Annotated in this window: 35 protein-coding genes and 1 tRNA gene (2 of these 36 cut by a window edge); 18 read left to right on the forward strand and 18 right to left on the reverse strand. The window is 40.4% G+C overall.

Translation table 11 applies throughout. The features are described 5' to 3' along the window. Nucleotides 1-1,044, reverse strand: partial view of a DNA polymerase III subunit alpha gene (dnaE, locus tag J4N25_RS25620; RefSeq protein WP_207424748.1) — the beginning only. Its footprint begins 2,532 nt before the window's first position; 1,044 of the gene's 3,576 nt are visible here — the first part of the coding sequence; it begins with the start codon at nt 1,042-1,044; its stop codon lies beyond the left edge, outside the window. A gap of 72 nt (nt 1,045-1,116) precedes the next feature. Continuing rightward, entirely contained in the window at nt 1,117-1,317 is a 201-nt protein-coding gene (locus J4N25_RS25625) for a hypothetical protein (RefSeq protein ID WP_207424749.1), read from the reverse strand. A gap of 156 nt (nt 1,318-1,473) precedes the next feature. Between J4N25_RS25625 and J4N25_RS25630 the strand changes: the two genes are divergently transcribed. After that, nucleotides 1,474-2,109 (forward strand): DUF2652 domain-containing protein, encoded by a 636-nt coding sequence (locus tag J4N25_RS25630; protein WP_207424750.1) that lies wholly within the window; start codon nt 1,474-1,476, stop codon nt 2,107-2,109. 9 nt (nt 2,110-2,118) lie between these two features. Here J4N25_RS25630 and J4N25_RS25635 read toward each other — a convergent pair whose 3' ends face one another. Then, the gene (locus J4N25_RS25635) at nt 2,119-3,324 is read right to left on the reverse strand and encodes a Pycsar system effector family protein (protein WP_207424751.1); all 1,206 of its coding nucleotides are present in this window, start codon (nt 3,322-3,324) and stop codon (nt 2,119-2,121) included. A 147-nt stretch (nt 3,325-3,471) separates the two neighbouring features. On the opposite strand from J4N25_RS25635, the gene J4N25_RS25640 reads away from it, so the two are divergent. Together J4N25_RS25640 and J4N25_RS25645 are read left to right on the forward strand one after the other, a co-directional pair. Beyond that, complete coding sequence (locus J4N25_RS25640) at nt 3,472-4,428, forward strand: SdiA-regulated domain-containing protein (protein ID WP_207424752.1); 957 nt, start codon at nt 3,472-3,474, stop codon at nt 4,426-4,428. Beyond that, a complete protein-coding gene (locus tag J4N25_RS25645) occupies nt 4,418-8,173 on the forward strand; it encodes a BamA/TamA family outer membrane protein (protein ID WP_207424753.1) in 3,756 nt (1,251 codons plus the stop codon). Before J4N25_RS25640 ends, J4N25_RS25645 begins: the two co-directional genes overlap by 11 nt. A 72-nt stretch (nt 8,174-8,245) precedes the next feature. Here the strand turns inward: J4N25_RS25645 and J4N25_RS25650 are convergent, their stop codons facing one another. Then, the gene (locus tag J4N25_RS25650; RefSeq protein WP_207424754.1) at nt 8,246-9,988 is read right to left on the reverse strand and encodes a S8 family peptidase; all 1,743 of its coding nucleotides are present in this window, start codon (nt 9,986-9,988) and stop codon (nt 8,246-8,248) included. A gap of 435 nt (nt 9,989-10,423) precedes the next feature. On the opposite strand from J4N25_RS25650, the gene J4N25_RS25655 reads away from it, so the two are divergent. The 6 genes from J4N25_RS25655 (at nt 10,424) to J4N25_RS25680 (ending at nt 16,948) form a co-directional block, all read left to right on the forward strand. Further along, nucleotides 10,424-11,779, forward strand: a complete 1,356-nt coding sequence (locus J4N25_RS25655) for a GH1 family beta-glucosidase (RefSeq protein ID WP_207424755.1) — start codon at nt 10,424-10,426, stop codon at nt 11,777-11,779. 43 nt (nt 11,780-11,822) lie between these two features. Then, nucleotides 11,823-12,935, forward strand: a complete 1,113-nt coding sequence (locus J4N25_RS25660; RefSeq protein WP_207424756.1) for an alpha/beta hydrolase — start codon at nt 11,823-11,825, stop codon at nt 12,933-12,935. Between the two features lie 270 nt (nt 12,936-13,205). Continuing rightward, on the forward strand, nt 13,206-14,315 hold the full coding sequence (locus J4N25_RS25665) for a Gfo/Idh/MocA family protein (protein WP_207424757.1): 1,110 nt from the start codon (nt 13,206-13,208) through the stop codon (nt 14,313-14,315). 6 nt (nt 14,316-14,321) lie between these two features. After that, a complete protein-coding gene (locus tag J4N25_RS25670) occupies nt 14,322-15,239 on the forward strand; it encodes a sugar phosphate isomerase/epimerase family protein (protein ID WP_207424758.1) in 918 nt (305 codons plus the stop codon). Between the two features lie 29 nt (nt 15,240-15,268). Then, on the forward strand, nt 15,269-16,099 hold the full coding sequence (locus J4N25_RS25675) for a phytanoyl-CoA dioxygenase family protein (protein WP_207424759.1): 831 nt from the start codon (nt 15,269-15,271) through the stop codon (nt 16,097-16,099). Nucleotides 16,100-16,123: 24 nt separating this feature from the next. Then, on the forward strand, nt 16,124-16,948 hold the full coding sequence (locus J4N25_RS25680; RefSeq protein WP_207424760.1) for a sugar phosphate isomerase/epimerase: 825 nt from the start codon (nt 16,124-16,126) through the stop codon (nt 16,946-16,948). 91 nt (nt 16,949-17,039) lie between these two features. Here J4N25_RS25680 and J4N25_RS25685 read toward each other — a convergent pair whose 3' ends face one another. The 12 genes from J4N25_RS25685 to J4N25_RS25740 form a co-directional block, all read right to left on the reverse strand. Further along, nucleotides 17,040-17,792, reverse strand: a complete 753-nt coding sequence (locus J4N25_RS25685) for a mannonate dehydratase (protein ID WP_207424761.1) — start codon at nt 17,790-17,792, stop codon at nt 17,040-17,042. 12 nt (nt 17,793-17,804) lie between these two features. Next, on the reverse strand, nt 17,805-19,070 hold the full coding sequence (locus tag J4N25_RS25690) for an AGE family epimerase/isomerase (RefSeq protein ID WP_207424762.1): 1,266 nt from the start codon (nt 19,068-19,070) through the stop codon (nt 17,805-17,807). Nucleotides 19,071-19,111: 41 nt separating this feature from the next. Continuing rightward, nucleotides 19,112-19,603, reverse strand: coding sequence for a peroxiredoxin family protein (locus J4N25_RS25695; protein WP_207424763.1), 492 nt, complete (start codon nt 19,601-19,603; stop codon nt 19,112-19,114). A 100-nt stretch (nt 19,604-19,703) separates the two neighbouring features. After that, on the reverse strand, nt 19,704-21,227 hold the full coding sequence (locus J4N25_RS25700) for a glycoside hydrolase family 32 protein (RefSeq protein WP_207424764.1): 1,524 nt from the start codon (nt 21,225-21,227) through the stop codon (nt 19,704-19,706). A 293-nt stretch (nt 21,228-21,520) separates the two neighbouring features. After that, nucleotides 21,521-22,783: a serine hydrolase domain-containing protein gene (locus J4N25_RS25705; RefSeq protein ID WP_207424765.1), complete on the reverse strand. Its 1,263-nt coding sequence runs from the start codon at nt 22,781-22,783 to the stop codon at nt 21,521-21,523. A gap of 149 nt (nt 22,784-22,932) precedes the next feature. Continuing rightward, nucleotides 22,933-24,501, reverse strand: coding sequence for a glycoside hydrolase family 32 protein (locus J4N25_RS25710; protein ID WP_207424766.1), 1,569 nt, complete (start codon nt 24,499-24,501; stop codon nt 22,933-22,935). A 40-nt stretch (nt 24,502-24,541) separates the two neighbouring features. Continuing rightward, nucleotides 24,542-25,927 carry a DUF4960 domain-containing protein gene (locus J4N25_RS25715; RefSeq protein WP_207424767.1) on the reverse strand — a complete coding sequence of 462 codons (1,386 nt, stop codon included), beginning with the start codon at nt 25,925-25,927 and terminating at the stop codon, nt 24,542-24,544. A 31-nt stretch (nt 25,928-25,958) separates the two neighbouring features. After that, on the reverse strand, nt 25,959-27,908 hold the full coding sequence (locus J4N25_RS25720) for a glycoside hydrolase family 32 protein (RefSeq protein WP_207424768.1): 1,950 nt from the start codon (nt 27,906-27,908) through the stop codon (nt 25,959-25,961). 39 nt (nt 27,909-27,947) lie between these two features. Beyond that, entirely contained in the window at nt 27,948-29,639 is a 1,692-nt protein-coding gene (locus J4N25_RS25725; protein WP_207424769.1) for a RagB/SusD family nutrient uptake outer membrane protein, read from the reverse strand. 20 nt (nt 29,640-29,659) lie between these two features. Continuing rightward, nucleotides 29,660-32,734: a SusC/RagA family TonB-linked outer membrane protein gene (locus tag J4N25_RS25730; RefSeq protein WP_207424770.1), complete on the reverse strand. Its 3,075-nt coding sequence runs from the start codon at nt 32,732-32,734 to the stop codon at nt 29,660-29,662. A 22-nt stretch (nt 32,735-32,756) separates the two neighbouring features. Continuing rightward, a complete protein-coding gene (locus J4N25_RS25735; RefSeq protein ID WP_207424771.1) occupies nt 32,757-33,677 on the reverse strand; it encodes a carbohydrate kinase family protein in 921 nt (306 codons plus the stop codon). A 29-nt stretch (nt 33,678-33,706) separates the two neighbouring features. Then, complete coding sequence (locus J4N25_RS25740; protein WP_207424772.1) at nt 33,707-35,029, reverse strand: sugar porter family MFS transporter; 1,323 nt, start codon at nt 35,027-35,029, stop codon at nt 33,707-33,709. A 779-nt stretch (nt 35,030-35,808) separates the two neighbouring features. Between J4N25_RS25740 and J4N25_RS25745 the strand changes: the two genes are divergently transcribed. From J4N25_RS25745 to J4N25_RS25755, 3 genes are all read left to right on the forward strand, one after another. After that, nucleotides 35,809-38,616 (forward strand): substrate-binding domain-containing protein, encoded by a 2,808-nt coding sequence (locus J4N25_RS25745; protein WP_207424773.1) that lies wholly within the window; start codon nt 35,809-35,811, stop codon nt 38,614-38,616. Nucleotides 38,617-39,020: 404 nt separating this feature from the next. Beyond that, entirely contained in the window at nt 39,021-40,646 is a 1,626-nt protein-coding gene (locus J4N25_RS25750) for a glycoside hydrolase family 32 protein (protein ID WP_207424774.1), read from the forward strand. A 460-nt stretch (nt 40,647-41,106) separates the two neighbouring features. Then, nucleotides 41,107-46,851: a carboxypeptidase-like regulatory domain-containing protein gene (locus J4N25_RS25755; RefSeq protein WP_207424775.1), complete on the forward strand. Its 5,745-nt coding sequence runs from the start codon at nt 41,107-41,109 to the stop codon at nt 46,849-46,851. Nucleotides 46,852-47,222: 371 nt separating this feature from the next. Here the strand turns inward: J4N25_RS25755 and J4N25_RS25760 are convergent. After that, nucleotides 47,223-47,296, reverse strand: a tRNA-Met gene (locus J4N25_RS25760). A gap of 150 nt (nt 47,297-47,446) precedes the next feature. Here J4N25_RS25760 and J4N25_RS25765 point away from each other — a divergent pair. From J4N25_RS25765 to J4N25_RS25775, 3 genes are all read left to right on the forward strand, one after another. Next, nucleotides 47,447-47,827, forward strand: a complete 381-nt coding sequence (locus tag J4N25_RS25765; RefSeq protein WP_207424776.1) for an START-like domain-containing protein — start codon at nt 47,447-47,449, stop codon at nt 47,825-47,827. 96 nt (nt 47,828-47,923) lie between these two features. Further along, nucleotides 47,924-49,351 carry an LptF/LptG family permease gene (locus J4N25_RS25770; protein WP_207424777.1) on the forward strand — a complete coding sequence of 476 codons (1,428 nt, stop codon included), beginning with the start codon at nt 47,924-47,926 and terminating at the stop codon, nt 49,349-49,351. 63 nt (nt 49,352-49,414) lie between these two features. Beyond that, nucleotides 49,415-50,635: a bifunctional 3,4-dihydroxy-2-butanone-4-phosphate synthase/GTP cyclohydrolase II gene (locus tag J4N25_RS25775; RefSeq protein ID WP_207424778.1), complete on the forward strand. Its 1,221-nt coding sequence runs from the start codon at nt 49,415-49,417 to the stop codon at nt 50,633-50,635. Here the strand turns inward: J4N25_RS25775 and J4N25_RS25780 are convergent. Then, the gene (locus tag J4N25_RS25780) at nt 50,632-55,110 is read right to left on the reverse strand and encodes a translocation/assembly module TamB domain-containing protein (RefSeq protein WP_439648781.1); all 4,479 of its coding nucleotides are present in this window, start codon (nt 55,108-55,110) and stop codon (nt 50,632-50,634) included. The two genes, J4N25_RS25775 and J4N25_RS25780, sit on opposite strands and share 4 nt — an antisense overlap. Before the next feature lie 45 nt (nt 55,111-55,155). Between J4N25_RS25780 and tsaD the strand changes: the two genes are divergently transcribed. The 3 genes in view from tsaD to crtD are tightly spaced (at most 30 nt apart) and all read left to right on the forward strand, a layout consistent with a single transcriptional unit that may run on beyond the window. After that, nucleotides 55,156-56,175: a tRNA (adenosine(37)-N6)-threonylcarbamoyltransferase complex transferase subunit TsaD gene (gene tsaD, locus J4N25_RS25785; protein WP_207424780.1), complete on the forward strand. Its 1,020-nt coding sequence runs from the start codon at nt 55,156-55,158 to the stop codon at nt 56,173-56,175. A gap of 30 nt (nt 56,176-56,205) precedes the next feature. Beyond that, nucleotides 56,206-56,379, forward strand: coding sequence for a hypothetical protein (locus J4N25_RS25790; protein ID WP_207424781.1), 174 nt, complete (start codon nt 56,206-56,208; stop codon nt 56,377-56,379). Between the two features lie 6 nt (nt 56,380-56,385). After that, a protein-coding gene (gene crtD / locus J4N25_RS25795; RefSeq protein WP_207424782.1) for a 1-hydroxycarotenoid 3,4-desaturase CrtD crosses the window boundary here: on the forward strand, nt 56,386-57,671 show its 5' portion. 172 nt of this gene lie beyond the right edge of the window; only the first 1,286 of its 1,458 coding nucleotides appear in the window; it begins with the start codon at nt 56,386-56,388; the stop codon falls past the right edge of the window.

The raw sequence follows: 57,671 nt of genomic DNA on the forward strand, positions 1-57,671 counted from the left end.
CTTAATTGTATTCAGCTCGAAATCAAGTCGCTCCTGTATCTCAGGAGTAATTACTTCATACCGCTTCCGCGCCCCTGTCATAGTCAGGTGGCGAAGGAATTCCCATTGGTTTAGAACATCATCTGCGTGAATCTTGAACTCCTGTGGAATAGGGAAGTTAGGAAGCATGATATCCCGCTTCAGCTTGAGATGTTCTACCTTATCAACAATTTCGTTGGTATTATCCAACGATTCTGGCAGATCATGAAACAGCTGGGCCATTTCCGCCTGAGTTTTAAAATAGAATTGATCATTAGGGAAACCAAAGCGGTAGCCTTTACCACCTTCTTCATCGGTGGCAATTGGCGTACTCTGTAAATCCCCTGTATTCACGCATAGCAAAATATCGTGGGCGTTCGAGTCTTCCTGATCCACGTAATGCGAATCGTTGGAGCAGATGATCTTTACGTTGTACTTCTTTGCGAACTTCAAAAGTACCTGATTAACGATCTCCTGCTCAGGGATACGGTGGCGCTGCAGTTCTATATAATAGTCTTCACCGAATATATCCAGCCACCATTTAAACTCTTTCTCAGCTTCCTCCTCGCCCTTTTTCAGGATAGCCTGAGGCACAGAAGCTCCAATACAACAAGTGGTGGCAATAAGACCTTCATGGTGCTTTAGGATGAGCTCTTTATCAATCCTGGGCCATTTACTATACAAACCCTCGATAAAGCCGTAAGAACATAACTTCACGAGATTTTTGTACCCGGTAGGATTCTTAGCAAGAAAAAGCTGATGGCAGCGTATGTCTTTATTCTCTTTGGTAAATTGCTTTTTATGCCGGTCCTCTACAACATAGAACTCGCAGCCCACAATTGGCTTAACGTTATGCTTTGCAGCCTCGGCCACAAATTTGAAAACACCAAACATATTACCATGATCAGTAATAGCAAGGGCTTTCATTCCATCGGCCGCAGCTTTTTTATAAAGCCTTGAAATATCCGCGGCACCATCGAGCAGTGAAAATTGTGTATGTACGTGTAAATGAGAAAATTCCGGCATCAGCTAATCATTCAAAAGACAATCCCGAAGTTAAGGATTTTATTGTTTTTGAAAGCAGTCTTCTACCCCCAACTAGCTATTTTCTTCGCTAAGCTCTACATCTTCCGTCCTTACCATTAGTTTTTTGCCCTGATAATCAACCCATAGATCAGTCCACCCGCCACTGTCGTAACCGAGGAAAACCAGGTAAGGATCACTAGAATCAAATCCTTCAAAACCTTTACCTTTAAATACTAACTTCTGTCCTTCAGAAAGTTGAACATGTTTTTTCATATGTTTACTATTTTTCTTTTAGTGGATGATTTAGGAAGACAAAACTAAAATTAGGAATTGATTTTTAACAAACAATAAATTCTACATTATATTTTCAAAGCGGCTTATGCTAACAAACAAAACCGGCTCTTAAACGCTTATCGTATATCCTTATATATGGAAAAAAACGACGACATTTTACCCGCTTTCTTTTGCGTACCAGATATTACAGGTTTCACCAGATTCATTGCATCGGCGGACATTACGTTTAGTAAGGATTTCATAGCCGGTTTGCTGAGACGCCTGATCAATGCAAACATATTGCAAATGAACGTGGGTGAGATAGAAGGGGACGCCATATTTTTTTACAAAACAGGTCGACTGCCTGCGATAAAACAGGTTGCAAAACAATGCAAAACCCTTTTTGAGACGTTTTATAACTATATTGATATGGTGCAGAAAGAAGACCCGGAGAATTACGAAAAACACCTGGCAAACGGAGAACTGGGATTAAAGATCATCATCCATTTCGGTCATATTAGCTCTGCAAATATTAAAGGCAGGACCAAGCTTATAGGCGAAGATGTAATAATCACGCACAAACTATTAAAGAATGGTATTGAAGAATATGAATATATCCTCCTGACAGAGAGTTACCTGAATAAGATAAAAAAGAAAGACGTAAGTTTTTGGTTCCACTGGGATGAACTGAAACAAGGGACAGAAGAATATGACCATTTGGGCCCGGTACATTATTATTATATCCCTTACAGACGCCAGGCAGCTGATGCTGCCCAGCCTGCAAAGCCTTAATCTTAAGCCCTAACCATAAGAGAACATCATAATTATAACGAAGCCCAGCGCACATAGGATCAATCCGCCCATAAAGATATTATACGACCAGCTTAGCAGCTTGTATTTCTTAACCAATACAGCACCCAAGTAATAAATATCTACCGTCATACTGTCATATAACTCATCATTACGATCTTTCAATTCCTTCATTCTTCCAAGAAATTCGTTCAATTGTAATTGAGCAAAGTTTCCAAAGAACAAAATACTGCTGTCTTTTTTAGAAAGTTCATAACGCTCTTTCGTGGTTACATTAGGGCGTGACGACAAAATAGCGAAGACTACTGCAAGCAAGCTTGTCACCAACAGTAGTGCAATAGGTATAACAAAGCGAAGGCTGCCAAATTCATCCTGGCCTGAAAAGGTGTAACCAGAACCAAACAATGTTATTACCAATGAAATAATGATCGTATTAATACTGATCATTATATTGGCTTTATTATCCGCGATCGAACTTAAATTTATATGATAAGAATAGACGGCACGATATAAAGTTTCTATTCCACGACCTTCTTTCTTCGGTTTATTTTCAGATGAATTCTTTTCCAGCTTAACCTTTAATTTTTCATCCTCGATCCTCAAGGCTTCTATCTTTTCACGTTGCTTTCTAATATTCTCCTCTCTTATGTCCCCGTATTGCAAAGTCGCTTCTTCAGTTACAAATGATTTCGAAATCAAAAAGCCTAGCTGTTCTTCCGCCCATTCTAGATCTGTATACTTTTTATTTAGCACTCTCTCCCATTCTATACGCAGCAATTCAGCACGTTCAGCAAACCGCTTCTTGCCCATGTTCACGTAGTCAGCATCATGAAGGATCTCTTGCAGGGTTCCGCTAGGCTTAGACGAAGCTCTGGTGGATAAAATCAGGTCCTCAATTTTATTAATATCTTCCTGAGGATAATCATTTTTTAAAAAGTCCTTTAATATCCTAACGCTTACCTCTTCGTGCCCCTGGCAAGTCTCTGTGTACCCCGTATCGTGAAAAATTGCTGCTAGCATCAGGATTTCAAAATCACGACTTGTAAGATTATATGCTTCTGCCAGCTCGCGACAAGCTTTAGCTGTTTGTAAAGTATGCTTGTAGTTATGATAAACAAAGTCGGGCTTTAAATTTTCTCTAAGTAAATTGAAAACAAACTCCTGAGCGCTTTTAACAATAGGGTTATTATTCTTCATGTAAAAAAACAGTTTTTAGTAAAGATGACATCACTGCATTGGGAACTTATTACCACTTGCCATTAGAAAAACTCAATAATTCCGGCAATCCGTTCTTCCCAAAGCTTAAAACTAATATTTATAATGCGGGTTATTATAAAACTTTTAATGTTACAGCACAAATCATCAGAACATCCAATGAACAGAATACTTGCTTTTTTGTTAGTAGCTTTTTTAACTTCTTGTCAAAACTCCGACAGTAAAAACCGGTCAGACACCGGCAAGGACGCTAAGACAGAGCATTCGAAGGAGGATAAAGAAGTACTCGAACCAAATAATATAAACATTTACGCTTTACCTGGTGAGCTCAAAGAGATCTCTGGAATAACCTTTCTTGACGATCATACTGTTATGGCCATTCAGGATGAGGAAGGAATACTTTACTATTACGATCTGAATAAAAAAGAAATAGTAAAGAAACAGGAATTCTGGAAAGGTAAAGATTATGAAGATCTCGTTATTGCCGGTAATGACCTATACGTATTACAAAGCAATGGCACCCTTTATGAATTGAAAAATTTCAGGGCAGGAATAACAAAGCCTGCAATCTACAAAACGCAACTTAGTTCTGATAATAATATGGAAGGGCTCGCTTATGATCAAAAGAATAACCGGCTTCTTCTTTCTGTTAAAGATCTAAGCCTCGACGGAGACAAGTCGCACAAAGACATCTATGCTTTCGACCTTAAAACAAAAACCCTTGATACGAAAGCGGTTTACTCAATAAGTTTAGCAGAAGTAGAAAGCTATTTTTCTGGCGATAAACTGGAAGAGTTTTCGAAAAAACTCCTTAAAAGAGTGGGTAACAAAAATCTCAACGAGGTTTTTAGAACTTCTGCTATCACCTTTAATCCAAAAACAGGAGAGCTCTACGCTCTCTCATCCCTAAATAATATAATAGCTATATTGGATAAGAACAGTAAAATAACCCGAATCCTGGAGTTCGACGGAAAAGAGTTTAGTCAGCCCGAAGGCCTAGCTTTCGCCCCGAATGGTAAATTGTATATTTCAAATGAAGGAAAAAAATTCCCGGCTAATATAATAGAGGTAAATTATGCAGAGTAAACTAGTAAGGCACTTCTTTTATGTTTTGTTAAGTTTTCTTCCTTTAAGCGGCTGTATCAGCTTAAAGCCCTATTATGCAAAAAATCAGTCGAAATGGGAAGAGGTATCACCTCCGGATTCTCTAAAATTAAAATATTCAGTCTTTCTGATTGGCGACGCCGGAAAACCGAACGAAAACCGACAGGAGCCTGTATTGAAGCTGTTGCAGAAACAGCTTTACGACAGTACAAGAACTAAGCTTTCAGCTGTCGACACCAATTATTCGCGTCCTGAAGATATTATTATATTCCTTGGTGATAATATCTACGAAACAGGATTACCCGAACCTGATGCTTCCGATAGAAAGGAGAAAGAGCGCAGGATTATCGAGCAGATGAAAGTGGTAAAAAATTTCAGAGGCAAAAAGATCTTCATCCCCGGTAACCACGACTGGAACGAGATGCGCCCCGGAGGACTTGCGGCTGTTAATCGCGAAGAAGCATTTGTGGAAGCCTACTTAAATGACGGAGACACTTTCATACCAACAAATGGTTGTCCAGGCCCGGTCGAGCTTCAGGTAAATAAAGATCTGGTAATGATCCTTATAGACAGTGAATGGTGGTTACACAAGTACGAAAAGCCTATTGCTCCAGACAACGGATGTACTGCTGGAAGCAGGTTGGAAGTTATCGAGCAGATAAAAGACATCATTGTTCGTAATAAAGGAAAGAATATTTTACTCGCTCAGCATCATCCACTGTTTACCAATGGTACTCATGGAGGATTTTTTACACTCAAAGACTATATCTTTCCACTTACCTTAATACGTGACAGGGCCTATATTCCACTTCCAATCATCGGATCTATCTATCCCTTGATGCGAAAATACGGAGTATCTCCGCAGGATCTTTCCAACAAAGAGTATCAGCAGTTGAAAAGGGGACTATTGGCTATACTTGCTGACGAGCCGAATGTAGTTATGGCTACCGGACACGAACACGCCCTGCAATTGAACAAGTATGAAAACTTGAATCATATTGTAAGTGGAGCAGGTTCAAAATCAAGTGCGCTGGTAAAAGGAAATGGTGCCAGTTTCGCCCATGGACACAAAGGTTTCGCGCGGCTAAACTACTACGATAATGGCCAATGCTGGGTAGAATTCTGGGAACCCGAAGGCGACGGTTCTACTGGTAAACTTATCTTCAGAACACCTTTATATGCAATTCCGCCAAAAAACAGGGCAGAAATTGCCGAAGAAAAACAAATAAATTATAAAGATAGCGTAAAAGTTATCTCTGCAGGAAAAGAATACCGTGCTAGCAAATATATGCGGCGAGTATACGGCGAACACTACCGTGATACCTGGGCAGTGCCGGTTTCTGCACCCTATTTAGATCTTTCAACGTACGGAGGTGGATTAACCCCAATAAAAATGGGTGGAGGAAAGCAAACTACATCTCTACAACTTCAGGGTAAGGATGGAAAACTTTACCAGTTCCGCTCTATTAGCAAAGATCCCAGTAGCTTGTTACCTGAGGGACTAGTTAAAACCTTCGCCGAAGACTTCCTTCAGGATCAAATTTCTTCGGCCAATCCTTATGGTGGCCTGGTTATACCACCTATGGCTAAAAAGATCGGCATTTATTACGTTAATCCTCAATTGGTGTACATGCCTGCAAGTCGTCTATTAGGTCCCTATATCCAGCAGGTGGGCGGGAAATTAGGAACTATTGAAATACGTCCTGACGAAGATGTATCGGGAGAAAAAGCTTTTGGCAATGCAGACAAGGCGGTAAGTACCCGGAAAATGTACGAGGAGATCCGCGAAGACAATGACAATGAAGTGGATCAGAAAATGTTCCTGCGTGCCAGGCTTTTTGATATGCTGATCAATGACTGGGACCGGCACGAAGACCAATGGCGCTGGGCAGAATTTAAAAAAGATAAAGGTTCCCTATTCAGACCGATTCCACGAGATCACGATCAGGCATTTTCGAAATATGATGGATTTATTCCATCGCTTGTAAGCAGTGTAGCTCCTGGATTAGAAAATTTTACAGATAGAATAAAAAACGTAAAGAAAATAAACACCGCAGCCCGGAATCTTGACAGGAACTTTTTAAACGAACTAACACTACAGCAGTGGCTTGAAATTGCCAATGATATCAAAATTAAGCTTACCGATGCAACCATCGATTCGGCCGTTAGAAGTATGCCTCCAGAAGCCTTCAAGATCTCAGGTGCAGAAATAAGCGCTAAGCTTAAATCAAGGCGCAGCCAACTGGTACAAGTGGCAGAAGACTATTATAAGGAGCTTGCCAAAGAAGTAAGGGTTGCGGGTTCAGACAAGAAGGAGTTTATTGAAATTATTGGTAGAGGAGATAGCACAAGAATCAGGATCAGCAAAATCAATAGTGCCGAAAAGATCGAGCGGACTATTTTTGATCGCTCATTTAGCAGATCAGAAACAGATGAGATTCAAATCTTCGCTTTGAATGGCCGAGACAGTATTATAGCAAGCGGAGACAAATCGAAAATAAAAGTAAGAGTGGTAGGGGGAGAAGGGAAGGACTACATTTCAGATAAATCCGAAGCCGCCCTTGGTAATGCCATTGTGTACTACGATAGTGATGAAGGAAACAAAATAGAGAAAGGAGACAATCTTCGCACTCAGCTTTCTGCAAATCCTTACGTCCACTATTATGATCCGAACTGGTTCAACTATGATATAGCCACACCACTTCCTTCGCTTGATTTCAATGCAGACGACGCTTTCTTTGTTGGAGCAGGTTTCTCCCGTATTCATTATGGCTTCAGAAAGCAGCCCTATAGCTACAAGCAATCCGTCAAAGCAAACTATGCTCCAAAAACAGGTGCGTATACAATAGGCTATCGGGGAGATTTCTACTCGCTTTTCAAACGTAATAATGACTTGCTCCTGCGCACCTCCTATAATGGGCCTAAATACACATTCAATTACTACGGAGAGGGAAACTCTACACCAAACATTGGTGATGATATAGACTTTTTCAGGGTTAGGACAAAGAATTTAAGTTTAGCAGCCTATTACCAAAAGCGCTTTACTGAAGCATTCCGGGTAGGCATCGGGCCAGGTTACGAGCATTACTGGCTGGAAAAACAGGATAATAAATTCCTCACCAGTGCCGACTTTCCTGATAAAGAAGACACCGATAATCCTTCACGCTTTGCTACCATCAATACCTTCGCAAACCTTAATTATGTAGACAAGGAGATATTCCCAACCCGGGGAATACGTTGGTTAAACAGCGCCAGATATTTCTCTGAAGTCAGAGGCACAGGCCACAACTTCCTTCAATTGAAAAGTAATTTGGCCTTCTACGGCACACCGAATTTTAGTTTCCCAATGACACTGGCAGTTCAATTTGGGGCAGCTACTAATATTGGCGACTATAAATTTTTCCAGGCAAACTCTCTTGGTAGCAATACCTATCTGAGAGGTTATAGAAATAACCGATTTGCAGGTAGAAGCTATTTGTTTAACAATACCGAACTTCGCTTAACAGTTTCCAATGTAAGGAACTATTTCCTTACAGGAACCTATGGGCTGTTTGGATTTTTTGATTCAGGTAGAGTGTTTTCAGATAATCCGGAAAGAAATACCTGGCACACTGGTTACGGACCAGGAGTATGGGCCAACTTCTACAATAAGTTCCTCGTATCTGTTGGATATGGAATGTCTAAAGAAGGAGGCTACTTCTCCATCAACGGAGGTTTTGCTTTTTAAGCAGAGCCCCGGTAATAATAAAAAAAGCGGTTTAGGGATCCTAAACCGCTTTCTTTATTATTTATTTCTATCTTATTTACTTACCTCAGCTGCAAGCTTCAATGCATTATAGGCATTAACAACACCTCCTGTAACGCTGATATCGGATAGCTTTACCTTTTTATTTTCGCCGTCTTCTTTGATCTTTACTTTCTGATCAACCTTAACAACCGACCTCATAATAATATCTTTTACCTGGGGAGCTGTTAATGAAGGATAGTAAGAACGTATTAAAGCAGCTAAACCTGCTACCACCGGAGAAGCCATACTAGTTCCGTCTTCCTCTTTATATTTAGAACCAGGAGCTGTAGAGTTGATCTTAACACCAGGTGCAAATACATCTACCGAGTATTTTCCGTAATTTGAGAAGGTAGCAACAAGCGTTTCATCGTTCTTCCATTTAGATGCTCCTACTTCAATCCAATTTTTTGCCTGCGGACCGCTAAACCTCACAGAGTCAGGTTTAGGCTTAGGAAGCTCCATCGGACGCATCATACCTCCCATGCCCATCGTTTGCGGACCTCTTCCCTGTGGTCCTCTGGCCAGAAAATCAGGCCTGCTCCCTGGCAGATTAGCAAAGTTCACATTGGTGGTATCTGTATGGTAATACCTATTTGGAAAATTGTTACTAAAATCATTGTTCTTTCCATCATTACCAGCGGCATGAACAAGAAGAACATCCTTTCTCTCGGCGTATTTCACAGCACTGTCCACTGCAGCTTTGTCCCATGAAAAGCTCTTCCCAAAACTCATGTTAATAACCTTCGCGCCATTATCAACCGCATATCTGATAGCGTTAGCAACATCTTTATCTCTTTCATCACCATCAGGCACCGTCCTCACACCCATAATCTTAACATTATCAGCCACGCCTTTTATTCCTATTTTGTTCGTACGGTCAGCAGCGATGATACCAGCTACGTGAGTTCCGTGAAGGGCATCTGGACCAGTTATATCAGAATTTCCATAGATCCTCTCATAGCTATCCCTGTAATTATCACCAATGGAATCTCTTGGATCGAAAGACACATTAAGATGATAATTTAGCTGATTATGAAAGTATTTAACAGCATCTGTCAACTCCTCCTTAACGGCAGGGTAATCAGGGTTGTCCTTCAATTCCGACTTGATGATCTTCAATACTCTGGATTCTACGTCGTTCTTGGCATTATAATCTTCTATATCCTTTTTAGTAACCGGCCTTTTTCCAATCCTTGCTTCGATTGAATCAAGCGTTTTAGCTACTACTGAGTAATTCTCATAACCTACCCGCGCTCTCTGCAACTTATCCATTTGCTCGGTCACCAGTTTCTTGTACAAAGAAAACTCCTTTCGTTCCTGCGGAGTAAGCGGAGTTGAATTAAGTACAGAGGCATATTTATCCTGATATATTCGCACCAGGCGAACTGCCTCCAGGTTATCAAAACGAACGTTACCTTTTGCTGAACCTAGAAAATTCCATCCATATACATCATCTACATAACCATTATTATCATCGTCTTTGTTGTTTCCGGCAATCTCTTTAGGATTCTTCCACATTACATTCTTCAAATCCTCATGCTCCTCGTCTACGCCACCGTCAATAACAGCCACTACCACCGGAACGCTCTTTTTACCTTTTACAAGATCGTAAGCTTTCTCGGTGCTAATTCCAAAAACTCCATCTTTCTGAAGATCAAGGTTCTGCCAATTAGGCTTCACCTCCTCTTTCTTCTGTGCATATACGCTAAGGGGCAAGAGAAGCCCTAACATTACTATCCTATTTATAAAATTCATACCTTATTTTATCTAAGTGTTACACTAAACGTAGCATCACGCTAGTAAATTATTAACTAATTCCATAACTACAAAAATCCGACAAATGTGAATTTTTCTTTTAACAATAATTAACGCTTTACAAGTTTGTTTTAATTTGACAAGTATTAAGAACCCTTCCCCTTTTCATAGGCATTGATTATCAGACAATAAGTCTTGAGAAAGGTTTAACTTTAAATCTAGCTTCATTAATGATTTCATAACATCAAGTACACCTTTAGGAAAACCTGGCCATGTATATTTGATAATAGTTAAACATACTACTATGAAATACTCAGTTTTTCAGATGTTGGTTTCATTCAAAGAATGGCTTTTTTTAAAGGCTATGCAATCTTCCTTCCGCCATTAATTTAATTTCCAGATATTGGGGCGAGGAAAGAATGGCTTTGTGCCGTAATGAAAGAGGATAATTTGCAGAATTTAGAAAGAGAACAATTCGGAGACAATTTTCGCTGGGGTGTTTCGACCGCAGCCTATCAAATAGAAGGAGCTTTTGATGCGGATGGCAAAGGGCTGTCCATATGGGATGTTTTTACCAATAAACGAGGAAAGGTAAAAGACCGGCATCATGGGCAAATTGCCTGCGACTTCTACAATTGCTTCCAGGGTGACATCAATTTAATCAAACAGCTTAATATCCCTGATTTTCGCTTTTCTGTTAGCTGGTCAAGGATCCTACCTGAGGGAACCGGCAAAATAAATCAATCGGGAATTGATTTTTATAAACGCGTCATTGACTTCTGCCTTGAAAGCGGTATCACTCCCTGGCTAACTGTTTATCATTGGGACTTACCCCATGTGCTGGAGCAAAAAGGTGGATGGACGAACCGTGATGTAGTGAACTGGTTTTCAGATTTCACTTCTATTTGTGCCCAAAACTTTGGTGATACGGTAAAACATTGGATGGTAATGAACGAGCCCTCTGTATTTACCGGAGCCGGCTACTTTATGGGAATCCATGCCCCTGGTCGCCGGGGAATGGGTAATTTCGCTCCTGCCATACATCATACCGCGCTTTCTATTGCAGAAGGAGGACGCATCCTCCGTAGTAATCTTCCCGATGCGGAAATAGGTACTACTTTTTCCTGTACTCATATAGAACCATATTCTCACAGCAGCAGAGATCATGCGGCAGCAACAAGAGCCGACGCTTTATTAAACCGCTTGTTTATCGAACCTGTCCTTGGACTTGGCTATCCTGTAAATGATCTTCCTGTTTTAAGAAAGCTCGAGAAGCATATAAAACCAGGGGACGAAGCAAAACTTGCATTCGACTTTGATTTTATAGGTTTACAGAATTACACAAGAGAGATCGTTAAATCGTCTTTTTTTACACCCTACATAGGCGCAAGATTGGTAAAAGCAGAGAAAAGAAAAGTGCCTATAACAACTATGGGCTGGGAAGTTTACCCTTCAGCAATTTATCATATCCTGAAAAAGTTCGACGCCTACCCGCAGATCAGAAAGATCATTATAACCGAGAATGGTGCAGCTTTTCCTGATACCGTGGAAGAAGGGTCTGTAAGAGATGAAAAAAGGGTTAAATACCTTCAGGATCACATTGCCCAGGTATTAAAAGCAAAACAGGAAGGATGTAAGGTAGCAGGGTATTTCGTTTGGACGCTTACTGATAATTTCGAATGGGCAGAAGGCTATCATCCTCGTTTCGGATTAATTTATGTTAACTTCGAAACTCAGGAAAGAATAGTTAAGGATTCTGGAAAATGGTTCAGAAACTTTTTAAAGTCTTAGACTGCGAAATCATCTTAATCCTTTTCCTCCTTTAATATCGCCTATGGTCCGGCTACTACTTCTTGTAATACTATTTCTACTATCTCTTTTAAGCATTTTCCCGGCTCCTACTTACCATCTCTGGCTTACAGCAATCTTGGTTACCGAGTATCCCTTACTTTTTATATTTCCTTGCCTTGTATTGCTATTAAGCGGAAGATGGTCGGCCAAATATCAAATTTCAGGAACTATAGTGGGCGTTTTAGCTTTACTATTATTAGCATCTCCCCTTTTAAAAGCTTACATCACAGCAAAAACTCTGGTCTCCGAGCTGCATAACAACCAACCACCGGAGATCTCTCCCTTCAATCTGTCCACTTTAATAAGAAGAAGTAATACCAAAGAAGTATCGTACAAGGAGTTCACTTACAGTAAGACCGATGATAAAACGCTAAGCTTGAAGTTCTTCTCTTCTTTGGAAAAAGGAATAAGACCTTGCGTAGTGGTGATCCATGGAGGCTCATGGAAAAGTGGCGATAACAATCAGCTACCTGAACTGAACTCTTATCTGGCTTCTGAAGGGTATCATGTGGCCGCCATTAATTACCATCTTGCTCCAAAGTACAAAAGTCCTATTCCAGTGAACGATGTAAAGGAGGCCTTAAAATTCTTGAAAGAACATTCAACTGGCCTGGCGATAGACACTAGCCGGTTCGTACTACTAGGTCGTTCGGCTGGTGCTCAGATTGCCCTTCTAGCTGCTTACACCATTAAGGATCCAGGGATAAAAGCAGTAGTAGACTTCTATGGGCCGGCAGATATGGTTTGGGGGTATTCGCTTCCCGCAAATCCCCTGGTTTTGAATTCACGTAAGGTAATGGAAGATTATCTCGGGGGAACCTTTCAGCAGGTTCCTGCCCTGTACCAAAAAAGCTCCCCCATCTTATTTGTGAACGAACGATCAGTCCCAACCTTAATTATTCACGGAAAAAATGATGTATTGGTTGCCTACGAACACAGCCAGCGACTATACAAGAAACTCCAGGAGAATAACATACAGACCTATTTCCTAAGCCTCCCCTGGGCAACGCACGGGTTTGACTTTAATATAAACGGTCCCGGTGGGCAATTATCCACTTATGCAGTCACCTCCTTCCTAGAGAAGGTATGCAGGTAAAACTACCAGGGCAAAAGCATGGTAGTATTTCACATCAATATGTAAATATCCTATAAAATCCTGTTCCCGCGCATAATTAGCTTTGGTAAGCAAACTAATTTGAATCAAGTACCAGTCCTTCCTTACCTATGAAACTCAAGGAGGATATTTTATAAATACGAGCTTAAGACCAGAGCGCGGGGATAGCATAACGTGAGGTAAGACATTTCTTGTTTTAAGCCTTTAGCTAGGAACATTTTATAACCATCAAAACCATTTCCTAAATAAACAATGAATGAATTTACATTAGATCTGAATTTAACAGCCCGCATGCCTTCCCGCAAGGATTGGCGCATTGGCACTATAGGTTCAGGTGCAATCGTCCGGGGCTGTCATCAGGTAGCCTACCGTAATGCCGGCTTCAATTCTTATGCTATTGCTTCCAGAGACCGCTCAAAGGCAGAAGAGGTAGCTGCAGAATTTAATATTCCAACGGTTCATAATTCCTGGCAGGAGCTGATAAAGGATAAGGACATTGAGATCCTTGACATTGCTGTCCCTCCGAACAGGCAACTTGAAATAGTACGGGAAGCGGTTAAAGAAAACGATCACATCAGGGGAATACTCTGCCAGAAACCTTTGGCGATGAACCTTGAAGAAGCCAACGAAATAGTGTTGCTGTGCGAGCAGGCAGGGGTCAAGCTTGCAGTAAACAGCAACATGCGCTATGATCAATCCATCCGTGCCTTAAAAACTCTCCTGGAGAATAATTATTTCGGTGAGATCGTGCTGGCAACAATCGACATGCGTGCCATTCCACACTGGCAGGATTTCTTAAAGGAATATGATCGCTTGGAGATGCTGAATATGGGGATACACCACATAGATACCTTCCGTTATCTTTTTGGCGACCCTGAAAAAGTAACGGCTATCACCCGGAGCGATCCAAGGACTAACTTCCCCCACATAGATGGCATCACACAGTATACTTTCCAATATGCTGACGGACTTATGGCAACAAGCCTCGACGATGTATGGGCATGGCAGGGCGAAGGAACTCAAAAGGATATGTATATAAAATGGCGGGTAGAAGGTACAGAAGGAATGGCCCTTGGAGAAATCGGTTGGCCTAAATTCCCTGAAAAAGGTCTAAGTACCTTAAAGTTCACTACACGTAAATTCCCTGATCAGTGGATTGAGCCTAGCTGGGATACCGTTTGGTTCCCCGATGCTTTTGAAGGGACCATGGCTTCATTGCTTTGTGCAGTAGAGGAAGACCGCTTGCCAGAAATAAACGGTCGTGATAATTTGCGCACCATGGCCACTATCGACGCTCTTTATCTCTCTATCAAGGAAGAAAGAACAGTAAAACTAACCGAAACATTACAAACCCTTAAATAAACAGAAATGATATCAGTTGGTATTTTTAACGGATACTACCCTTACACATTAGAAGAGACCATCTCTAAAGTGAAAAAAGATGGATTTAACTGTATTCAGTTAGACCTAAGTTTTAAAGACTTTGACCTGAACGACCCTCACACTTTACCGCAAACCCTTTCTGTGGAAAAAGCCCGTACTATTCGTAATGCTTTCCGCGATGCCAATATCGAGATCGTAGCCATTTCGGGATATACAAATTTGATCTCTCCCGATCCTGAAAAAAAGCGTAAGAACATAGAGTACGTAAAGACTTTACTGAAGTTTGCGCGTGAATTTGGGACGCCATATGTTATCAGTGAAACCGGCACTTACGAACCTAGTAGCGACTGGGTATTCCATGAAAAAAATGCAACAGAAGAGGCCTTCCAGGAGATTAAAGCAGTTATTGAAGAACTAGCAGAATTCGCTTACAAGCACGACGCGGTGTTCCTCGTGGAAAACTATGTAAATAACGTTATCGGCAGTGTTGATCAGCTTTTAAGATTATTCAGAGAAGTAAATCACCCGGGCTTGGGACTGTTAATGGATCCAACCAACTATTTCAACGGTGCAAACATAAAGAATGTTGATGCAGAGCTCTACCGTATCTTCAATGCTCTGGAAGACCGTATTAAGATTGCACACGCCAAAGACATTAAGCAAGCAGAAAATAATGAAGAAAAACACGCTGCCATTGATGCTGTAGAGTCTCATACCTTCCGCGGAGCCGGCGATGTTGAACTTCCAGCTGCAGGTCTCGGTATATTAAATTACGAGCTTTACCTGAAATTGCTTTCGAAAAAACATCCTAACATTCCGTTGATCATAGAGCACCTTGATGAAGAAGATATTCCTCGTGCAAAACGCTTTGTTGATGATACATTAAAGGCAATTGGAGCCTAAACAGAATATTTACCTAAAAAACTAATACGATGAACGAGTTAAGATTAACTGCCGAACAGAAAGAAGCATACGACAGAGACGGATACCTTATTGTAAAAGACTTCCTGTCAAAAGAAGAAGTGAGCCTGTTATATGGAATTGCTACAGAAGATGATGTTTTAAAAAATAAAGCATTCGACTTCAACGATCAATCGGGCAAAAGAACAAAGCTAACCCTTTGGTTTACTCCGGGAGACGATGCATATGGCTTACTTACCAGAAGCGAAGCCTTGGTTAATGCTGTGCAAGACCTGCTAGGTGAAGGAGAAGTTTGTCACTTCCATTCCAAGCTTATGCAGAAGGAGCCACAGGTGGGCGGAGCCTGGGAATGGCATCAGGACTATGGTTACTGGTACAAGAACGGCTTCCTGTTTCCGGATGCGATGATCAGCGTGATGCTTGCCCTTACCGAAGCTAACGTGCAAAACGGCTGCTTACAAGTATTGAAAGGCTCTCATAAGATCGGACGGGTAGAACATAGTTTCGCTGGAGAGCAGCAGGGAGCGGATATGGATTTCGTAAATGAATCACTTACACGTTTTGAGAGGGTATACGTTGAACTAGAACCAGGAGACCTTTTGTTCTTCCATAGCAATACGCTCCATATGTCTGAAGCTAACACTTCCGATAAGCCTCGCTGGTCTATGATCTCCGCCTATAATTTGAGTTATAATAAACCTTTCCGTGAGAAGAACCTATCCTGCATTACACCAGTGCAAACAGTGCCCAATAACGCAGTGATTTCTTCAGAGGCGAAAGGCTTATCTGCTGACCGTGATTTCCTTCAAAAAGAAGATGAAATAACGCTTAAGGTGAAATAAAACATTAATTTTTAGACTACTACTTTGAAATTTAAATTCTTTTGCCCCAGATGGGGTAATGAACATGTAAGTTGGGATTTGTTCTGTCAGAGAGTGAAGGACGAAGGATACGACGGTGTTGAATATGGCATTCCGAACGAGGTCGAAGTAAAGGAACTGGACGAAGCCTGGACTAATTTTGATAAGTTCGGATTAGATGCTATCCCCCAGCATTATGGAACCTACGACTCCGACTTCTCGAAGCACTACCAAAACTATGGTGGGTGGTTAGATATGGTAAAGCCTTACAAGGCCTTGAAGATAGATTCTCAGACCGGAAAAGATTACTTCAGCTTTGAGCAGAATAAAAAGTTGGTAGAACGGGCGGCAGAACATACAAGCGCTACAGGGGTAGAAGTATATCATGAAACCCATCGTAATAAGTTCACTTTCGCTGCTCACATCACCTTCGATTATCTACAAAGAATTCCTGAGTTGCGTATCACCCTCGATGCCTCGCACTGGGTAAACGTAGCAGAATCTTTTTTGGAAGATCAGCAGGCAGCTTTGGAACTCGCCATCGCAAGAACAGAGCATATTCATGCCCGGGTTGGATATCCAGAAGGACCACAAGTTCCGGATCCCGCCGCACCTGAATGGAATGAAGCCTTGCAGCATCACCTGAAGTGGTGGGATAAGATCGTGGAGCGTAAACAATCCGAAAACGCTGATTTGATAACCATAACCCCAGAATTCGGACCGTACCCCTATATGGTACACTTACCCTATTCTCAAAAACCAATTTCTGATCAGTGGGCAAATAATGTCTACATGATGAAGCTGTTGAAAGAGCGGTATAGTAAGTTATAATTGCCAGCAAATTAAATAAGAATCTCCAGTCGGGGAGACTGGAGAATTCTTTGTAACCAATAAAAATATATAAACCAATTTAAGAAGGGACTTAGGAAAGACAATATTGCTGCAGACTAGGAAGCCCCAGTAGATTTTGGCAAGGATTGTCAGAATTAAAATGTAGTTGAATATCTAAGGATTGTGCTAACGGCTCTATTTCTTCCCTGAACGACAGGTAATTACACAAAAACTCGTCAGCTGAAATAGATTTATACTGTTCCAAAAGGCTTATCAACTCGTCTATTGAAGAGGCACGGCCTGATTGAACACAACTAAGAATATTTTGAGTAAGAACATCCTTTTCTTCGCTAGAAAGCGACCGGTAAAAAGAGCGAGCCATATGCCGCTGGTAGTATGAATAACACTGCTCTGCTTCTGGCCGTTCTAGTATAAATAAATCGAACGCGGAAAAGGCGACTTTGTCAAATAGAGAGAACACATATTTATCTGGATAAGACGAATTGAAATGAGTTCTTATCTTGTAAAAGACAGGCATGAAATTATAGCAAACCACCCTTACCCCGCACCTGGAAAGGTTCTTCAAGGTTTGCTGATAATTTCGAACGTAGGTTGTAGCTCCAGATGTTCCAAGCTTTATTTCTTCATGGACCACCAAATTGTCTACCACCAACCATTCCCTGCCTTTATTGATCATTTGTTTTTTTCTTAAGAGGATTTCGTTCTCAAGCCAGACCTGTCCAGGGAGGACCTGTTTTAAAGTACTAACACAACCTCCTGTATCCTCATAAACCAGATCCTCCGTGTTGCACATAGTAGTATTTCCTGTGACGGCAAATCGCATCTTGGGTAGTTTTTATAAAGGTTTCAAGACTTCAAAAGTGTTCTTGCTTTCAGTTAAACCAGCGGCCATACTACCGCCTATCGGGAGATTCGGAATCAGGAGCGACTGAAAAATATGGTAAATGTCTGGTTTACCACTCCAAATTCTGTTGGTTGGTCTATTAAGTTCGTCCAAATTATGATGCCAGCTCCCCTTTTCAGCATCCACCATGTAGCTTGAAATATAATCCCATAAGAGCTTATACTGATCCTCATACACCTGATCTCCGGTACGTTTGTATAGTACTGCAGCGGCAGCAACAGCCTCTGCTGCAACCCAGTGCATCCGATCTGGTATTACCGGGCTACCATCAAAATCTACTGTATATACTATTCCAGGCATTCCATCTGCTGCCCAGCCGCTGGCGAATGCCGAATCAAATAGCCTCGTTGCATCAGAGAGTAGCCAGTCCGGGGCTACTAGTCCCGCCTTTTCAAGGTCCGCTTCAAGACTTAATAGTAATCGGCTCCATTCAAAACCGTGGCCCGGAGTAATACCATAAGGTCTGAATTGGTCCCCCTTATTGTCAATATTATATTGCTTCAGAGGGTTCCAATTTTTATCAAAATGCTCAACTACTCCGTAATTATTACTTGCCGCCTGAGTATGTATTAATCTTTCAACGATCCGAAGAGCTCTCTTTAACCACTTTGTATCTTCAGTAGCAGCGGCAAGAGCAAGGAATGCCTCAACGGAATGCATATTGCTGTTAGCACCCCTGTACTCCTCCAAATCTGTCCAATCCAGATCGTAGCTCTCCAGCATCACCCCTTCCTCTTCGCTCCAAAATCGCGTCTCAATCACATCGACCACTGCTTCTAATAAGACTGAAGCATTTTTACGTTTCGCTATACTGGCAGTAGCTGCAGCTAATGCAACAAAAGCATGAATGTAAGCCTGCTTTCTGCATCCTGAAGCAGTGCCACCAACGGTATAATACCAACCTTCGTTGTCATGATCCTGAATTGTACTTATCAGTGCTTTTACTCCATGGTCAGCAAAAGCTGCATATTGAGGATCATTCAGAGAAGCCAGGCTAAAACAATAAGTCATTCTGGTGTTCTGCAAAGTGTCTAAAGCAGCGGCACTTACTTCTCCATTTTCGTCAAGTATGCCAAAACCTCCTTGCTTCAAAAGTGAACCTGATCCAAACTTTAGTATTCCACTCGCTTGCTCTTCTAAAAATTGCAGATGTTCTTCACTTTGCATCCAACTGCCTCTGCTTCCTTGATTTTCCATAATACCTATTTCGTTTCCTGAGATACTCAGTTTATCGGCTGCTACTGCAGCGTCTTTAACTTTTTTAATACGCTCAACATTTTCTTATCGTCCTTTTCGTATATCACCAGCTTCCGGTTCTTATCATATAGGAAGACCGATGGGTATTTAACAGGTTGAAACTTGGGAATAAATTCATATTGTACATCCTGAAGAATGGTAACGTTGTCCTTATTTAAAAAGGCCGGCCCATAATTATTTAAAAACTTCAACACCGCGTCCTTTCTGTCCAAAGTAACCAGATATACAGCAGCGTTCCTTAAATCTAAATAGTGGGAGGATAAGAGCTTCATTGTTGTCTGACAATGAGTGCAAGTCACATCAAAAAAGCTAAACACCAAAGGTTTGTTCGCAACCATTTGCTTAGATGAAAAGGGTGTGCCGTCTAACCTGAATAAGGTAAAATCCGGCACAACCGGGGCTGGGGTCTGCGCAATTACAGGCTTCGAAACATTTAGTAAACATAGCAGCCACATTAACCAGAACCTTTTCATAACATTTTCATTGTTTATTCTAATCCACAATTCGTTTACACTGCCTCACCAGCTCCCGGCTTGTACAAGCACAAGCCGGAAAAGCAGGCTCGCATCCTCTTTACTTCCAAATTCCTTTAATTCTTGTCAAGCTCATATTTTTGACCTGCAATCCCTCTGTTGATCGTATACTTAGTCTGTTGAAGGGTTTATTTGGGAAGAAAATTTCTGTCATTACATTTAACCCACTATCAGCAAATAATTCAGCCGAAGCTACATCTACGATGAGTGTAAGGTCTGTACCTGCAGTTTTCAATATACGGGGAGCACTGTGCTTCACTCCAAAGCCTTTTTCAAAATCTACTTTTCCTGATTTACTTCTATCTACAAAGTATTGATTGGATTGCTTCTCGTAGCCAAGTACAAGTTCTTCACCAAGATCATTTGACAGGACAATGGAAAAGTCTTTCAATTGGTCACTCTCAAACTTCAACATGTACTGACTACCATACCCCTTAATTTTGTCTGAAAGGTCTAAACTGCTACTTACCGTTAAGTCTTTTAAAGAATTTACCTCAGTTAAAATGCTTTTCAATTCAGGAACAGGTTGGGAAGCAAGATGAATAGAACTGTTTACCTCTTTAAGACTCAAATCCCGTGGTAAGGTCATAGCACTTCTCCAACTCACCGTCGGAACACTCTCGGCGTACTGCCAATTACTCATCCAACCTTGGAAAATGCGTCGCTCTCCTATATTTGAGTAAGTAACACCAGCATAGTTATCCGTTCCCCAATCAACCCATTTTGTTTCTGTAATTAATGGCTTAAATGTTTTTCCATCAAAGTCACCTATAAAGTACTGTGTTGCCGAGCCTTTATTTGGCCCTCCTGGATTTATGCTAACTAGTAGTACCCACATTTTCTTCCCATTCAGAATCAATGGAAATAGGTCAGGGCATTCCCATACTCCACCATGTGCTCCTTCATTCTGGCCAAACTCACTTTCCTTTGTCCATTCTTTTAAGTTCGGCGAGGAGAAAAAGGTTATCCTATCCTTTGTGGCTAGAGTCATGATCCATTTTCTCACATCCCCATTCCAGCTTACCTTTGGATCACGAAAATCCGTAATCCCCGGATTCTTCAGTACAGGATTTCCAGCGTACTTCTTCCAGGTTTTACCTTCATCCAAACTGAATGCAATACTCTGGTTCTGAAAATCCTTGCGCCCGGCTTTTTCCCCTTTGGGATCGTGATGTGTAAAGATTGCGATTAGGGGCGCTTTCCCTCCCTGTCCTAAGCCCGATGTATTATCTTTATCATAAACAGCACTACCAGAAAAAATATACCCCAAACTATCAGGATATAAAGCGATTGGCTGGTGCTCCCAATTGATCATATCTTTACTTACGGCATGTCCCCAGTGCATAGGTCCCCATTTGGTTCCTTCCGGATAGTGCTGATAAAACAAATGATACTTTCCATTCAGGTATACCATACCATTGGGGTCATTCATCCATTTTGCAGGTGGAGAAAAATGGAATTGAGGCCGGTGCTCTTCTTTAATAACCGGATTGAAAAATGACTTAGTCTTACAGCAAACTGTTGCAAGTATTAAGCACAGCAAATACGAGTGCGGTTTTCTCATATATTTTAAATTCTGATTAGTTTTTTTTTCAAAAATGTGAAATTGGTATATTCGGATTCACAATGCCAAGTTAGATTCTACATCTCAGTTGGTCTTCTAGTTCTGTTTCAATTTCATTAGTTTCAAAAAACAACAGAAGAATTAAAAACATCACTGACTAACAGGCACTTATAATAAGTTTATTCTTAGACTAGCTCACCCGACCTTTGTTTCTGTATCAAATAATTATAAAATCGTATCAAATTATTAGTCGCCATTTTCTAGTTAAAAGCTAGTACATCTTGTTTATCCGGCTATTTAAGTGACTGATAAACGAGTACCTTAAATTTATCGAAGATTTCCTGGTGGGATAAGGGCCACTGCTGCATAAACAAAATTCCTACAAGACTTTCTTTTGGATCTGCCCAGGAATTTGTACCAAAAAATCCTCCCCAAGTGAACGATCCCTCTGATAGACCAAGTCGTCGTTGGGCGCCAGAGGAAGTAGTTAGCATAAAGCCTAATCCAAACTTATCTCCATTAATTTCTAAATTGCCGATCTGGTTACTCATCATAAGTTGAATAGTGCTCTTGCTCAAAATTCTCTTTCCATTATATACCCCTCCGTCTAAAAGCATTTGTAGAAATTTCGCATAATCTTTGGTCGTTGTACTAATACCTTCACCTCCCGCGAAAAACAATCCTTTCTTCAGTGGGTAATCAACACGTACCTTTGCACTATAGTCCCATAATGCAGTCTTTTTATTATGCTCAGTAAAGACAGTTGCTAAGCGATCAACTTTTTCCTTAGGAAGGCTAAAAAACGTATCATTCATTTCAAAAGGGCTAAAAATGTTATTTCGGAAATAATCCTGAAGACTTTCTCCTGAAATTTCCTCAACCAGATAGCCTAAGATGTCCGTACTGTAGCCATATGTAAACTTTGCTCCGGGTTGATGCGCCAGAGGCAAATTCAGAAGCCTACCCAAAACCTCCTTCTCAAAAAACTCACGCGTTTCTACGATTTCTGAGGGAAGACTAGTCTTCTCATAGAGAGCACTTAGTTGTGAAGAACCCGGGCCTCCATACTCTATTCCGGCAGTATGAGTCATTAAATCAAGAATTGTCACTTCACGTATAGGGTTTATCGAGGTATAAGTCGAATCTTTTGCATTGAACCCGTCTAATACGCGTAGAGATTTAAAAGCGGGTATATATTTTGAAACCGGATCATTTAAAAGTAATTGGCCTCTTTCATAAAGCAGCATTGCAGCAACACTAGTTATGGGTTTTGTTTGAGAAGCGATGCGAAAAATAGCGTTATCAGTTGTAGGAGAAGGAGTCAAACCCTTTCCGAATTTTTTCTCATAAACTATCCTTCCATTTTTTAATATTAGTGCCTCCCCCCCTTTCACCCAGCCACTATCTACCACAGAGTGAAGTAAACTGTCAATCAACTTCAGCTTATTAGAAGATACTTTAAGTGATTCCGGCCTGGAAAATTTCAGTTCCTGAGCGACAGAAATAAACGTCGTAGAAAAAATTAGCGTCAGATTTAAAAGAACTCGAAATAACATGTGTCGAACTTTTGTTTTACAGCTTCTCTGCTGGAAGCTGTATTATTTAAGGCTTATTATCCAAGCCCTGAGCATAACCTCCGAGAGCCTGATTCCTGATTTGAGGGCGCAACAACCGATATACTAGCGGTACCGCACCCTATCACAGACTAGATCGGCCTCCAGATACTCATGTTAAAGAATACGCCTTTATTTCCCTCGGCTATTATTCCCCAAGGGTTATCACTTATCGAATAGATACGATTTGTTAAGGCAACTTTTCCATCCACATACAAAACACAAGTTGAGCCATCAATAAGGATATCTACTGAATACGAGGATCCTGCTTGTACTGAGAAGGGAACTCTTGATACTTCATTTGAAATACCACCTATAATATTATAAGCGGCTATCCTGGATCTAGCAGGCTCGAAGAGGATTTTATAGGTAGGATTTCCGATTTGGGCAGCATTGAAAACAAATCCTACTACTCCTGTACTTTTTTCAACGCTAATAGTGGTCCTTATTTTCAAGGATAGTCCAACTTTTTCAAAACTTCTTATAGATGCAGAAGAACCACCGTCAACTGTAATAGCATTACTTGAACTGGAAACCGTCCCCATCGAAGCCAATCCTTTTAATTCCACTTGTTTTGAAAAAGTCGCACCTACAGATGTCGGTGACTTTACTCCCAGACTACCATTTGCATTCTGCGTTAACTGATGAACAACGAGGTTGCCGCCCCAGGTTCTATTTCCGGCATCTGTTTCGGGATTACGACGATGGTTCCAGGCGAATAAATACCTGTTTGTCCCATCTGATGCTGTTTTACCAGCATAGAAACTATGTCCATCCAGCATATCCGACCCAATTTCAGGCTTTCTCCATGGTCCTGCAGTAGAACTTGAAACCCTGTACCTTGTCCCAGGCGAACCACTCCAATCTTCGGCAAAAAACATATAATACTGGCTACCCATCTTAAATATATCCGCACACTCCAGCATTAAATAATCCCCTTCCACCTCAAGCGGCTCCCTTAATACCCAATTATCCTTGGAAGGATCATCGGTAGAATATCTTGCTAAAACACCCTTTTCATTCCTCCGGGTACTTACCAGCATCCAGTATTCGTTGAACTCCTCGTTGAAAAACACATATGGATCTCTGAAGTCATTGCTTGTGTAGCCTGGTGAAGCGGTAAGTTTAAAGCCTGTATTTTTTGTCCAGTTAGATAGATCTGTACTTGTTGCTTTGAGAACGTTTTCCCGAGGGTTTAAGGCAGTCCAACCAGGACTTCCATTATGCCCGGTATAATAGAAATAGTATTCGTTTTTATACTTCAAAACAGAGCCGGTCCCGATAAGGTGCTCCGCGGAGTTCACATTCCCGTAACGCACCATTTCCCCTTCGTAACTATACTTAACAAGGTCAGTTGAAGTGAACTTATGTATTGGGTGCTGTCCCTCACTCTTAGCCTTCTCCCCATCAGTTGCATCATGCAGGAAGAATATGTGAAACTTTCCATTATCGTAAAAGGGCATCACATCACCAACCCATCCGGTACTTACCATTGGGTTTGTTGTCCCCCAAAAACCCGTAGGCGGCTTTGGAAAGATTCCCGTTTCCTTAACTGTATTACTCCCGCCCGTATCGGGACCTGCACCCGGCGTCTCATTCTTTTTGCTACAAGCGGTAACGGCTGTAATAATCAATACCGCAACTAAATCTCTTAGAATCATAAGTGTAAAATTATCGGCCTCTTTTCAGAGGCCGAAATGCCTATCTGCCAGAAAGATATTTGAAGGAATTGTCTGTCAAAACTTCAATATTGGTTTTAAATGCATTGGATGGACTTCCATTCTCGTTGAACCAGTCATAAGCTCCAAATACAATAGTAAGTACCTTTCCGGAATTCGCTGTTCCTGGAAATTCAGCAATAGCAACCCTTCCGTCTAAGCTGTCGTCCCAAGCTTCACTTGCGAGATTAATACCTCCCGTTTGTTGTCTCCAGGTTGCCGCATTTCCATAACCTCCCCACTCCGGTAAAAACCACCAAGCAGTGTGATTAAGACGGTAAGTTCCTCTTTCCAGGAAATTAGCCTTTCCAGTTTGATACGTTTGAATGCCGGTGTAAAGGGGATGGTTCTCTTTTCCTCTAAATGATATTCCCCAGTCGTTATTTGCATCAATAAAACCGCCGGGAAGAAAATCGCCAAAGATGTTGTTAGGACCTTTTCCTGAAGGAATAATGCCCAAAACTTCGAGATACTTTACAGCGAAAGTAGTTAGCAGTAAAGCTCCTCCATTGTTTCTATAAGCCTTCAATTTGTCTACTACTGATGTGTTAGACGCTATGGATGGAAGATCCATAGAAGCATCATTATGCCACCAGATAACAGAATAAGCACTTAAGTCCGCACCTGCCTGGATACTTCCAAACGACAAGTATACTCCATCGGGATACTTTGAAAAGAACCAGTTAGCCGCTGCTTTCTCATCTTCATTAACGATAGCCGCTCTGGAATTAGCAGTACCGAGGAAAGCATAAACTTTTGCGTTTGATTTCTCTTTCACAGTCACTGTATATTTTACAGAAACATTATTTGCACCGTTGACAGTATATTCAACCGGGTTAGTAAAATTAACAGTAGCATTTGCTGCGGGGCTGATTATTACTCCCGAAGAAAGACTAATCTGAGGATTAACTGCAGTTAAATTCGTACCATCGGGCACTAATACAGTAATCTTACGCGCTACATCGTCAATACTTCCATTAGTTCCGTTTACTGTAAATCCTAGAAAAGGATTTAGAACCCGGGCGGTTACCTTGTAGTTCTTATAAAGATTGCCATTAACAATTCTGTAGCTTACCGGAAGAGCATAACTTACAGCTGTCGTGGGGTCCGGCGAAATTGTTGCCCCTGCGGGAAGATCAACACTCGCTTCCAAAGCCGTAAGCGTATTTCCAAAAGGAAGATCTACTTTAATATCACCAATTTTATTATCAATAACTCCTTCAGTTCCATTTAACCGGAAAGAAGTTAGTTCCACCGGAACATCAATAGAAAAATTAGAGTTCTCCTCCTTCTCACAACCGGAGAAGATTGCTGCTATCATGGCAGCAGCGAAAGAAACCCGTGCTGAAGTAAAATATTTATTTAACATATTTGGTTTAATTACTGGTTTAAATACTTTGTTAATTCTTATTCCAGATAGATGTCATCTCCCAGGCTTTGAGCGATTGAAGAAAGGTATTACCGCCTTCAGAGAAGAAAGAAACGCCTAGCTGATTTTCAGAAGGAAACGTCAGTGCGCTCAATACCACTTCTCCATCATTTGCAAATACCTCTATCGAAGCCTGATCTACAAATATCCTTAGTTTCAATAGCCCTTGCTGGAGAGGCACCGGTGCCTTCATCTTTGTTGCAAATACGGAGGCGAATTGACTATCGGAAGTAAAATCAGTACAAGCAGTTCTGTCCATACACAGCTGGGCGGTTTTTGTATCATAGACTAGGCGGAGTTTTCGCCCCTCTCCCACCAGCAGATCCGTCCCAAAACGACTTGCATTACCTGGCTTGAAAGTTAGTTCAAGTTCATACACATTCTTTTTAGGCTTAAACAGATCACTCCTCTCAGTATCAATTCGCTGGTTTTGCTTCTCCTGAAAATTGTTTCTCAATTTTTGAAGTGCGGGAACAGGTGCTTGTACCAATCGATATCTACCATTTACTCGTTTCAGTTCAAATACCCTTGGAATGGATTGAAAACCTTTCCCCCAGCTAGAGGGAACTTTTCCAGCGTAATCCCAGTTACCCATCCAGGCAATAGCAATCACCGAATCCTGCACCTTGTCGTAATTTCTCCATGTACGGGTAGCATAAAAGTCGTTCCCATAATCCATCCACAGGGCATGCTCCTGTTTATAATCCCATAACTGGTCGGAGAAAATTATGTGGTCTACAGTGAGATAGCCTTCTTTTTCAGTCGAAGCATCCTTTATTTGTATTACTGCTGTTTTTCCTACCAGCCCCGACACATCCCAACCGTTCCATTTTAGTGCGCCTGAGCCCTGTCCGCTTGTTGTCCTTACCACCTTTCCGTTTACCAGCAGATCAATACTTAAAGCCTCTGGTTTATCTGCTCCAGCTAAAAGAAAGTTGATTGCATTTTTTTCAATACGAAAGGCTGGAGAACGAACCTGGCCCACAGCATGCTTTTTATCTGCTGAGCTGAGGTAGGTCTCCCCTAAATGGTGACTTGAGTCTGAATCTAACTTTCGAGATTTGAAAGCATCACCCTTTATCACCCAACCCTGAGTGGTAATATTACCTTCAAAATCTTGAAAAACCCGACCACTAATACCCTTCCCGCTCTTTAAATACGCCTCTGTTTCCGGATCTGTAGTAAACTTCTTTCCATCAAAATCTCCAACGAAGTATTGAACACGATTCGGTCCTCTTCCAATCATCAACATCCATCTTTTTTCCGAAGGATTTCCTTTGATGCTTACCTGAAAGAGATCAGGGCATTCCCAAAACGCGCTTTTAGCCCCTATTTCGCCAAATTCACTGCAAAAGGTCCATTTCTTTGCATCTGAAGATTCATAAATATGTATCTTATGTTCTGCAGAAAGGGCCACGATCATTTTCCATTTCTGATCTTTCGAGTGCCAAAAAACCTGTGGATCTCTGAAAAAGATCTTATTAATGTCCAAAACAGGATTTTCCGGGTAATAATTGAAATTTATTTCATCAGTACTTATGGAAATGGCCTGTGCTTCAGGTAAACTATCACCCGGAAGATGCCTTGTATAAAACGCGATCATGCTATTCTTTCCGAAACCTGCCGTATTATTCTTATCAACGATCACAGAACCGCTGAAGTAAGAGAAGTTGCCATCGCCGCCTTTCATTGGGTAGGGTAACTCCTTCCAAAACACCAGGTCCTCAGATACAGCATGCCCCCACCAGAACAAGTGATACTTGCCATTATTAACCACCAGCCCATCCGGATCTCCCATCCAGCCCTTTGCAGGACTAAAATGATATTGAGGCCTGTACTTTTCAGAATATTGAGCATTAACATGAGTTGCACCAACTATCAGCACAATCAAGATAAAGTATCCAAATACTAGTGATTTCATCTAATTAAGATTTAACAATGGGGTGTCACCCCCATCATTCTAATAGCCGGGATTTTGAATGTATTTATTTTCACTCCAGAAGATCTGGTTTTGAGGTACAGGAAGATACTCGTCCCTGCTTTTAGTAAAACGCGCATCCTTCAAGAAGTCCCTCTTCGTTTTTTCAGTGTTGAGATAAGAATTCATAACAGGCTCTGCTACTCCCCATCTGATCAGATCGAAAAACCGGCTACCTTCCAGCGCCATTTCCAAACGTCTTTCAAAACGTAACGCCTTCCTTGCATTCTCCTGGGTCCAGGTAACATTTACGCCAGGTACGTAAGGTTTTACATTATAGTTTGCCTGTGCTGCCCCGTCTTTATTAACAAGCTTAGCAGTACTATTGGCAGCACGGTTCCTTAATTCGTTAATTAAAGGAAGAGCTTCGTTCTGACGGTTTAATTCAATCAAGGCTTCAGCTTTAAACAACATCACGTCGGCAACACGCAAAAGTATCCGCGGCTTTGTGTTTCCGTAGAACGGATCATAATTGATCAACTGATCCCTGGTAACATTCTCCTTAAGGGAATTATAGTAACCATAAACAGAGGGAGATCTGCTCCATCCCTCAGTAAATACCTCATTCAGGTCGTATTTCCATGGATTTCCAGGGCGTGCAACGGTGTGATCAAGTCTTGGATCAACTGTATTCTGACTAAAATTAACATCAGAACTATTATAATTATCAAAAAGTGGTAATCCGTCAGCATTTGTACGAAAGGCGTTCACAAGGTTTTGAGATGGCTTTTGGAAGTCGCAACAGCCTAATCCCTGCGGTACTGTTAACATATCTCCATAGTTCACCCTGCCTCTTCCCACACCATCATCTGTAGAGAACTGAACGGCGAACAAGCTTTCCACACCATTTTCGAATGGTCCCGGAAGAAAGTTATTTGCGAAATCAGGCTGAAGCTTATAACGTGAAGTCAGCACTTTATCTGCCGCAGCGATCACTTGTTCAAGTCGCTCACTGTTGATCTTCACCACCTCATGCTTCTCATTTTGCTCATAAGCCTGGTACAATCTTGCTTTTGCAAGAAATCCATACGCTGCTATTTGGTTAGCTCTGCCTATCTGTGGTTGAACATCAGGAAGATTCGTTGTTGCAAATTCAAAGTCCTCAGCTATTTTATTCCAGAACTGATCGTTACTAAGGTTATTGTTCAGGATATTCTTATACTCTTCAGCCGGAACTGTTTCATCAATATACGGAATGTTCTTAAACAAGTTCTTTAGCATGAAATACCAATATCCGCGCAAGAACCTCACCTCTCCCTTCCTGGTATTCACCAGAGGATACTCACTTTCTGTAAATTTATTTAGGATCCGTAAAGCCTCGTTGGCGCGGCGAACTCCGATATAAGCATTAAACCAAATGGCATCATAGTTCCACTGATCCGGTCTCGAGTTCACAAAAGTCTCCATAAAATGAAATACGTCACCATCGTCTGTACCTCTTCCTCCCTTATATGCATCATCAGCTCTCACGTTTCCGTACTGGTACATGCTAAAAGCCCGATTGATCTCGTCATTTCCTAGCTGGGAATATGCTGCTATAACAAATCCTTCCGCTTGCTTAGGTGTAGAAATTTGGTCTTCACTTAAAACTCCTTTAGGTTCAACGTCCAGCTTCTCCTGACAAGCTGTAAGCAGCACCGCGAATAAGGTGCTCAAAATCAAATATCTTTTCATCTTAATTTCTTTGGTTAGTTTTATAAACGAATGTTTGCACCGGCAGTAATCACCATAGGATTAGGATATCCAAAGCCCGGATTCTCAGGATCTATCCCGGTAAACGACGTAGATTTCGCAAGGATGGCAAGGTTGTCTCCGCCAATGTACAGGCGAAGTGATTGCAGACCGATCCGGCTCACAGCCTGCTTCTTAAATGTGTAACCTAGCTGAGCGTTCCGAAGCTTCAGATAAGATCCGTTCTCAATATAATAAGTAGAGAACCTGCCCTCCCAGTTATTATCTGTAAGTGATAAAGCTGGAATATCTGAACCCGGATTAGCAGGAGTCCATGCGTTAAGCAGACGCGTTCCTTTATTTGAGCCTGTTTCAGAAACACTCCAGAAATCAGTATGGTATTTAAAGCCATTAACTACATCTACATCACCTATTCCCTGCAGTAAGAAAGAAAAGTCAATATTCTTGTAGTTTATATTAGCATTAAAACCATAGTTGAACTTTGGCAGAGGATTGCCTATCCAGGTCCTGTCATAATCATTGATCACACCATCGCTATTCAAATCACTATACCTGATCCTTCCCGGCGCTTTTCCATTCTGGTTAGCATGAGCATCTACTTCGGCCTGAGATCTGAACAAGCCGTCAGCTACATAGCCAAAATGAGAACCAAGTGTGTAACCGAGGATATTTTGTCCTCTCCCATCTCCACCATAAGCGTTTACCACTTCAGCAGGAAGCTTTGTTACTTTATTCCTAATCCGGTCAAAATTCGCGTTAAGATCTAACTTCAAGTCTTTCCCCAAAGAGCTTCTATGCCCCAGCATAAACTCCCAGCCTTTATTTTCCATTGATGCGCCGTTCACCCAACGGTTTCCACCTTCTCCCAGCACCCCTATGTACGGCGGCAATAAAAGGATATCGGAAGTTTCTTTCGTAAAGTACTCGGCGCTACCGTAAAGCTTTTGCGACCACAAAGAAAAGTCAACACCCCAGTTACTATTTGTCGTAGCCTCCCAGCGAAGGTCGGCATTAGGGTTTTGGATAAGCTTATAGCCAGAGGGAAGGACACCGCTCTTATTTCCATTCAAATCGTAAGCTGTAGTATTGTAATCGGTTACATACAGGCCAAAGATGGCATTGTTATTAATCTCCTGATTACCTACTTTACCCCAGCTATAACGCAACTTCAGATCATCGAACGCCGATCCTAACTTCTTGAAAAACCCCTCTTCACTCAGTCTCCATCCAGCAGAGAATGCAGGAAAGGCGCCGAAACGATTATTCTGACCAAAACGGGAAGATCCATCATAACGGATAGTTCCGGAGATCAAATAACGATCCTTGAAGGAGTAATTTGCCCTTGCGAGGTAAGAAAACAGCACATTCTTAGCACCGCTACCTCCATTATCTTTTGTTCCTGTTCCGGCATCAAGGTACATGAAATCAGGGTCCTCTACTACAAAGCTCTCCCTTGAGGCCCAGAAGCTATTCAAGTTTTCCGTGTTTAGCTCCGTTCCTGCGAAAGCGTCTATACGATGATCTTTAATGACAGCGTTATAATTCAGAGTATTACTCCAGGTAGTTCTTACATTGTGACTCTGGTTTGATTCGAGTCTGTTCACCGGATTATTCAAATAACCAGATTGATAGGCTTTACGCCATCTTCTAGCAGTATAGTTACCATAGTCTATACCAAAATTACTACGAAACTTCAGGTGCTTTGCCAATGAAAGGTCGCCATAGAAGTTGCCAAACAAGCGTGTATAGTCGTATCCGTTCTGTTTATTATCCTCCAACAGTCTTACCGGATTCTGTCTGTCATTCATTCCACCGATTGGACCGCCCCAACCAATACCGTCAACTGTATGAACAGGAATGATTGGTAGAGCTTGCATAGCTTCGTTCAATGGTGTTGTCGAAACTTCATTTGTCTTATTGAAACTCAAGTTTTGACCAAGGACTAACTTGCCCTTAAATAACCTGTAATCTGAGTTCAGCCTCGCAGAGATACGATCAAAACTATTTGTTTTGATCACGCCTTTATTATCAAAATAACCAAGAGATAAGAGGTAGTTGCCATTTTCAGTACCATTTGAGACAGATACATCGTAGTTTTGAATAACGCCTGTTTCTGAAATTTCGTCAAACCAGTCTGTATTGGAAGCCCGTATAGTTTGATTAGCGTCAAGGTACTCTGGTATCAATACTTTGCGAAGTGTTGGCTGGCCTGAAGCAGGATCAACTCCCCAATCGAATTTATATTGAATACTATTATTATCAGGAGTTGCGCCACTGTTAATACTAGCCTGCCACAACGCTCTACCATATCCTTCTGCATCAAGCATTTCTGTACGTGAATTATAATTTGAAAGGGATGTATAGGCATTTGCATTCAACTGAAGAGAGCCTTTCTTTCCGCGTTTTGTAGTAATTACAATTACTCCGTTTGCAGCTCTGGATCCATAGATACTTGCAGATGCAGCGTCTTTCAAAATCTGGATAGATTCGATGTCGGCCTGGTTCAGCTCGTGCATTCCCGCTTTAGTCGGCACTCCATCAATAACATACAGAGGATCATTATTATTCAAAGTACCTATACCGCGTATACGAACTGTAGCTGGCGAGCTTGGAGAGCCATTACCAGTAATATAAACCCCGGCAACCTGGCCTTGCAATGCTTTCATCGGATTTGCGACTGATTGCTTCTTCATATCCGTCACATCCACTACTGCAACAGCGCCTGTAAGGTCTTTTTTCCTCTCCTGCTGATAACCTGTAACCACTACGCTTTCCAGGCTGGCAACACTTTCCTGAAGGCTTAGACTTAAGGTGTTGTCGTTTGCTCCCACCCGGTAAGTAAGCGATTCAAAACCTATATAGGTGATCCTTATCGTTTCTCCCGTTTGTGCTATAATATTAAATACACCATTAACATCTGTATTAGCCCCTTTCTTTGTTTGTTCATTTACAATCGACGCTCCGATAATGGGAGCACCACTTCCTTTCTCTGTTAGCTTTCCGGTGATCTTTCGCTCTTGCCCAGAGGCGGCCAGAACAGCCATGATCAATGGAATAATTAATAAAAGTTTTCTCATGATTTAATTGGTTAATTAGTTTTTACTTGCTTAAGAATTGGCTCGTTACGCTTAATTCATTTCTCCATATAAATTGTTCCAAATCATACTTTTTATAATCGGGACAAGCACCCGATTGCATCGTTACATAGGCACCTAATGCCGAAGCATAACTTAAAATACCTTCAATACTTTCACCTTTTAGTTTTTGCGATAAAAATGCGGCGAGAAAAGAATCGCCACTACCGACAGTATCGTTCACCTTCACTTTATATGCCGGGTAATTGCACTGCGCGTGCCGGGTATAATAAGAAGCACCCGAACTCCCCTTCGTTACTACTATTTCCTCTATCCCAAATTCCTCCTGCAGCAAGTTGATCTTATCCCACTCTTTTGAACATGAAGAACTGAACCAGCTGCTAAGCAGATTTAACTCGTGAACGTTCAATTTCAGGACATCAGTTTTGCGCAGAAGCAGGGTAAGGATATCAGGAGAATAATAAGGTTCGCGTAAATTGACATCAAAAACCCGGTATTTCGCCTTTTCCAAAAGTGAATTCAAAGATTTAAAAGAAACTGTACGACGTGCAGCAAGACTTCCAAAAACAAAAGCATCAGCTTCAGCTACAAGAGAATCGAGTTCATCGCTTACTTCGATAAAATCCCATGCTACCGGCTCTACAATATCGTAGGAGACCTCATTATCTGCACCGATCACAACTTCAACCGTTGAGGTAGGATAGCTGGCATCTATTTGACAATGATTAGTAGACAATCCTTTTGACCTTAAAAAATCTAATATATCACGACCATTAGCATCATCTCCAACACGGCTTATCAGGGTACTTTCAACTCCAAGTTGATTCAAATGATAAGCTACATTCATTGGAGCCCCACCAGGCTTCTTTCCTGTTGGAAGATTATCCCATAGGATTTCGCCGAAGCATACTACTTTTCGTTTCATTTCTTGCATGTATATTGTTTTTAATAGAATTAATGCATCATCATATTATGTTCGATCTGCTCAAGCGACTTTCCTTTCGTTTCAGGCATTAAGCGCCATACAAATAGCAACTGCAGCACCATCATAGCGCTGAAAAACATGAAAGTTGTACCACCACCTAATTTTTCAGCGAAATATGGAAAGCTGAAAGCAACGATAGCTGCCATAATCCAGTGTGTAAAACTGCCTAGCGTTTGACCTTTTGCTCTAACTTCATTTGGAAAGATCTCGGAAATGAATACCCATATTACAGCTCCCTGAGAGAACGCAAAAAAGGCAATGTAGATCATCAGATAGAAAGTTATAGCCATGCCACTGAAGTTGCCTGAGAAGAAAGTATTGGAAACTAGCCCGAGAGACAGGATCAATCCGATGGAACCAATAAGCATCAGTGTTCTTCTCCCAATTTTGTCAATAAAGCCAATGGCTATCAAAGTAAAGGTAAAGTTAACCATCCCGATACCCACAGTAGAAAGCAGGGAAGTATGAGCTCCTAATCCAGCCATTTCAAAAATTCGGGGAGCGTAATAAATGATAGCGTTGATTCCCGACACCTGGTTAAATATTGCGAATAATACAGCTAGTGTAATCGGGAACTTGTACTTCTTCGATAGTAGTTTCTCGTTCGACTTGTGACTTTTTTGCGCGTTCGAGATTGAAGCAAGCTCTTCATGGCAGTTAAGTGGATTGATCCTCTTTAATACAGCAAGTGCTTCCTCTTTTCTATCCTTATGTAATACTAACCAGCGTGGGCTCTCAGGCACCAGGAAAATTAGAACGTAAAAAATAGCGGAAGGTACAGCCTGTATACCAAGCATCCACCTCCATGATCCATCTCCACCCTGTCCGATAATATAATTTGATAAGTAAGAAATCAGGATGCCCAGAACAACATTGAACTGAAACAATCCCACGAGCCTGCCTCTGGAATTTGCAGGGGATATTTCCGATATATAAATAGGAGCGGTTACCGATGATATCCCCACACCAAAACCTCCTAATAGTCTAAAGGCCAGAAAAACAAACCAGTTAGTTGCCAAAGCGGTGCCCAGAGAAGAAAGCAAGTAAAGTGCGGCAACGAGAAATAAGGTCTTTTTACGGCCAAATTTATCAGAAGGGATAGAGCCAAGTAAGGAGCCAAGAACAGTTCCTATTAAGGCAATAGACACTGTGAGTCCGTGTTCAAATACATTAAGGTTCCAGTACGCCTGGATTGATTTTTCAGCACCCGATATAACCGCCGTATCAAAACCAAACAGGAACCCTCCTAAAGCCACCACCAGTGACCACGCAATAACAGAATTTTTTCGCATAACTAAATTAGGTTTACGGCTCCTAAATTAGGTTGTCGGCTTCCCGGCAGCGTCCAATTCTGTTTCAATTTGATTAAGTATTCAATCCGGGTAAAAAAGCATGTAATACGCTTAAAAAAATAGCTTTTTACTGCCAATTCCCGATATTTCTTCTATAATGATTTTAGATTTTGTACCAGCAACTTTTAAAATTATATCGTAAAAAAAACAATCCTTAAGCTCAGCATAGATACCAGGATTTGCAGCAAGGCGTCTAAACTGCCCAATTTTGATTCATTGACCTGATTTCGTGCCAAAATGCGTCCATTATATTTACCTCGCCCGTGGAAATGTTCAACTCGAATTGCTGGTAGTCATACCAATATAAAATACCAAGGATAAATGAGACCGTTAATCTCCATACTCTTTAATCCCAACCTTTTATTAATACGCAGGGAAAAGTTCAATGGCTTTAGGACAACATTATACTACTGGTTCAAATAAATTATCAAATGCTTTCCCAGAACTAAAATTTATTCTATAAATTTTGTACCAATTGATTTCAAAAGCCAAAAAACATTCAATCAATTGAAATACTGAAAATTGAGAATCACAACCGCAGTCAAAAACCTTGCTCACTTTCACTTTTGTTGCACAACATTTAAGTATTGTACCTTTCCAATTGCTAATTGGTTAAAGTAAATACAACAGCAGTAGTGCACAGCTTCTGAACATTAATAAGAGATTTCTCCAATAAGATTTATTTTAGTAAATTCAATTAACCAGTTATTCCTCCCGTTATGTTTAATAATCATGCAATAACGTTTCTTGCATCTTTGGCGAACCACCTGAGATTACTTTGTCTGACACTAGTTCTGATTTTCAGTAGCTGCGTAAAGAACAAAACAGCACCGAAAAAAGAAGAATATGTAATTGGATTTTCCCAGTGTGTCGGCTCGGATCAATGGCGAAAAACAATGTTAGACGAGATGAAGCGGGAGCTTGTCTTTCATTCGGGAGTTACCTTACTTTATGAAGATGCCAATAACAGTAGTAATATACAGGTAGAACAGGTAAAAAGCCTATTAGAGCGAAAAATAGACTTGCTCATTATTTCTCCCAATGAAGCCAAACCGTTGACCCCAATAGTTGAAGAAGCATTCAATAACGGGATCCCTGTAGTTGTTATCGATAGAAAAACATCGTCGAAGCTTTATACCGCCTATGTAGGGGCTAATAATTATGAAATAGGAAAAATGGCCGGAGAATATCTGGCTAACCGGCTAAAACAAAGGGGAAAAGTGATCGAAGTAATGGGACTTCCCGGTTCTTCCCCCGCTATTGAAAGACAACGTGGTTTTTACGATGGTGTTAAGGCTTTTCCGGGAATCGACATAGTAAAGCAAGTATATGGAAACTGGCTTATCAATAAGGCGGAACAGGAAGTCTTAAACCTTAAAGATGCTAAAATAGATGCCGTTTTTGCGCATAATGATCAGATGGCACTTGGTTCCTACAACGCGCTTAAGAAACGCAAAGCTGAGGCTGGAGTGAAGATCATCGGTGTAGATGCACTCTCTGACAACGGTCAGCAGCTGGTGGCTAATAGCATTTTAACAGCTTCGATGCTCTACCCCACCGGAGGAAAAGAGGCTGTAAGAACAGCGCTTGCGATATTGAATAAAGAACCTTTCGAAAAAGAGAATATTCTAAAAACTGTTGTTATAGATTCGACTAACGTACAGCTGATGAAAATGCAATCTGAGAAGATCGACAGTCAGCAAAAAGATATCAAAAAGCAACAGGATATGCTCGACGAGCAGAATCGCATCTATAAAGACCAGCAGTCTGTTCTGAATATTCTGGTAGTGAGTTTGGTATTAGCTTTGGTTTTCGGAGGAGTAGCTTTAATCGCATTAACGGAAAACTGGAAGAACAATAAAAAACTGGAGGCAAAGAATTTCGAGATCACCCAGCAGCAACAGCAGTTATTGGAGATGTCAGAAAGGGCAAAGGTGGCATCGGAAGCGAAGTTCAACTTCTTCACCAACATTTCCCATGAATTCAGAACACCGCTTACCCTGATCCTAAGTCCGCTTGAAGATGTTATTGCAGATCCAAAGCTTCCCCTCCAGGCAAAAGATAACTTGAAGCTTATTAACCGAAATGTACTCCGGCTTCTTCGAATGGTGAATCAATTAATTGACTTCCGCAAGATTGAATATGATGGTATGAGGCTTAGCGCAAGCGAGAATAATCTTATTGCTTTTACCAGAGAGATTCTTAGCTCCTTCAGGGATTTGGCTGCGAAAAGAAGGATCGATCTTAAACTTGTTTCGCCAGCTAAGGAGATTTCAGTATGGTACGATTCAAACATGTTGGATAAAGTATTATTCAATCTTTTATCAAACTCCTTTAAATTCACACGCGACGGAGGAAAAATTACGATCAGCATTCGCAGAGCTGAGGATGGAAAAAATATAGAAATCAATGTACAGGATACAGGGATAGGAATGTCTGAAGAAGAACGGGAACATGCGTTTGACCTGTTTTATCAGGGTAAGGTTGATCAATTTAAAGGCTCGGGGCTCGGACTGGCACTGACTAAGGAAATTATCCAGTTACACAAAGGGGATATCAAGGTTAAGAGCGAGCAGGGTATTGGAACCGCTTTTACTATCCTACTGCCTGAAGGATCTTCTCATTTGGCAGAATCTGAAAAAGTTACAGGACTTTCCGAGGCAGACCAGAACTATAATAGCATAAAAATTTATACCACAGACCTGGAAAACTCTGAAGTTGAAGCTAAGGAAAAAGCATTTGATTCTCCAAAAGACCTTTCACTGCTGATCATTGAAGACAATGAAGATCTGAGAGGATTTCTGCAACAGAAATTCTCTGACGAATATGAAGTATTCACGAGTGCAGACGGACTACAGGGAATTCGAGAGGCTTTCGACCGAGTGCCTGATCTGATTATTTCAGACGTGGTATTGCCATCGAAGACTGGGACAGAAATTGCCCAGCTTCTTAAGAATGACATCAGGACCTCGCATATTCCAATAATCCTTTTGACTGCCAAAGGCAGCGCAGAACAACAAATTGAAGGCATGAATGCTATGGCTGATGCTTACATCACCAAGCCATTCAATTTGCAGTACCTGAAAGCAAGCGTTAAAAACCTGTTGCGCAACCGAAATCTTTTAAAATCAAGGTTCACTACCGAGCTTCCATCAGACCACAAACAAAACATTAGTAGTAAACTCGACAAGAAGTTCATGAACGAATTCTCGGGAATTGTAGAGAGTAATTTAGCCAACGAGAACTTTAGTGTAGACGATATCTGCAAGGGTATGGGTATCTCAAGGATTCAGTTATATAGGAAAGTAAAGGCATTAATGGATACCAGCATTACAGATTATATCTTAAGTCGCCGGTTGCAAAAAGCAAAGTATCTGTTATTGAATGAGAACTTAACCATTTCAGAAATAACTTACCAGGTTGGCTTTTCCTCCCCTACTTATTTTTCAACCGTATTTAAAGCACAGTACAAGTGTACCCCTTCAGAATTCAAACGGAACAATGGCAGCGTGTCCAATAAAAAGTAAATCGCTTATTCAAGCAGTATCTGATTTATAAACTCACTTATTCATCCAATCTCTCATTCACTCCCTCTTTCGTTGTGTTCCATTTATTCCCGGATTCAAAATTGAAAACGAAAGAAATAAAATTAAAGCAAGGGGCCATCACAATCATATAAAAACTATATAAACCACTCACTTCTAACATTTTAAAAACAGATTAATATCTTAAACCAATTGATATAATTTCGAATATAACCACTTGCCACATCTCCTATATTTGATTCAGTTTAAACGATACAGACTGTCAGTCCCGCATTAATTAATCATTTAATCAATTAACCGTGCCTTCACGGTATTCGACCAGTTTCAGCTTTGCATGCAAGTAATGAACTTAACTGGTCTTTAAAAACTAACTAAAATAAACAACCATGAAAACTACTGCTGTAAAAATGGGCGTAATTGCTATGCTATGTCTATCTAACTATGCCTGCAAACAAGAGAAATCGCTTATTACGGAAGAACCAGTCGGGAGCTTAAAATCCAAAAGTAAAACCAGCGCACTCACTTGCACTCAGCAAACAGAACAAACAGATTATAGTATCTATAAAATGACGAGCGATGGTTACCGGGTCGGCGATGTGGCGCCTTACTATGATGAGGCTACCGGTAAGTTTGTTATCTATTATCTAAAAGATATCTGGGATGATGCCACCAATAACAGGCATCCCATGTATGCCTTTACAACAAACAATTTTCATACTTATACAGCAACTGGACAGATTATTGGATCCAGTTCAGCTACCTGCGCACAGGATAATGCAGTTGGAGCGGGCAGTGTGGTCAAAAGCGGTAGCACCTATTATTTCTTTTATTCAGGCCGAAATAATAATTACCTGAGCTGCGGGGGGAAACTCGAAGGAGTTGTAAGAGCTTCCTCATCCAGCCCGACTACTGCTTTTACAAAAAACACATCTTTCCCAACTATTACCGTTCCAATGGGACAAGGATATGATGAAAACGATAATTTTCGGGATCCATATGTCTTTCTTGACGGTTCCACATGGCATATGCTACTGACCGCAAGAAAAAATGTGAATGGTACATGGAAAGGTGTGATCGTAAGATACACATCCACTAACCTGACAAATTGGACCCACCAAGGTGTTCTTTACGATGGCGGCCCCACAAACTACTTCAATATGGAGTGCCCACAAATGGTGAAGTTAGGATCCACCTATTACCTCATCTATTCCGATCAACAAAATAAATACATGTATTACCGTAAGTCTTCATCACTTACCGGCCCTTGGTCCGCTCCTACCAGCAACAGTCGTTTTGAAGGGAACGGCTTTTTTGCCGGAAAGATAGCCACAGACCAGTATGGAGACAGTTATATTTTTGCCTGGACTCAAATCTTATCTGGGCATACGGATAGCGGGTCATGGATTTGGGGAGGAAACATGGTAGTACATAAAATTTATCAACGGGCTAACGGAGATCTTGCAGTTACCATTCCCCACACCTTACAAGCAAACTTAAACACAAACACGTATTCACTTGTTAAGAGCAGTCAGTGGGGCAATGTGACCAACACAGTACCGGGAACACAATCGTACCGTGTTATTAGTCCCGCCCCTCAGGATGTAGCGAATGTTATTTACGAGCCAGTAAACCAGCAGAAGTATAAAATCAGCGCTATCGTGCGATATGCAAGTTCAAGTAAAGACTTTGGTTTTATGATCGGTGCTTGCGATGGATATAATAATTTTTACAGTTTAAGGTTTGTCCCTTCCCAAAACAGGTTCAGCTTTGATAAAACGGCGCACGGCTCCATAACAAGTACAACGGTGGCAACCAATGATGTCCCCTTCCCTATGACAGCTAATACAGACTATAACGTAGAAATAGTAGTCGAAAACTCCATGGTTGTGGTGTACATAGATAACGTCGCAGCACTAAGCTGCAGGATCTATAAAGCCCAAACTACTAACTGGGGTATCTTTAGTGATAACAGTGATGCTACATTCAGCAACATTACGGTTAAATATCCTTAAAAAGTTAAGACAAATAGAATTAACAGGCAGCGTAAAGGTTGCCTGTTAATTCTTTAATCGGTTTAAGCACACTTCCTCAACCAAATCCTTCAGCAACAGTATAACCAAGCTTATTCCGGGCATCAATGTATGCTTCCTTATGCAGTAGGAACAATCGGTCCTCTTCCTCGTTTCTCCCGAAAAAAAGAGCTTTGAACCTCCCATCTATAATCCTCGCCTGAAAATGCAGTTCTTCCAGATCGTGGACTTTAGGTGAAAAAGGCCTTCAACGACGTCTAATAGCCTTTTCCAAGTAGCCCATATTGGAGCAATTTCCAACTGTTTCTCGCTAGACAGTTTTTGTTTTTTATAACCATTGCAAGAAAATCCACATATCGATTTACTTCATAAAAAAGAAGAGTCATTATTTTAAAAGAAACCTTTTTTTAATAATTTGGAGGCTGGTTAAAACCTAAACTAAATGAAAAAGTTTCTTGCCTGCCTTGTTTTGATCTCAATCCTTACACTTTCTGCACTTTGTCAAACATCTTTAATTAACAGTCGTAATTCAAGCTACTACACCTATATCTTTCCTGCAAGCAATAGTGAAGTAGAGAATTTTTATAAACACAAACAATTTAAGGATGATCTGTTGAAAGCCCCTGTTGATTCCTTTCTTACTTCAGCGGGAAAAATGCCGGCGGTTCCAGCTGGAAATTACATTAAGGTAATGGTTATTGAAAACCAACTTCACTACGAATTAATTGAAAACCGCACAGCCTATTTAAAGATTCTGAATAATAGAAAAGATTTTCAATTTGTATTAACAGACAAGGAATCCAAAGAAATTACAGACGCCCAAGTATATATAAATAATAAACGGATTTACTATGATAACAGCAGTAAAATATGGCGGTCGCAATTTCCAAAATCGGATACTTCACTCGTTCAGGTAAACTACGAAGGCATTACCAATTACACATTTGTTCATAAATTCAAAGGCTATAGTTCTAAACTAAAATTTGAAAATTGGTTAATAAGAAAAACTCCTGTTAAGTATACCTATCCTGTTTTAATCCGATTGTATGGAAAAATAACAGGAGATGATATTCCTTATCGCTACCGCCATTATAAAAGGAACCGGAATAACTCTAGCGAAAAATTCCAGGGCTACATGGTATTTAGCAAGCCTAAATACAAGCCAGCTGATACCGTTAGGTTCAAAGCTTTTATAGTAGAAAGAAAGAGATATAAGCCTGTTAATCAAAAGCTTGATGTTGTCCTTTACAATGACGGAAAAAGAATAAACTTAGGAAACATTGCTCCATATAAAAAAGGAGCATACGAATATAGCTTCCCCATTCACGATAGCTTAAAATTATCATTGGACAAATGGTACTCCGTTGACTTAAGACATAAGTTTAAGTTGTATAGAACAGAGGGATTTTACTATGAGAATTATGAATTAAAGTCTAATAAATTTTCTTTACGGGTGTCTAAAGATCTCCATTCCAGAAATCAGACACAAGCTCTTTATTTTTCTGCCACCGATGAAAACGGACTAAATGTACAGGACGGGCGTGTAGAAATTACCATAACCACAAGTACCATTGAAAAATTTCATGGCGATCATATTTTTGTTTCCGATACACTCTGGCGTCATCAGATAAAACTGGATGCAGTAGGCGAAACCAAATTAGAAATACCAGAAAGTATCTTCCCTAACGCTGATTTTGAATATAAGATTTCAGCAAAGTTCTTAAACAGCAACAACGAAAAACGCGAACAAAACAGGAACATCAAATTTTTAAAGTCTGCTCCACAAATAAAATACGAATCGAAAGGGGATAGTCTTTATCTATCTTTCGAGAATGGGTTGGCAGGAAAGAACTATCCCGCATCAATCGCAGAAATATCTTTAGCAGATACCTTAGTCGCCCGAGACATTACACTCCCTGCAGTTGTAAAAATTAATCCTTTTATAAATGCTTATAAAATAACTGCTTCATCTGTTAATGAGATAATTCCTTTGAGAAATATTCAAGCATCAGTATCCGTAAATGGTTACAGAACTAAAGATTCTCTATTTATACAAATTAATAATCCTCGTAAGATCCCTTACTGGTTTACTATTTTAAAAGGGAATAAAATAATAGACAGGGGAAGAGCGGAAAGTACTGATTACAAACACAAATGCACTAAAAACGACAATGTAAAAGTTACAGTAAACTATGTTTGGGCTAACGAAAGCAAAGAGGAAACAACTAATATCCAATTCCTTGAAAAGCAACTTAACCTTGATATTAAACAACCTTTAGTTATTGCTCCAGGAGAAAAGGCTGACTTTGAAATTTCTGTTACAAATGCAGCAGGCAAAGCCGTTAAAGATGTTGATTTAACCGCCTACTCTATCACAAGTAAATTCAATGCTGGCGCTCCTAATGTCCCCTATTTTGGTAAAAGCTTTAAAGTGAACAAACAGTTTCCTTTGTTAAACTATTCCGAAGCTGCCAAAAACGGAATCATAGAACTTAATTGGACGCGTTGGGCAAAAAACATGGGATTGGATAGTATCGAGTACTTCCGTTTTACGCATCCTAAAACCATTTACACTTTCGAAGCTAATACTGAAAATAAAATCACTCAGTTATCGCCTTTTGTCGTTGAGAAGGGAAACATACTTCCAATTCATATTCTTTATATAGATAATAAGCCTGTTTACTTTAATCAGGCAGAGCAGCTGGAAAGATTTTCGTTTGCACTCGATTCGGGTTACCATACCGTAAAATTTCGTTTAAAGGATCGGGAAATTATAGCTCCAAAAGTTTGTTTATCCAAAGGCAAGAGATTGATTTTAAGTATAAATGCGGATAGTATGGATAACAAGGAAATACAGGTATCCGAAGCCCCTTCAATACTTACTGATAGCGAAGCACGGAACCTTAACAAATACATGATCCGTTTAGTGAATAATTACAGTCCCAGAATGGCAGTAATTAAGGATAACTCTAAAACTTTGTTATTCACCTCTGATGGATATGGATCGAAATTAGCAGGTCCGCTTTCGTATAATCACCTGCAATACCAAGTTCTTGAATCGAAGCCGGTAGACTTTATAGCAGAGCCCAGCTATTCCTACGAATTCTCACCCGGCTTGCTTAAACAAAAATCTATTGAAGGTAAATATCCGTTCAGTACATTTTTAGCTCAAACTAATACCCCGAACTATAAGGATCAGGGGCTAACCAATAACGAAATAGATAGCATTTGGAAAAATTATGTAGATCTGAGATGCAGTATAAACCTACTATTTACTCCTTATCAAAGTTATGCCGCTAATAGTGCTGAATTGAAGATCGATTTTAAAAACGAGAACGGTAAAAAGCTTCCCTTTGTGAAGCACATTCTGGTGTACAAATACAATGAGCCGGACTTCCTGAATATGTATCCAGGAAATCAAAGGAACCTGGGCCATTTCAAGGAAGGAAAATATAGGATAATGGTGCTTTTGAAAGACGACATGTATGTTCTCGCAGATTCTATAAATATTAAGCCTTTCGGAAAAAACTTTTATAATATCACTTTAAGGAGACCACACCCAAAAGATTCTTTAAGCATAAAAATCTCAAAATTACTTTATGAAAAAGCAATAGCAATGCGGGAAGAAACATCACCTTCACAAGATAACTTTAAAGAGACCTTTAATGAAGTGTATACCAATAGCGATGAGTTTAAAAGTGTGATGGCAGGACATGTTTATGATAATTCAAATGTTCCTTTAATTGGAGTTTCAATAAGAATTAAAGGAATGAAAGCTGGGGGAACTACAGATATAAACGGATACTTTAAAATTAAGGTACCAGAACAAGGATCGCTGGTGATTTCGTATATAGGATTTCAAAGTAAACAAGTCGCCGTCAATTCCTCTATGCTTAATCACATTACTCTTGATGAAAACAGCAGCGCATTGCAGGAAGTAGTAGTTGTTGGTTACGGAACTCAGATGAAAAGCTCTCTTATGGGGAGGGTTGCCGGGGTATCTGTTAGTAGTGATAAGATAAGGATAAGAGGCGCGGCTTCATTGAATGGAAACGCCAAACCTCTTATTATAGTGGATGGAGTTCCTTTTGAAGGTACTATGGATGACCTTAATTCCGATGCTCTTTCTGATATTTCGGTATTAAAAAATGAAGCCGCTACGGCAATTTATGGTGCAAGAGCTGCTAATGGAGTTATAGTTATCACTACAAAAAAGGGAGCAAAGCAGAAAGAAGAACAAATGGCTGCACAAGAAAGTTCTCTTTCTATTCGTAAAAACTTTTCTGATAATGCCTTCTGGCAGCCGAAATTAAAAACAGACGTTAACGGGAAAGCTCGTTTTTCGGCAATATTTCCAGATGACATCACCGACTGGCAATCTTTTTTTATCGCAATGAACGGAAAGAGGGAAAGCGGTTATACTCAAACTTCCCTGAAAGCATTTAAACCTATCAGCGCATCTTTTTATACGCCGGAATTTACTGTTGCTGGTGATGAACTTAAACCTCTGGGAAAAGTTTTGAATTACACATCCGAATCAGTTCAGTTAACCAGAAACTTCAGCTACAATAATAAAAGCATTAGCAGGAAAGATATTACAGTAAAAAATTCACAGATAGATACCTTTAAAGTAATTGCAGATGGAAAAGACAGCTTGAAATTTGAGTACACTATTCAAAAACAGAACGGTTACTCTGATGGTGAAATACGAAGGATTCCGGTATTTAACGCTGGAGCGCTGGAAACAAAAGGATCATTTGATGTATTCGAAAATGACACCACCTTAAATTACAGTTTCGATCCTAAACTAGGTCCGGTAACCCTTCATGCTGAAGCTTCTGTTTTACCTGCTCTTATGGAGGAAACTGAGCGTTTGAGGAATTATCAATATTTATGTAATGAACAATTAGCATCTAAACTAAAAGGACTGCTGGTTCAAAAAAGGATAAAGGCCTATTTAAACCAGCCTTTTGAAAATGACCGTCTTGTAAGGCAGCTGATCAAGAAACTAGATGACAGCAAGAAAGAGAACGGATTGTGGGGATGGTGGAAAAACTCAGAGGCTGAACTTTGGATCAGTAAACATGTAGTGGAAGCTTTATTAGATGCAGAAATTGAAGGTTACAAAGTTGACCTGAATAAAAAACTGTTAATTGAACACCTTGTATATCAGCTTTCGTCCTATCGGGGAATGAATAAAATGGACGCTTTATATCTGCTAAAAAAGATGAATGCTGAAGTGGATTACAAAACACCGCTTGCCTTATATGAACAAGAACTGAAGTTTAAAAAATACGATCAGTCTTTATTTGACAAACTCGAACTTTTACGCCTAAAACAGGTATTAGGAATCAAGGTAAATACGGATACTTTAATGAAATACAGCCGCAAAACAATGCTTGGCAATCTTTATTTCGGTGAAAACAACTTCCAGTTCTTCAACAATAGTATCCAAAACACTATACTCGCTTATCGTATTCTAAAAGACTCTAATCCAAACTCGTCTATTCTTAGTAGAATGAGGTATTATTTTCTAGAGCAACGAAGCAGTGGTAGCTGGAGAAACACTTATGAAACCTCATTGATCCTTGAAACCATTTTACCCGATTTGATAAAAGGAGGACAAAGTTCAGGTGCCTCTACCCTTTTTATTTCCGGAAGTAAAAATGAAACTGTTAAAGATTTTCCTTTCACCACAACTATTGATGCAAGCTCTAAAATTAATATTAATAAACAGGGAGGATTACCTGTTTATTTTACAGTCTATCAGCAATTTTGGGACGGGAATCCTGAAAAAGTAAATAAGAGTTTTACAGTGGATACATATTTTGAAAAGAAGACCAAACAGGTTATTACAACTTTAAAAGGCGGCGAAGAAGTAAATTTAAAGGCCGATGTTCAAGTAAGTGCCTACACTGAATTTGTGATGATTGAAATACCAATTCCGGCAGGATGTTCTTACGATGAGAAAGATCAGCAATGGTGGGGCAATGAAGTTCACAGGGAATATTTCAAAAATAAGGTAAGCATTTTTTGCAGGAAGCTTAAAGAAGGAAAACATACTTTCACAATAAAATTAATGCCCAGGTATAGCGGAGTATTTACTTTAAATCCTGCAAAGGCTGAAATGATGTACTTCCCTGTTTTTTATGGAAGAGAAGCTATGAAAAAAGTAAAGGTTAATTAAGTACTCTGAGTAGTATTAAACGAATTTCACTACCGATAAACCAATGAAAAAGAGTCGGTGCTGGGTTTCTTCAAATAAAAATAGTTGGGTAAGTGCAAGTTGAGTCGGTAACAGCAGAAGTTGAGGGAAAAAGTAAACGAAACTATTTCATTTTTTTGCTCCCATAAAAAGTAGAGAAAAGCGCACAGTCGACTAATTAATTTTCATTGTATTCCCTTCCGTGCGCTATCGGAATAGTATTCAAGGTATACTCTTCCTTTAGTTGATTTGATGAAAATTTCTGTGAACATTTGGCGCATTGGTTGGCGCACAAGAAGAAGAAAGACAATAAAAAAGCCCTCTAGATATTACCTAAAGGGCTTTTTTCCAAGTAGCGGGGAGCAGGATCGAACTGCCGACCTCAGGGTTATGAATCCTGCGCTCTAACCATCTGAGCTACCCCGCCATTATTTTAAAGTTTCAACAAGATCAAAACTTTTTATATTTTGCACTTGTGATGAGTGCCTCCCCGAAAGGGTTTGCAAATATAGATTAATTTACCTTTCTTTAAAAAGAAAAATCTAAAAAAACACCTCATCGTACAAAAGGAATAAGAATGGCAGAAAAAAAGAAGTTTAATTTAGAGTACGAAATAAAGTCTTCACCTAAGATCCTATACAGCTTTTTAAGTGAGCCAAATGCTCTGGCTCAATGGTTTGCAGACGAGGTAACCTACCGAGATCAAACGTATACTTTCGTTTGGGATGGCGAGGAACATAAAGCAAAACTTCTTTCAGCGAAAGACAACAAACTCGTAAAATTTAAATGGATTGACGACGAGCCGCACTGTTATTTTGAAATGGAGGTGATGCAAGACGAACTAACCAATGATGTTGCCCTGGCTATTACAGATTTCGCCCCTGAGGATGCTATAGAAGAACGAAAGAAAATTTGGGATAACCAGATAGAATACCTTATCAGCGTTCTGGGTGCCTAAAATTATTTTCCTGAATTTTAAATTGCTAAAATAAGATAGGTTTTTATGTGTTATTTGTATGGAACACATAGTAAAAATTTTATCTAAGTTTGCATAGTGAAAAAAGTTCACCTGCTGGTTATTAAGGCATTTATAAGGCCTTTCTTCGTAACCTTTCTTATTGTAATGTTTGTATTGTTGATGCTATTTCTATTTAAATACATCGACGATCTGATCGGAAAGGGGTTTGAATGGTACGTTATTCTTGAGTTGATGTGGTATGCCTCGGCTACCAACGTGGCAATGGCACTGCCCCTGGCTATGCTGCTCTCCTCTATTATGACCTTTGGAAGCCTGGGTGAAAACTATGAACTCGTAGCAATCAAAGCAGCTGGAATTTCTCTACAGAAAGCGATGATGCCTTTGATCATACTTATCTCTATGCTGAGTGTTGCCGCTTTCCTTTTCTCAGATTATATGCTTCCTGTAGCCAACCTTAAAATGGGTTCTTTGCTTTGGGATGTGAGGAATCAAAAATCAACCAAGCTTATCCAGGAGGGGATTTTCAATAGCACGTTCGAGAATTACGCTATTAAGGTAGAAAAGAAAGATCCTGATGGTCAAACGTTGCATAACGTTCTAATTTATCAAAATAACGGTTCTAATGGAACTTCCTCAGTCATTAAGGCTAAGTCTGGAAAGATGTATAAGACTTACGATGACCAGTATCTTGTGATGATATTGAAAGATGGGGTACGTTATGAAGAAAAAACCGGAAGTAAAGTTTATAATCCCCGTCAAATATTTAGTAGGTTCTTCTTCAAAGAGACAGAGCAAAAATTCGACATCAGCAATTTCAAAATGAAACGTACTGATGAAGATCTCTTTAAGAACAATGCCGCCATGCTTAATTTGAAGCAGCTGAAGTATTACCAGGATTCAACTGGCAGGATTGCCGATAGTAATGCCAGCGCTATTTACCGTACCCTCCTTCCGTCATACCGCGTATTCTTTTCGAATTATAAGATAGCACAACATCCGAAGGTCAAAGCTTCTAACAAGCAAGTACTTGAAGTAATCCCAGAGGATAATCGCAGTCAGACGATTGAATATGCTATGAGTCAGGCCAGAACTCTATCCGAGTCACTTACCATCAGGAAAGAAGAACAGGAGGGTTATTACAAGCTTATCAGAAGGTACATCGTAGAGTATCATCGTAAATTTACTCTGGCTCTTTCTTGTCTAGTACTATTTTTTATTGGTGCGCCTTTGGGTGCAATTATCAGAAAAGGGGGACTTGGATTGCCAGTAGTTGTATCTATCATATTCTTCCTTATCTTTCATATCATTTCAACTATTGGGGAGAAAGCAGCTCGTGAGGGATCTATAACACCTTTGTTGGGAATGTGGATTGCAATCGCGGTACTTTCCCCTCTTGGCGCCTTTCTTACGTATAAAGCCGCTTCCGATTCTGTGTTGTTTGATTTGGACTATTATAAACAGTACTTCCAACGGTTATTCAAACGGTTTAAGAAATCCTCATAATTTACCTTTCAATTATATAGTTCCGTTTTTTGATTGCGCTAATAGCGTAATTTTGTTTTCAACATGGATATTAAATTAAATACAATAGAAGAAGCTATTGATGATATAAAAGCTGGGAAAGTGATCATTGTGGTAGATGATGAAGATCGCGAAAATGAGGGCGACTTTTTGACTGCTGCTGCCAATGCTACTCCCGAGGTTATTAATTTCATGGCTACTCATGGTAAAGGCTTAATTTGTGCCCCTCTTACAGCCGAGCGTTGTGATCAACTCAAGCTTGATATGATGGTGGGGAATAATACAGCTACCCATGAAACAAATTTCACTGTTTCTGTAGATTTAATCGGCCATGGTTGTACTACAGGCATTTCGGCTTCAGACCGTGCCAAGACAGTGCTTGCACTAATAAATCCAGAAACGAAACCTGAAGAACTGGGTAGACCTGGGCATATTTTTCCGTTAAGGTCTGTAGAAGGTGGTGTACTTAGAAGGGCTGGACATACTGAAGCGGCAACAGATCTTGCCGCCCTGGCAGGCTTTGAGCCCGCAGGTTTAATCGTGGAGATCATGAAAGAGGACGGGGAAATGGCTCGTCTATTTGACTTGTTCGAAATCGCTAAGAAGTTCAACATGAAGATCGTTTCCATAAAGGATCTTATTGCCTATCGCTTGCGTACAGAGTCCCTTATTAAGAAAGAAGTAGCCGTGAAGCTACCTACCGAATGGGGAAATTTTGAAATGGTTGCTTACACTCAAGTTAATACAGGAGATCATCATATTGCATTAGTAAAAGGAACCTGGGAGGCTGACGAGCCTATCCTGGTACGGGTTCATAGTTCATGTATTACAGGAGATATTTTTGGCTCATGCCGTTGTGACTGCGGTCCTCAGCTTCATAAAGCTATGGAAATGATCGAAGAAGAAGGAAAAGGTGTTATCATTTACATGAACCAGGAAGGCAGAGGCATTGGTCTGATCAATAAGCTGCATGCGTACAATCTTCAGGAGAATGGCTTTGATACCGTCGAGGCAAATCTTCAATTAGGGTTCAAAATGGATCAACGTGATTACGGTGTAGGGGCTCAAATTCTTCGTAGCTTAGGTGTAACGAAAATGCGTTTGATGTCTAATAACCCGACAAAGAGAGCGGGGCTCATTGGATATCAATTGGAAGTTATAGAGAACGTGCCTATTGAAATCGAGTCAAATAAGCACAATGAGCTATACTTAAGAACCAAGAGAGATAAGATGGGCCATTCGATAATGAAGAACGAACAAGATTAACGACCTGCCGCTTTTTTGGCAGGCTCTCCCGATATCGGTGCTGGGACGGGAGTACTTGGAGTTACAGGTGTTGCGGGGCCGAGAGGATTAGGAATAGCTGGAGTATTATCCTTTCGTTCTTCCCTCCTCGTCTTTCCTACAAACGCCCTTAAAAACTCGCCTAGTGAATCGAAGTCTTTCCTGTAAACAACACCTAGTGCGTTCACGTAATCCTGACCGTTCACGTTCGTGGCTGTAAGGATACTGCGATTACTCAAACGGTTAGAAGCCCGGGCGATCAAGGTACCATCTTTCTTGATCAGATACTGTAACTCTATATCCCTTGCATAGTTAGTGTTGCCGTTCGAGTTATTGAAATTTACGAAGTTGCTTGATGTCGCCCTCACATCTGTCAAGCTTCCTGTAATCCTCAGCCTATCGTTAAAGAACCTACCTGATAATCCAAAATCATTAACAGACCTGATGTTAATATCCACGGTCTTGAGATTTAACGACTTTGCAATTATTGAATTAAGAATGTTCACCGTTAATTCGGTTCCTGCGCTAGCCAGGGTTGAGGTCGCCGTATTTTCGAAATTACTTGTATTAGTAAATGCCCTTCTTACAATGATACTGATCGCCTGAGTACGCGTATTATCAGGATTACTGAAATAGCTTTGCAATTGATCCTTAACATACGCATCATTCGGGAAGTTAAGATCAAGATTAATCTTAGGCTGTGTGATAATTCCCTGTAAGTTGATAATTGCTTCCGTTAAAGCCGTTTGAGACTGCTGACCAGCGTTAGCCGCCAAATACAGGTCTTTTAGATTCGCCCTCACACTGTATACTGCATTAACATTGATCAGCGCCTGGGTCGGATCTCCTGTCCAGCGAATAGTACCACCCTGAAAGATGTCGAACTGCTTATTAAAATAATCCTGCGCCGTGAAAATGAACTTCCCCTGAGAAATCTGATACTCTCCTCTCATTTCAAAGTCCCCTGCACTGGTAATCTTCATTATTAGAGGATCGGCACGTCCCTGACCACTTAATTTTCCAATATCCGTAATGATATTTACCTGGGATGTTTCACCTACCGTTAGCTCAAAATTCATCACCAATCCTGCAAAATAATTGGCTTTAGGAGGAGCAATCGTAGAATCCTTAGCAACGTAAGTTATAAAATTACTATTACCCACCCTCTCCGAACTATTTAAAGGAATATTGAAAACTGTCCGGTCTTCAGTTCTTGCCGTAATATCAATCCTCATATTATTGGTAGGGCCCTTAAACTTAAATGTTCCGGTACCATAAGCAGTTCCATAATATAAGGGGTTGTCCTTTGCTGTTGTATTTAATGCCTGAATACCGTCGGCCCTGATCACAATATCGATTTCTGGTACCTTCGGATTCTTCATATCCACCGTTCCGTTTGCAGTAGCACTATGGCCATAGATATCATTGATTTCGAGCTCTCTTAACAGGATAATACTATTTTCTACCCTTACACTATCATTAATAAGATAATGTGTCTTTAAATAATTAACTGTTAAGCCTACTCCGTCCAGTTTAGCCCTTCCACGAATATGAGGATTTAAGGGATTCCCGGTAACCTTAAAGGAAGCGGACACATTTCCATTAAGGTCAGAAACGAGGCTTTTTACAAACGGCTGGAAAAGTACAGCCTCGCTATTATTCATGATCAGATCCAGGTTCAGCTTGTTATTTTCTGAATTGGCATTATAGGTTCCCGAGATGAACATGGTCTCCTTGCCTTCCTTCAGAATGTTCATTTCCACTTCTACCAATTTCGTTTCGTTGTCGAGATTAGCAGTTAAGGTAAGATCCCCGATTTGGGTATTGTTCATTGTAAGGGAATCTATACTAATATCAGATTCTATCTTAGGCTTCTTAAGTGGGGTATTTAAGATAAGATTGCCATTCATCATTCCGCCCAGGGATACCTTAGATCCAGCGGTTAAGGAGTTAAAAGTAGATAGTTTAAATTGATTAAAACCAACGTTTAGAACATCCTTCGGATCGGATGACAATATCCCATCTACCGTTAGCAACTGGTTGTCTCTGAATAATTCAAAGTTCTCTATATAAACCTTTTTCTGGTCAAACTTCAAACGTACCTTCTCCTGAATCCTCCAACCTTCTTTATTTATCACAACGTCCGACGGCAATACAGACAGCCGGGCAGCGGTATCAGTAGAGAATTCAACAAGGCCGTTTAAATCCAGTTGATTCGTCGCATCCTTATCGGATAGCTTTACGTTCAGTGAAAGACTGTCATTTCTGAGGATGTTTGCAACGTTAATATTCTGTATATAGAATTTATTATTAAGGTCAATACGGTCGGCTGTAGCGAAAATATTTAAAGCCTGGGGAGTGGTAGACTCATCGAGGATAAAATTGGTAAGCTTTATCTTTTGGTACTCAATGACAGGACTTGAACCATTAATAGTTGCGGTATTGGTTGTTGAATTAAATTTTCCATTAAACACTGCCCCTTCGGGCAACTTTAGCTGCGGCATAAAGAAAGCTGCAATAGGCTCGAAATACTTAATCTTTAAATTAATATCAAAGATCTGCGGTGCAGTCCTTTGCGTTCTTAATTGCAGTGAAGGAATATATTTTTTAACAACCGATTTGAAGTACGCAGGTAATTCCTGCAGCCCGTATTGCCCAACTATTTCAGCATCCAGTATATCAGATCTAACACTCAGTGAACGTGCTGTCCCTGTGCCCCCAGCTACGAGGTCCACCGAACTTACCACTAGAGAACTACCGGGTTGGATCAAATGTATATTCCTAACTGCAAAATTTCCCTGAATGTTATTAAGGTTGGTACCTGTAAAATTAGTCCTGATATCAGCATCAACCTTCAAAGTGTCTTTGGTGAAACCCAGTTTCCTGAAATCAGTATTTCTCAGGCTTGCAACAAAATGAAATTCCGGAACCTTTAAATCTAGATTAATCCCTCCATTAAATTGAAGTTGAATATTCCTATCATTAATAGTTGCCTTACCAAGGAAAAACCGCCGGTTATAAGTTCCGTTGACAGTGATATTAGTGTAACGGTAACCCCGGAAATCGAAATAGTCAGCTCGTACCTCTACCTTTTCACTCAGGTTTTTAACGTCAAATCCTTTGCCGGAGATATTTGCTGTAAGGGTGGTCCTGCCTAGATCCTCACGATTCAAAAGGCTCTTCAGGTCGAAATCAATGGCCTTAACAACTCCTGAATAGGTTGGAGTACCTATGAGATTCATTCTAAGGTTCGGTTGCAATCTCCCTAAACCAGTTTTCACCTCACCGTTTATGCTGAAGTTCTTCACCAGACCTTTAAAAATCCCCGAATAACTTACGTTGCCTAGCTTTGTTACAACAGGAGGTAATGGTTTTAATTTAACAGCAAGTGCTTTTGAAAGATATTGGATGTCTTTGCTGTTGGTATGCAATTGATCGAAGCGTAGATCCAGATAGGTTTTATTAATTGCAGGGAGTCCCTTTACAGTAAAGTTACCCTTAAGATAGGTGGCCTGGCCCGCACTCGCAAAGAAATTACGTGCTCTAATGTTATTAACATAGCCATTCAAATTGCCTCTCACCCTTAGATCAAGGTTCATTTTACGGGTAGCATCCGCAAAAAAGGAAATGTCTTTAGAGTGTATGCGGGACTGCTTTAAATTAGCCTTAACGTATACCTTACTCACGAAATGCTTGAAATCAGAAAAACGATCGTAACGCATTAGCAAATAATTACTAACCCTTGAGTTTGGTGTTTCCAGCCAAAGCTTGGTAAACTCCATTCTATTAGTATCGATGGTCGCTTTCGTGCTTAGATTAACCAGATGGAAGCCGCTTTTCTCCTTGAATGTAAGACCGTTTACTTGGGCATCAAATAAATGCTTCTTGGTATCGATGTTTAATACAGTAGTACTAAGTTCCGTTAGGTCTAGATCATCAAAATTAATCCGTTTTAAAGCATTATCACGACTGAAGTTCCGGTACTTGAAGGCAAATTTGTTAAGTACAACCTTATCAACTGTAATGTCATAAGGCTTTCCTTTAGGTTTCCCCGTCGGCTTTGGTTTGAAATAATCAAGAATAAACTTGAGGTTATTGCCTCCACCTTTATAACTTTTAAAATAAAACTTACCACTATCTAACCTGGCAGACTCAATACCGATTCTCCTGTTTTCTATGGAGAATGCATTGATATCTACAGTAAGGCGCGGAGAAGAGAGTAAGGTGTCTTTATCCAGGTCTTGAACATACAAACCCTCCAGCACGAGCGCTTTGAAAGGCTTTATGTAAAGACCTTTAACGTCAACGACAGTATTAAGTTCTTTAGAAAGGTATGCTGCTGCTTTTTTAGCTACATAGGTCTGTACCGATTTATATCGCAAGGAGAATACTAAAGCTGCAAACAATAGAATGATTACAGTCAGTGTCCAAAGCGTTATTTTAAGTACTTTTTTAATAGTTTTGTGTTTTGTATAAGTAAAACAATATTAAAGATATCCGGTTTGGCAACAATCCTTGCAATAGAATCCTCATGTGATGAAACCTCAGCTGCTGTATGTAAAGACGGTAAAATGCTGTCTAATATTATAGCTACGCAACAAGTTCATCAAAAATATGGTGGAGTAGTGCCAGAATTAGCTTCAAGGGCTCATCAGCAGCACATAATCCCAGTTGTAGAGGAAGCACTTTGCAGTGCAAAAGTAAACAAAAAAGAGATTGATGCAGTAGCTTTTACTCGCGGTCCGGGCTTATTAGGTTCATTACTGGTAGGAACATCTTTTGCAAAGGCATTTACCCTTGCCAGAAATATCCCATTAATTGAAGTTAATCACATGCAGGCCCACATCCTGGCTCATTTTATACCTTCAGATAAAGATCCGGAATGGACTGCTCCTGAATTTCCATTTTTATGCCTTACCGTCTCCGGAGGCCATACGCAGGTAGTCATAGTGAAAGATTATTTCGATATGGAGATCATTGGCCAGACGATGGACGATGCTGCAGGAGAAGCGTTTGATAAAACAGCAAAGATCCTTGACCTGCCTTACCCGGGAGGACCTTTAATTGATAAGTATGCTAAAGAAGGGAATCCGAATGCCTTTCAGTTCCCGGAACCGCAGATTCCGGGCTTTGACTTTAGCTTCAGTGGATTGAAAACCTCAATCCTTTATTTCGTAAGGGATAAGCAAAAGATTGATCCTGAATTTTTGCAGAAAAACATGGCCGATATATGTGCTTCGGTGCAGCACCGTATCATTACCATTCTCTTAGGTAAGGTTAAGAAAGCTGCTAAACAGTACGGCATAAAAAGTATTGCTATTGCTGGCGGCGTCTCTGCTAACTCGGGCCTGCGGTCGGCCTTAAGAGAAATGGCTGAAAAACAAGGGTGGAAAGTATTTATTCCGGAGTTCCAATACTGCACCGATAATGCGGGAATGATCGCTATAGCAGGTTATTATAAATTCCTTAATAAAGACTTTGTAGGGCAGGATATCGCTCCTTTAGCCAGAATGCCTTTTTAATACTAACATATATTATTTGAACATATACACATGGGCTTTTCAACTATAATCTTTGGTCTCGTTTTCGTTATTCCAATGATCCTTTTCTTTTTCTACTTCATAGTATGGAAAGATGCGAAAACAAGAAAGATAGGAGTTGCTGTATTAGCTGCCCTGGTAATATTCGCAATCATAATTGCCTATTTCGTTAACAAGGATAAATAAGCACTGATGCCAAAAGCGATCATCATAGGTGCAGGCATTGCAGGAATAGCTTCTGCAATAAGACTAGCAGTTAAAGGTTTCGAAGTTGAAGTATTCGAGTCAAACGCCTATCCAGGTGGAAAACTATCTGAACTTAATGTTGATGGCTTTCGCTTTGATGCTGGTCCAAGTTTGTTTACGATGCCTCAATATGTTGATGAGCTATTTATCTTGGCGGGAAAGAACCCTTCCGATTATTTTTCTTATCAAAAGCTTTCCTCTATCTGTAATTATTTCTACGAGGACGGTACACGCTTAACTGCCTGGGCAGATAAGGATAAACTGGCTAAAGAAATAGCAGAAAAAACTGCTGATTCGAGGCAATCAGTGCTCGAGTTCCTTAAAAAGTCTGAAGAGATCTATGAAATAACCCACCATGTATTTTTAGAAAAGTCCCTTCATAAGGTACGGACTTACCTGAGCACAGCAACACTCAACTCGCTGCTTAAAATAGGAAAGATCGACTCTATGCGATCAATGAATGAGGCGAATGAAAGTTATTTCATAGATCCCAGAACTACTCAACTTTTCAATCGCTATGCCACCTATAATGGCTCTGATCCTTACAGAGCCCCCGCAACCTTGAATGTAATTCCTCACCTCGAGCAGCATTTTGGTGCCTACTTTCCTAAAGGAGGTATGAATATGATTACAGCAAGTCTGGTTAAACTTGCCGAGGAGCTGGGTGTACGTTTCTGCTATAACAGCAAGGTAGAGGAAATTGTCCTTGACGCTAAAGAAGTTAGAGGAATCAGGGTGCAAGGCCAGTTCCTGGAAGCAAACCTGGTCATATCCAACATGGATGTATGGCATACCTATAGGAACTTATTAAAAAATGAGCCTTTCTCTTCCAGGATAATGAATCAGGAGAGAAGCAGCTCGGCACTTATCTTCTACTGGGGTATAAACAAAGCGTTTACCGAACTTGACCTTCATAATATTTTTTTTAGTGAACATTATGAAGCGGAGTTTAAAGCCATCTGGAAAGAGAAAAAAATATTCAATGATCCTACCGTTTACATTAATATAAGCTCCAAATACAATGCATCGGATGCTCCTGCTGGTTGCGAAAACTGGTTTGTTATGATTAACGTTCCAGCAAATGCTGGTCAGGACTGGGATAAGCTAATTAGCGAAGCCAGGGAGAATATCATTAATAAGATAAGCAGAAACTTAAATGTTAATCTTAGGGATCATATTATTTGCGAGGATATCCTGGATCCAAGAAGCATTGAAAGCAGAACGAGCTCGTA

Source organism: Desertivirga brevis (assembly GCF_017355835.1).

Bases quoted from the DNA above. Each gene is read 5' to 3' on its own strand.
- J4N25_RS25625 (WP_207424749.1), bottom strand. From the start codon at position 1,317: ATGAAAAAACATGTTCAACTTTCTGAAGGACAGAAGTTAGTATTTAAA.
- J4N25_RS25630 (WP_207424750.1), top strand. From the start codon at position 1,474: ATGGAAAAAAACGACGACATTTTACCCGCTTTCTTTTGCGTACCAGAT.
- J4N25_RS25635 (WP_207424751.1), bottom strand. From the start codon at position 3,324: ATGAAGAATAATAACCCTATTGTTAAAAGCGCTCAGGAGTTTGTTTTC.
- J4N25_RS25640 (WP_207424752.1), top strand. From the start codon at position 3,472: ATGTTACAGCACAAATCATCAGAACATCCAATGAACAGAATACTTGCT.
- J4N25_RS25645 (WP_207424753.1), top strand. From the start codon at position 4,418: ATGCAGAGTAAACTAGTAAGGCACTTCTTTTATGTTTTGTTAAGTTTT.
- J4N25_RS25650 (WP_207424754.1), bottom strand. From the start codon at position 9,988: ATGAATTTTATAAATAGGATAGTAATGTTAGGGCTTCTCTTGCCCCTT.
- J4N25_RS25655 (WP_207424755.1), top strand. From the start codon at position 10,424: ATGAAAGAGGATAATTTGCAGAATTTAGAAAGAGAACAATTCGGAGAC.
- J4N25_RS25660 (WP_207424756.1), top strand. From the start codon at position 11,823: ATGGTCCGGCTACTACTTCTTGTAATACTATTTCTACTATCTCTTTTA.
- J4N25_RS25665 (WP_207424757.1), top strand. From the start codon at position 13,206: ATGAATGAATTTACATTAGATCTGAATTTAACAGCCCGCATGCCTTCC.
- J4N25_RS25670 (WP_207424758.1), top strand. From the start codon at position 14,322: ATGATATCAGTTGGTATTTTTAACGGATACTACCCTTACACATTAGAA.
- J4N25_RS25675 (WP_207424759.1), top strand. From the start codon at position 15,269: ATGAACGAGTTAAGATTAACTGCCGAACAGAAAGAAGCATACGACAGA.
- J4N25_RS25685 (WP_207424761.1), bottom strand. From the start codon at position 17,792: ATGCGATTTGCCGTCACAGGAAATACTACTATGTGCAACACGGAGGAT.
- J4N25_RS25690 (WP_207424762.1), bottom strand. From the start codon at position 19,070: ATGGAAAATCAAGGAAGCAGAGGCAGTTGGATGCAAAGTGAAGAACAT.
- J4N25_RS25695 (WP_207424763.1), bottom strand. From the start codon at position 19,603: ATGAAAAGGTTCTGGTTAATGTGGCTGCTATGTTTACTAAATGTTTCG.
- J4N25_RS25700 (WP_207424764.1), bottom strand. From the start codon at position 21,227: ATGAGAAAACCGCACTCGTATTTGCTGTGCTTAATACTTGCAACAGTT.
- J4N25_RS25705 (WP_207424765.1), bottom strand. From the start codon at position 22,783: ATGTTATTTCGAGTTCTTTTAAATCTGACGCTAATTTTTTCTACGACG.
- J4N25_RS25710 (WP_207424766.1), bottom strand. From the start codon at position 24,501: ATGATTCTAAGAGATTTAGTTGCGGTATTGATTATTACAGCCGTTACC.
- J4N25_RS25715 (WP_207424767.1), bottom strand. From the start codon at position 25,927: ATGTTAAATAAATATTTTACTTCAGCACGGGTTTCTTTCGCTGCTGCC.
- J4N25_RS25720 (WP_207424768.1), bottom strand. From the start codon at position 27,908: ATGAAATCACTAGTATTTGGATACTTTATCTTGATTGTGCTGATAGTT.
- J4N25_RS25725 (WP_207424769.1), bottom strand. From the start codon at position 29,639: ATGAAAAGATATTTGATTTTGAGCACCTTATTCGCGGTGCTGCTTACA.
- J4N25_RS25730 (WP_207424770.1), bottom strand. From the start codon at position 32,734: ATGAGAAAACTTTTATTAATTATTCCATTGATCATGGCTGTTCTGGCC.
- J4N25_RS25735 (WP_207424771.1), bottom strand. From the start codon at position 33,677: ATGAAACGAAAAGTAGTATGCTTCGGCGAAATCCTATGGGATAATCTT.
- J4N25_RS25740 (WP_207424772.1), bottom strand. From the start codon at position 35,029: ATGCGAAAAAATTCTGTTATTGCGTGGTCACTGGTGGTGGCTTTAGGA.
- J4N25_RS25745 (WP_207424773.1), top strand. From the start codon at position 35,809: ATGTTTAATAATCATGCAATAACGTTTCTTGCATCTTTGGCGAACCAC.
- J4N25_RS25750 (WP_207424774.1), top strand. From the start codon at position 39,021: ATGAAAACTACTGCTGTAAAAATGGGCGTAATTGCTATGCTATGTCTA.
- J4N25_RS25755 (WP_207424775.1), top strand. From the start codon at position 41,107: ATGAAAAAGTTTCTTGCCTGCCTTGTTTTGATCTCAATCCTTACACTT.
- J4N25_RS25765 (WP_207424776.1), top strand. From the start codon at position 47,447: ATGGCAGAAAAAAAGAAGTTTAATTTAGAGTACGAAATAAAGTCTTCA.
- J4N25_RS25775 (WP_207424778.1), top strand. From the start codon at position 49,415: ATGGATATTAAATTAAATACAATAGAAGAAGCTATTGATGATATAAAA.
- J4N25_RS25790 (WP_207424781.1), top strand. From the start codon at position 56,206: ATGGGCTTTTCAACTATAATCTTTGGTCTCGTTTTCGTTATTCCAATG.